Source organism: Chitinimonas lacunae, assembly GCF_042650885.1.
In the GTDB taxonomy this organism is placed as follows: domain Bacteria; phylum Pseudomonadota; class Gammaproteobacteria; order Burkholderiales; family Chitinimonadaceae; genus Chitinimonas_A; species Chitinimonas_A lacunae.
Genome location: NZ_JBHSBU010000001.1, coordinates 1601446 through 1659116 on the forward strand (window position 1 = coordinate 1601446; position 57671 = coordinate 1659116).

The following is a 57671-nucleotide window of genomic DNA, read 5'->3' on the forward strand; positions in this document are numbered from 1 at the left end:
CGGCTTGGCTTCATTGCGCTTCCGCCATCCGATGAATTGCCAGAGCCGCCGCCTCATGCCGACACAACGCCAGACTGGTCTGGCGCACCCGCACTTCGATCGGGTCACCCAGCGGTGCGCGTGACTTCACTTCGATCACGGTTCCGGGCAGCAAGCCCAGCGCCAGCAAACGCCGGCGCAGCGGCGAAGCGCCAATGCGAAAAGCTACAACCTGCCCGATTTCACCGGGCTGCAAGTGACTTAATAGGGTATCCATCTATCCCGCCTTTCTGTTAATGAGAACCATACTCAACAACAGGGAAAGGTGGATTGACCGGGGTCAAGTAGATGGGAAATCTGTGCAATCAGGCAGGCAGACTTCCTCTCAGGCGCTCCCTTCTTCTTCCCTCGCCAAACGGAAAAAAACCAACTGTGATAGGGACTTTCTCGCCTTGCGTTTTGTTAGCCACCGTGATGCAATTGGCATTTTTGTACAACATAACAACAATGGCTGTACATAAGAAAACTCGAATGTTTTCGGATCACGCATCGGATATTGAGGTGAAGCAATGCAGCGCATCGCGACGTTCCACTCGCCCTTGGGCGACGACGCTTTATGGTTCCGGCGGCTCCAGCTCCGCGAATATCTGTCGCAACCCTTTGAAGCCGACATCGAGCTGCTGAGCCGCGAGCCGAATATCGCGCCCAACTCGATGCTGGGCCAGTCGGTCACGATCAAGCTCGACACCCACGCGCCGCAACAGCGCTTCCTCAACGCCCACGTTTCCCGCTTCGCCCAGATCGGCCGTGATGGCCGCTACTACGTCTACCGGGCCGAGCTGCGTCCCTGGTTCTGGTTTCTCCAGCGCACCATGGACTGCAAGATCTTCCAGAATCTGTCCGTCCCCGAAATCGTCCGCCAGGTCTTCAGCGACCACCCGATTGCTCAGTTCCTGGAACGACTGGCCGGCAGCTATCCCAAGCGGGATTACTGCGTCCAGTACAACGAATCCGACTTTACGTTCGTCTCCCGTCTCCTTGAGCAGGAAGGCATCAGCTACTGGTTCGAACACCAGAGCGGCCAACACCGGATGGTCCTGGGCGACGGCATGGGCGCCCATCAGCCGATGCCGGGCTACGAAGAACTACTTTGCCATCTGAACCCCAACGACGGGATGACGCTGGAGACGGAAACCGTTTCCGTTTGGAAAAGCCATCGCGAAGTGCTGAGCGGTCAGGTCGAGATCAATGACTATGACTTCCTGAAGCCGCGCGCTGACCTGACCAGCCGGGGCGCCGAGATTCGGCCCCATGCGCTGGGCGACTACGACGTCTATGGCTGGCCCGGCAACTACGTCGAGCCGGGCAACGGTCAGCGTTATGCCCAGATGCAAATCGATGAACTGCAGGCCCGCCACCAAGAAATTGAAGCGGCAGGCCCGCTTCGGGGCATCTCGGCCGGGCGGCGCTTTTCGCTGATCCAGCATCCCAACGCTGACCAGAACCAGGACTATCTGGTGGTTTCGGCCGAGCTGACCGTCACGGAATCCAATTACGCTTCAGGCGGGGAATCCTCGTGGGAAGCCCATACCTACTTCACCGTCCTGCCCTGGCAAGGCAACTACCGTCCGCCTCGGACGACCGAGCGTCCGATCATCCCGGGTCCGCAAACCGCTGTCGTTGTGGGGCCACCGGGAGAAGAAATCTGGATCGACGAGCACGGCCGCGTCAAGGTCCAGTTCCACTGGGACCGCTACGGCAAGAAGGACGACAAAAGCTCGTGCTGGATTCGGGTCGCTCAGCCTTGGGCGGGCGTGAACTTCGGCATGGTGGCGCATCCCCGGATCGGCCAGGAGGTGGTGGTTCAGTTCCTTGATGGGAATCCGGACACGCCGCTGATTACCGGCCGCGTCTACAACGCCTTGTCCATGCCGCCCTGGACACTGCCGGCCAACAAGACCCAGACCGGCATCCTGACCCGTTCCACCCCCAAAGGCGGTTACGACAACGCCAATGCCATCCGTTTTGAAGACAAGAAGGGGGAAGAACAGCTGTGGATTCATGCGGAGAAGAACCAGGACATCGAGGTTGAGAACGACGAGACGCATTGGGTGGGGCGTGATCGGACCAAGACCATCGACCGTGATGAGACGGTCCAGGTGAAGCGTGACCGGACGGAGACGGTGGATCGGGACGAAACGATCACCATCCACAACAACCGCAAGGAACGGGTCGATCACAACGAATCGATTTCCATCGGTGATAACCGGACGGAAGACGTCGGCAAGAACGAGTCGATCCAGATCGGCATCAACCAATCGATCGACATCGGCAAGAACCGTGACGAGAAGGTCGGCAGCAACGAGAACGTCCGTATCGGCGGCAGCCGTACCCACAAGGTCGGGCGCAACCAGAGCACCAGCATCGGTGCCAACAAGAAAGAAACCGTCAAGCTGACTTCTACCTTGCTGACCGGGATCGCCAAGATCGAAACCATCGGTGCGGCCTATATGCTCAACGTCGGCGCCATGTGGTCAAGCAATGTGGGCTTTACCCACAACCACGTGGTCGGCAAGACCATGAATACCTCGGTCGGCAACACCTACACCGTGTCGGTGGGTGGTGGCAAGGCGATGGTCCAGATGAAGGACGACGGCACGATCATGCTTCAGGGCAACGGCAACAAGATCGTGCTGGAGCCCAACGGCAACATCCTGATCGAGGGGGCCGAAATCAATATCAAGGCCAGGACCGCCGTGAACATCAACGGCGAAAAAGTCCATCTGAACTGATTTCGCACCAAGGCTCCCCGATGACTACCCAGATTCTCAACGCCAGCCAGATGCTTGGTCATGGCGTGCTGCACGCCTTCTATCGTGGCAACCGCTACCACTGCCTGTTTCTCAAGGCCACCTTCGATTGGGTGGCCGATGGACTGATGCTGCCGGCCACCGAACCGATGCCTTTGCATTTGAATGACCTGTTCATTGGTGAAAATAAAGAATACGCCGCTAGTTTTGAACGTGAGTTGGCACCTTTACTGTACCCAACCGATCTGACCCCTTTCCGTCCCAAGACCGACGTGGTGCTGATCGGCGACGCCGTGGCGCCTGAAGGCAAGCCACAGCGCGAATGGCTGGCTCGGCTCAAGGTGGGAACGCTTCAACATGGTCTCCACGTCACCGGCCCGCGCCATTGGCAATACAGCCGCTTAGGAGGTTGGACGCTCAGTGATCCCAGTCCGGTCGCCTCGGTGCCACTCGATTACCGCTTCGCTTTTGGCGGCGCGCGGACCGGCGTTCAAGGCCAAACCGACTATTTCGAAGCCAATCCCGTCGGCCTTGGCTGGCTCGATCCGCAACAGCTTGACCGTGACCAGCGCTACCCCGCACCGCAACTGCTGCTACCAGGCGAACGGCTGGGCGCCATCGACCAGACGGTCAGCGTTGCCGGCTTTGCTCCGATCTCGCCCTTCTGGGCGCCGCGCAGCCATCTGGCTGGGACTTATCAGGGGGAACCGGGCTATCCCGACGACTTCGACCTGCGCTTTTGGAACGCCGCACCCGAAGCGCTGCAAGCCGAACCGCTGCTCAAAGGCGGGGAATGGGTGGAACTGGAAGGGATGAGCCCGGCCGGCATCGAACGCAGCCGGCTGCCCACCTATATGGTCTGGGCCAGCGTCGATACCGGCGGCGCACGGCCACGGCTCGACCCGATGTCCCTGGACCTGGTCTATATCGACTGGCCCAAACGCCAAGTGACCATGCGCTGGGCCGCAGTCGTCGACGAAGCCGACGGCGCCCGCCGCATCGCCATGCATGCCACCCCGCTTGACCGATCGCATCGGGAGTAACCCAGCATGGCCAATCCGATTCAGGCAGAAAAGCGGGGCGCGCATTTCGCAGCGATCATCCCACCGATGTATTCGCCCTCGAAAATGGGGCGGATGGTGCCGACCACCCCGGCCATTACGCTCGATAAGGCTATCCTGCCGGCCGAGAAGACTTACGGCCGCACTTACCCTTATTTCCATCTCGGCTCGACAGCCGTTGATCCGAAAATCGGCAGCTTCCAGGCTACCGTCGGCAGCAGCACCATTACCGTCGAGTCACACCGCGCCTGCTGTCATGGCGACGAGGGCATCTTTACCTCGACCTCCGGCGCCACCTTCCCGGCCGCCATCTACGCCGATCTTGACCAACCCAAGTATGAGAGCTGCCTGGCCGATGCCATCGCCTTGATGGCGCAGATACTGCGCGATCTGGTGGACCACTGGGACGAATTCATGGACGCGGTACTCGACGCGGCCATGAGCTCGTTTGCCAAGGTATTCGAGGAGATGTGGGAAGCCGTCAAGGCAGCCTGCGACACCGCCATGAGCGCCGGCGGCTCGATCCTCGACACCCTGAGCAGCCTGACCTTTGCCGATATCGGCCGCGCCACGATCAAGGGCGCCAAGCTGCTGGGCAGTCTGCCCCAGAAGATCTACAGCATCGTCCAGTCGGCCTATAGCCAGGGCAAACAAGCCATCGAATCGATGATGGCCGAGCTGCGCGCCTTGCATGCCCAGTTGCAGGAACTGCTGAACGACCCGGAACAACTGCTCGCCACGCTCGAAGAGCTGATGAAGGATCTGGGCGAGAACGAGCTATGCCAGTTGCGCGATGCACTGGTCGACATCGCCAAGGACCCGGCCAAGAAGCTCGGCGCCAGCGTCGGTGAGGTGCTGGGCATTGCGGCGGCCGAAGTCGCCTGCGTTGCGCTGTCGGTGATCGGCGGCCTGATCGTCAGCGCCTTGAGCGGTGGCACCGGCATCCCGGCCGCCATCAGCAATCTGGCCCTGCGCCTTGGCATGATCGCCAAACGTGCCTACCAGATGCTCAAACCGGCCGGCAAGGTGCTGGGCAAGCTCTTCGACCCGAAGCGCTTCAAGGATGCGATGGCTCGCGCCAAGGAAAAGATCAAGCAGCGCCGCACCCCCAACAACAAGGACAAACCCGACCCGAACCGCAAACCGCCCTCGAACAATCCGCCCAACGACGGCAACAATACCCCCGACCAGGGCGGACAGGCCGATGTCCATTGCATGATCAACTGCAAGGGCGCCAAGGTCGGCAAGCCGGTCAACCCGTTGCTGGGCAGCAAGGTGCGCGAGGAGGAAGAGGAACTCGACTTCGCCCTTCCCGCCCCGCTGCCACTCACCTGGCAACGCAGCTACAACTCGAAAAACGCCCGGATCGGCCTGCTAGGCCAGGGCTGGACCCTGCCCATCGGCATGGCGCTCGAAGTGCGGTTGAACCGGACCATCCTGCACGATGCACAGGGTCGCAAAGTCCGTTTCGGCCCGCTGGCTGTCGGTGCCGCCATGTATTCGCCGTTCGAGCATATCGACCTCAAACGCGGCGGCGGCGCGGCAATGAGCCGACTGACCCTGCCTGGCGATCTGCCATGGGACGCCGATGCAGCCGTGGTTGAAGACGACGACATGCTGCTGTACTTCCGTCGCCCGAGCCGAGGGCGCCGCCGCAGCCTGTGGCCACTGCGCGCCATGGTCGACCGCAACGGCTATACCGTCCGCTTCTTCGCCGATGAGGAAGGCCACCCACAAGGCGTGATCGACAGTGCCGGCCGCCATCTGCTGTTCTCGCTGACCCACGTCGCCAGCGACCTGGTTGGCGACGACGGTCTACGACTGGCCGGTGTGGTGCTGGCCTACGATCCGCAGCGAGACAAGGCAGACACGGTGCTGCCGGCCGATCCGGCCGATTACCCTGCCTCGCATTGGCTGGTGCGCTACGACTACGATGCGGCAGGCGATCTGGTCCAGGTCCGCGATGGCCACGGTCGCACCCGCTGCCGGATGAACTACCGCAACCATTTGATGGTGCGCTTTGGTCATCCCGAAGGCTTGGTGACGGAATATGAATACGACGCCTACCAGCCAAGCGGCCGCGTTACCGTACAGCGCGCCTTGCATGCCGAGGGCGAAGCACCGGCTGCGCTCGATTACCGCTTCGACTATCAACCCGGCCGCACCATCGTCACCGACAGCCTCGGCCGTACCACGGTCTATCGCTTCAGCGGTCGCCCACGCACGGCGGCACAGCGCTGGATCGGCACGATCCACCCCGATGGCAGCGAAGACCGTTTCGATTACGACGGCTTTGGCAATCTGATCGAAGTGCTTGATCGGGCTGGCCGCAGCAGTCGTTTCTATGTCGATGGCCATGGCCGCCCGCTCACCATCGAATCACCCGCCGGTCGTGTCGAGATGAGCTACGACGAGGCCGGTAATCTGCTTGCCCAGACCAACACCCTGGGCCACCGTTGGCAGTTCGTCTACGACGAGCGCGGCAATCTGTTCGAGGAAAGCGACCCGCTCGGCCAGACGACGCGCTATTTCTACGACGACCCGGCCCTGCCCGACCATCCGACCCGCATCCGCGACGCCCGGGGCGGCGTCAAGCGGCTCGAATGGGACCGCTGCGGCCAGTTGCTGGCCTATACCGACTGCTCCGGCAAGACCACCCGCTATCGTTACGACGCCAACGGTCGTCCCAGCGAGATCACCGATGCGCTGGGCCAGACCGTCCATTACCACTACGACGCCTACGGCCGCCTGAGCAGTGTCACTCAGCCAGATGGCGCGACCGAGCGCTTTGCCTACGATAGTCTGGACCGCCTGATCGCCTACCGCGACGCGGCAGGCGTCGATACGGTCTATACGCTCGACCGCGCCGGCCGAGCACTGGCACGGCGCAACGGCCTCGGCCATACGCTGGCTTATCGTTACGACGCAGCCGGTCGACTGCTGACGCTGACCAACGAAAATGGCGTTGACTACCGTTTTACTTATGACGCCGCCGACCGGCTGACCGAAGAAATCGGCTTCGACGGCCGCCATACCGTCTACGGCTATGACCGCAGCGGCGCTCTGGTCGAGCAGGTCGAATATCCAGACACTCCATACGCCCGCCGCACCGCCTACCGCCGCGACAAGGTCGGCCGGCTGATCGAGAAACATACCGCCAGCGGTACCACCCGCTATCGCTACGATGCGGCCGGCCAGTTGCTTGAAGCCCGCAATGGCGACAGTTCGATCAAGCTGGGCTATGACCCACTCAGCCAGTTGATCGAAGAAACCAGCACGATCGATGGCATCACCACCACGCTGCGCCACCGCTACGACTCGCTGGGCAACCGCACCGCCACCGTGCTGCCCGATGGGCGCACGCTCAACTGGCTCCACTACGGCTCGGGCCACCTGCATCAGGTCAACCTCGACGGCGAAGTCATCTGCGATCTGGAGCGCGACGATCTGCACCGTGAAATCGCCCGTCAGCAAGGTCCGCTGGAAAGCCGTTTTGCCTATGACCGAGGCGGCCGGCTCGCCTGGCAAGGGGTGTTTCGTCGCGGACACCGCAGCGAGGCACCACGCCTGGTCGATCCGACCCATCCGATCTATGGCGATCCCCTGGCCTGGGAAGCGCTGGGCGGCAAAGCCAGCGGCAGCGCCCGGTTCGCCCGCAGCTACCGCTACGATCAGGCAGGCCAGCTCAGTGAAATCCGCGACAGCCGACGCGGCGCCCTGCAATACCGCTACGACGCCATCGGCCGCCTGCTCGGCGCTCTCCACCCCAACGGCCTCCAGGAAACCTTTGCCTTCGATCCGGCGCACAATCTGCTCGACCCGATGGGTGGGCATGGGTTGTCTCTGGATGATGGAAAACAACCTGCAAATTCATCACAAGATACAGAGACGGATTTCAAGGAAAAGATAAGAAAATTACTTGAAGACCCCGAGTGGAATCCGCTGACGCATCCCATTGAGGCGACCCCCACCACCAGCCCCGGCGGTGGCCCGCGCGATAACCGACTGCGGGTGTTCGAGGACAAGCGCTTTGACTACGACGTCTACGGCAACCTGACCGAAAAGCGCATCGGCCGCCACACCGTCATGCGTTTCGAGTACGACGGCGACCACCAGATGATCGCCGCCCATGTGACCCGACACGGCCTCACACAAACCACGCGCTATGGCTATGATCCATTTGGCAGACGGGTCAGCAAACGCGACGCCTTCGGCATCACCCGCTTCAATTGGGATGGCAACCGACTCCTCAGTGAACGCCGCGGCGCCCACAGCCGGCTGTTTATCTACGAGCCCGACAGCTTTGTGCCGATGGCGCAGGTTGAAGTGCTCAACACTGCCTCCACCCTGGAAATGGCGGAGGATGAAGAGCTGGAGACACCCGTCCTGCCCACCAACCCGGCAGAACGAATCGCAGCTTTGCAAGCCATGGCCTTGCAGGCCCAGATGCCCAAAGCGGTGCAGCCTAGCGGTAGCGTCCAGATCCGCTATTACCACTGCGACCATTTGGGTACCCCACGAGAACTCAGCGACCAACAGGGACGGTTGGTGTGGGCAGCCGAGTATAAGGCCTGGGGGAATACGGTTCGGGTTGAATACCCGGATGTGGTGGATAAGGCTGAACAGGAGGAGATTCAACAGCCTTTGCGGTTTCAGGGGCAGTATTATGATAATGAAACCGGGTTACACTATAATCGGTTTAGATATTACGATCCAGATATCAGCAGCTTCACATCTCAAGATCCAATCAAAACCAGAGGTGGAAATAATTTATATTCCTATGTTGCAAATCCCACCCAGCAGATAGATCCTTTAGGGTTAAGCTGCATGCAGCTTAACGATGGCCAAAAAAGAAGAATTGCCGCCCTAAAAGAGAGAATAGAAAAACACCACAGCCTCAGCGACTATAAAGGTCTGATCAAAGACCTGAAAGGCAATCCTGTTCCACGAAAAGATGGCAAACCGGGCTATTACCAACATTTCAAAGAGGTATCTGAATCAATGAATGGCAAAGATGGATTAAAAGTAGAAACAAGGAGATTGAAATTATCTCTCAACAATCCTAAGCTTTGCCCTGAAGCTAAAAAAGAACTAGCCGAAGCCGTTGCATTAGGAGAGGCTCACATAAAAAAATATAATGATATTATTGATAAATATGGTAAGACGCCACCCCCACACAGCACTGTTTCCTTATGAGGCAAAATGAAAAATTCCCTTATTCTTCCAATTGTGGAAAAATACCTGCCGCCAGAAGTATCAAGTCAATCTATCAACGGCATTACTCAAAACCCGTTCCCGGAGGACAATCGCACCAATCTCACCACCCGCCTATCGGAGATATGTGCCAAACCAATTAAAGAACTGCGCACAGATGATATAGCAACACTATTACGCCAAGATGTAGGCGACGATATATCCTTGGCTATTGCTCTAATGTTAATTTCAGAGGAACCGCTTATCTGTGCTGACTCTTACAGTGGTGACATACTTATGTTAACAACACAAAAAACATGGGAGCAATGGCTCGCCACTGAAGTATATGGCATTGATCCTTACTGGCTAGCTGGGTACGTGCAAGACACAATCATCGCTCTAAAAGAATTAAGCATTGAGCTTGCAGAAAATCTTGAAAAATTCAACAAGACCATGCCAGACTTCTCAAGCTAAAAAAGACCATGTCCATAGGACATGATTTTTCTCTTTTTTAAATCTCTAATCATTAAAAACTCAGCTGGCTTTCCAGCGGACCTTGCTGACGGGCGATTTCACGGTGCAGATCGTCGCGCTCCAGATCGCAGATGAGATTGCTCGATCTCTAATGCAGCCGTTTTGCCTATGACCGAGGCGGCCGCCTCGCCTGGCAAGGGGTGTTTCGTCGCGGACACCGCAGCGAGGCACCACGCCTGGTCGATCCGACCCATCCGATCTATGGCGATCCCCTGGCCTGGGAAGCGCTGGGCGGCAAAGCCAGCGGCAGCGCCCGGTTCGCCCGCAGCTACCGCTACGATCAGGCAGGCCAGCTCAGTGAAATCCGCGACAGCCGACGCGGCGCCCTGCAATACCGCTACGACGCCATCGGCCGCCTGCTCGGCGCCCTCCACCCCAACGGCCTCCAGGAAACCTTTGCCTTCGATCCGGCGCACAATCTGCTCGACCCGATGGGTGGGCAGGGGCTGTCTCTGGATAATGGAAAAAAACCTGCAAATTTATCGCAAGATACAGAGACGGATTTCAAGGAAAAGATAAGAAAATTACTTGAAGACCCCGAGTGGAATCCGCTGACGCATCCCATTGAGGCGACCCCCACCACCAGCCCCGGCGGTGGCCCGCGCGATAACCGACTGCGGGTGTTCGAGGACAAGCGCTTTGACTACGACGTCTACGGCAACCTGACCGAAAAGCGCATCGGCCGCCATACCGTCATGCGCTTCGAGTACGACGGCGACCACCAGATGATCGCCGCCCATGTGACCCGACACGGCCTCACACAAACCACGCGCTATGGCTATGATCCATTTGGCAGACGGGTCAGCAAACGCGACGCCTTCGGCATCACCCGCTTCAATTGGGACGGCAACCGACTCCTCAGTGAAAGCCGGGGCGCCCACAGCCGGCTGTTTATCTACGAGCCCGACAGCTTTGTGCCGATGGCACAGATTGAGGTGCTCAACACTGCCTCCACCCTGGAAATGGCGGAGGATGAAGAGCTGGAGACACCCGTCCTGCCCACCAACCCGGCAGAACGGATCGCAGCTTTGCAAGCGATGGCCTTGCAGGCCCAGATGCCCAAAGCGGTGCAGCCTAGCGGTAGCGTCCAGATCCGCTATTACCACTGCGACCATTTGGGTACCCCACGAGAACTCAGCGACCAACAGGGACGGTTGGTGTGGGCAGCCGAGTATAAGGCTTGGGGGAATACGGTTCGGGTTGAATATCCGGATGTGGTGGATAAGGCTGAACAGGAGGGGATTCAACAGCCTTTGCGGTTTCAGGGGCAGTATTATGATAGTGAAACTGGTTTCCACTACAATCGGTTTAGATATTACGATCCAGACACTGGCCGATTCGTCAATCACGACTTAATTGGTCTAGCTGGTGGGAGTAATCTTTATTTTTATGCTCCCAATCCTATTTCTTGGATAGATCCGTTAGGTTTAGCACGGACTGGTCATACTCCTCGCACCCCTTTTAGTGGAAGTTGTCCAGATGATGTAGCAAGACAAGTTCTATCTATCGCCAACAAAAAGTCCCTCGCAAAGAACAAAGAATATGGCGGGCTTATATACAAAAAAGGCGGAAAATATTTTGCCACCATTCCAATCCCAGGAACAGAACGCAGTTTTAAACCTGGATTGGCTTTACCCCAAGTCCCCAAAGGAGCAGTAATCGTAGGTGACTATCATACCCATGGCGACTACTCACTAAAAAAACCTAATGGAGACATTGTAAGAACAAGCAATCCCGCCCAAGATGTCTTCAAAAGCGAAGAATTTTCTGATGCAGATGAAAGATTCTCGCAACTTATGGCAAAAGCCCATACACCATGCCATAGATCCTATCTTGCGACTCCCAGTGGAAAATTCAAAGTTTACATCCCAAAAACATGGGAAAAGAGAGAACTATGAACAACGAAAAACTTCCGAAAAACATTCGAAACAAACCTGACATTGAACTTAACGGAAGAACTTTACTCGCCTTAAGCCACGCAATTAATTACCTAAATAACACGTTCGACATTTACTTCAAGAAAAAAAAATGGCCCATTGAAAACTATGAGATCTGGACCGTTATTTATGAAGAAGAAAAATGTATCAGCGTAGCCTTTTGTCCAAAAATAGAACCAGACGAAAGCGGCTTACTATTCGAGGTGCCTGTTCAGGGAGTATGGAAAAATGGACCAGGAGTGAAATTTTTTATATCTTTGGCTGATTATTCCCTAATAGATACAGTATTTATGCGCTAGAGCGTGTTATGGACTAAATATTTCCGCCAATCTTGGCAAGAGGATGCAAACGAAGACCATGAAATGGTAAGTCGCCAAGGTCTGGCTCAATCGCTCATAGTCCCGAGGGTGAATTCAATTTCGAAGTGCAATTCCAATCAAATGATGGACTTGGGGGAATACATAGAAAATGCCAAATTTTGGCAAAATTGAAGATCGACCGAAAAGCTAGTCTGGGCGGGGCTTCCAGCAAAATTTCATAACAGACTCTAATCACTGTTACGACACGCTGGACAATCGCGCCCACCGTGCTGCCCGATGGGCGCACGCTCAACTGGCTCCACTACGGCTCGGGCCACCTGCATCAGGTCAACCTCGACGGCGAAGTCATCTGTGATCTGGAGCGCGACGATCTACACCGTGAAATCGCCCGGCAGCAAGGTCCGCTGGAAAGCCGCTTTGCCTATAACCGAGGCGGCCGGCTCGCCTGGCAAGGGGTGTTTCGTCGCGGACACCGCAGCGAGGCACCACGCCTGGTCGATCCGACCCATCCGATCTATGGCGATCCACTGGCCTGGGAAGCGCTGGGCGGCAAAGCCAGCGGCAGCGCCCGGTTCGCCCGCAGCTACCGCTACGATCAGGCAGGCCAGCTCAGTGAAATCCGCGACAGCCGACGCGGCGCCCTGCAATACCGCTACGACGCCATCGGCCGCCTGCTCGGCGCCCTCCACCCCAACGGTCTCCAGGAAACCTTTGCCTTCGATCCGGCGCACAATCTGCTCGATCCGATGGGTGGGCAGGGGCTGTCTCTGGATAATGGAAAACAACCTGCAAATTTATCGCAAGATACAGAGACGGATTTCAAGGAAAAGATAAGAAAATTACTTGAAGACCCCGAGTGGAATCCGCTGACGCATCCCCTTGAGGCGACCCCCACCACCAGCCCCGGCGGTGGCCCGCGCGATAACCGACTGCGGGTGTTCGAGGACAAGCGTTTCGATTACGACGTCTACGGCAACCTGACCGAAAAGCGCATCGGCCGCCACACCGTCATGCGTTTCGAGTACGACGGCGACCACCAGATGATCGCCGCCCATGTGACCCGACACGGCCTCACACAAACCACGCGCTATGGCTATGATCCATTTGGCAGACGGGTCAGCAAACGCGACGCCTTCGGCATCACCCGCTTCAATTGGGATGGCAACCGACTCCTCAGTGAACGCCGCGGCGCCCACAGCCGGCTGTTTATCTACGAGCCCGACAGCTTTGTGCCGATGGCGCAGGTTGAAGTGCTCAACACTGCCTCCACCCTGGAAATGGCGGAGGATGAAGAGCTGGAGACACCCGTCCTGCCCACCAACCCGGCAGAACGAATCGCAGCTTTGCAAGCCATGGCCTTGCAGGCCCAGATGCCCAAAGCGGTGCAGCCTAGCGGTAGCGTCCAGATCCGCTATTACCACTGCGACCATTTGGGTACCCCGCGAGAACTCAGCGACCAACAGGGACGGTTGGTATGGGCAGCCGAGTATAAGGCCTGGGGGAATACGGTTCGGGTTGAATACCCGGATGTGGTGGATAGGGCTGAACAGGAGGGGATTCAACAGCCTTTGCGGTTTCAGGGGCAGTATTATGATAATGAAACTGGACTACACTACAATTGGTTTAGATATTATGACCCATGTACCGGGAGGTTTGTTAGCCAAGATCCAATAGGTTTATCTGGGGGAGAAAACTCCTATCAATATGCTCCCAGTCCAACCAATTGGATTGATCCATATGGCCTAGCTCGCTCACCCTTCTCGGGAGATTGCCCAGATTCGGCAGCTCAAAAAGTGTTACAGACAGCCAACAAAAAGTCCATCAAATTAAATAAAGAATATGGTGGCCTTATTTATAAAATAAAAGGAAAATTCTATGCAACCGTTCCTATCCCTGGAACAGAAAGATCTTTCCGCCCTAAGCTTGCAGAGAAGTTAATCCCTAAAAATGCGAAAATTGTCGGAGATTATCATACCCATGGCGACTACTCCATCGAGGGGAAGACACCAGGATCGGTTATCAGAACAAGCAACCCTAATCGAGACGATTTTGATAGTAATAACTTCCCCCTGTCCGACAAAAAAATAACGCTTGCTGCCTCTTTGAAATATCCATGCCACCGGTCCTATCTAGGAACACCTAGCGGGCAATTTAAGGTCTTCTCAATCCAAGAGGGAGAAAGAAACTTATGACAGCCGTCATCCCCAACAAGGAAAAATTTCCACCCGATCATACAATAGATGGAAAAATATTCTCCCTTGCCTATCACGGCAGAGTTTTTTTTGAAGAAAAATACAAAAACCCTCAGAACACCGAAATTTGGCCTGTAGAGAACTACGAGATCTGCATCAGCATTTATGAAGAAGAGAATTGTGCAAGTATATCCTTTTGCCCCAAAATGGAAGACTTCATCGAAGGCTTTACTTTCGAAATATCCAGACAAGGCCTATGGGAAAATGGGCCAGGAGTAACATTCTATTTATCCTTACACGACTACAGCTTAATCAAAACAGTTTCGATGCGATAACAGACAACACAATAGCTTGCCCCCGAAGAGATTTTTGATCAATTTGGATTTTCAAAAATTAAAGATTGATCGCCCCGAATGCAACAAGAAAGACATGATAAAATATGGCAAGACCCTACCCCTACACACAGCACGGCTCCCTTTTGAGGAAAATAAAAACTCGGCGAATTCAATTTTTGAATTGCAACACAGGGAGTGAATTCAATTTCGAAGTGCAATTCCAATCAAATGATGGACTTGGGGGAATACATAGAAAATGCCAAATTTTGGCAAAATTGAAGATCGGCCGAAAAGCTAGTCTGGGCGGGGCTTCCAGCAAAATTTCATAACAGGCTTTAATCACTGTTACAACACGCTGGACAATCGCGCCGCCACCGTGCTGCCCGATGGGCGCACGCTCAACTGGCTCCACTACGGCTCGGGCCACCTGCATCAGGTCAACCTCGACGGCGAAGTCATCTGTGATCTGGAGCGCGACGATCTGCACCGTGAAATCGCCCGGCAGCACGGCCATGCCAGAATTTTCAAGCCAAATAATTAAAAACCACGCTCTAGGAGTGTGGTTTTCAATTCCAAAAGATCTTTAGAGCAATCATTCATCAAAGAATGCCAGCCTCCTTCTACCCCTACTCCCCCCCCATCTTATGCTCCACCGCATAAACCGCCACCTGCACCCGGCTAGTCAGGTTGAGCTTCTTAAGAATGTTTTGTACATGAATCTTGACCGTACTCTCAGCCACATCGAGATGGCGGGCGATTTCCTTATTGCTTTCACCGCGCGCCAGGCATTGGACGATTTCGCGCTCGCGCGCCGTTAAACGGTCGCGTTCTGAGCTTGGAGGGGGTGAACCGGTGGCGGGTTGGGCGCGGAATTGTTGTACCAGCTTGGCCGTCATCGTGTCGGCAATGACCGGCTGGCCGCTATGGGCGCGGCGGATGGCGGCGGTTAGCGTCTCGGCTTCGATATTCTTGGTCAGATAGCCGCGTGCGCCATCGCGCAGCGCCTGGCCCAGCTCCTCGGCCTCCTCCGATACCGTCAGGATGACCACCGCCGATTGCGGCAGATCCTGTACCAATAACTGCAAGGTCTCCAGGCCCGACAGGCCGGGCATATTCAGGTCAAGCAGGATCACATCGGGTTGATGCTCCTTGGCGCGCTTGATGCCTTCCACACCATCAGCGGCTTCGGCCACGATTTCCAGATCGGGTTCACGCTGCAATAGTTGGCGAACGCCCGAGCGGAACAGGCTATGGTCGTCGATCAGCAGAATCCGTATCGTCATTTTTTCTCCTCTCGTCAGGCTGCCTGCCGCTCGGTACGCGGCAGGGCCAGTCTGATATGGGTGCCCTTCCCGGGGCTGCTTTCCAACACAAGCGTAGCGCTGAGCCGCTGTGCCCGTTCTTGCATGATATTGAGTCCGACATGGTGCTCGCCGCGCTGCGCCACCTCGGCCGGGTCGAAACCTTCCCCGTTGTCGTCGATGCGCATCTCGAAATCGCGTCGATTATGGATCGTCACCTGGACCCGGCTGGCATTGGCATGCTTGCGGATATTCGACAGCGCCTCTTGCAGGATGAACAGTACCTGCAACTGCTGCTCGGGCGGCAAAGGTGCGCCTTCGAGATCGTCCACCTTGAGCGTCACCTCGATTCCCGACTGACGCCGGAAACGGGCCACCGTATCTTCGACCGCCGCCAGCATCTCGCCCTGGCCGAGCTTGGTGCGGAAATTGACCAGCAGCTCGCGTACATCCTGATAGCTTTCATCCACCCCGGTGCGCAGCAGCGGCACGATCTCGCGGACCTCGTCCCACTGCTCGCGCTCGACGGCCGAATCGAGCATCTGGACCTGTAGATTAAGGAAGTTGAGCCCCTGGGCAATACTGTCGTGCAAGCCTTGCGCCACCAGATTGCGTTCTTCTGCCACCGCCAGTTGTCGTGCCTTGGCACTCAGCCGCCGATTGTCGAGCGCGACGCCAAGATGCTGGCCCAGCGTCTCCAGCAACTGCGCCTCGGCCGGGGCAATGGTGCGGGTATTGCGGTAGTGCAGCGAGAACGAACCGAGCACCGCATCCTGGGTCACGATGCGAAATACCGACAAGCCCTTGAAACCTTCACTGGCACAGCGGTACTGCTCAGTCTGCGACAGCTTGCGGAAATCCTGGATCACCACTACCCCCTGCCGGGTCGCCGCCCCGCAGAAACAGGCATTGATCTTCATGCAGTGCTCGGTGTCCTCCAGATCCGACGACAAGCCCTCCGAGACCACCAGATGGAGCTTATCGCCCAGCGGATCCGTCACCCGGATACTGCCACCATCGGCATTGAATTCCTTCATGACCCGCTGCAAAAAGCCCCGGCACAGCGCATCGATATCGTTGGGTTGGTTGAGAAAGGCCGCCATATCGTACAGCGCGCCCAATTCGCGGTTCTGGTTGGCCAGGAGCGCGGTCTTTTTCTGTACCCGGTTTTCCAGATCGCGGTAGAGCCCTTCGAGTTCGTCGGCCATCCTGTTGAAGCCCTGGGCCAGCAGGCCGAACTCGTCATTGCTTTCCACCGGCAGCCGCACCGAGAACTCGCGCCCAGCCATCCGGCGCAGACCTTCCTGTAGATTCAGCACAGGCGAGATGATCCATAGATAGAGCAGATAGATCATCGCCAAGGTGCCGACGCTGGCCACGCCGATCAGCACGGCTTGCGATAGCCGCAACAGATTGGTCTTGGCAGCATTGTCGGTTTCGATCATGCGCACCAGCCGGTCGGCCTTGTCGATAAAACCGGGCAGCACCGCTAGATAGGCATCGGCCCGGCCTTGGGCCAGACCCAGGGTGATGGCCGGTTTGAGCTGGTTTTCCCAGGTCGCCTCGACCTGCGCCATCTGGGCACGGATATCGGCGGCATCGGGCAGAAACAGCGGCCGTGACGGCACGCCGCGTTTGAGCCGGTCGAGGGTATCGCGCTGTGCACGCAGGCCGGCCAGCGCTTGGTTTGCATGGGAAGTGTCGGATTGCAGCAATTCGATGGCAATGCCATTGGCGCGCATGCGCAGGCTGCCGGTGTCATTGATCGCGGCCGCCGCGCCTTCGAGCTGCCAGGATAGCCATAAGGTCCAGCCGATCATGCACAGCATGACCGTCAGGGCCGCCAGTGAACTGGCGATGATGCGGGTCGAGAGACGATCGCGCAGAGAGGGCAGTTCGTTCATGGGGGCACCCTCCTCAGGATGGCTGGCGCCGACAGTGAATCCGTCGGCATTGGCATGGTGGCAGCCGCCAAGCGCCCTTATGCCTCCGGCGCTCCGGCCCCTCCCCTGCGGTTATTTGGCTATTGTAGCGGCGCTGCTGCCGCGTATTGCAGTTCACGAGCGTCACCGCGCTCGGCCTCTGCCGCCGCCAAGGCCTGGGGAGTATTGAGATTGGGCAGTTGCTGCTCGATCCGCACCGCCACGGCCCCGATATCGGTCTGCCAGCGCCACAGACTGCGCCGGCCTTCATCGAGCCGACGCGAGATTTCGGTCAGTTGGCTGCGACGTATCAGACAGAGGTTGGGATAGTCATGGAACGGGTCGGAGATATAAGCCACCTCGGCCCCACCCGCCAGCGCCTCGTACAGGCGATAGAACAGATCGGCGGGCAGATACGGTACATCACAGGGCAATATCAGCAACGCTTCTGCCTGGCTGGCGAGCAGACCCGCTTCGATACCGGCCATCGGGCCGCAAAAGCCGCTGCGGACATCGGCCAGTACCGGCAGGTCGAACAGGGCATAACGCGCCCGGTTGCGATTGGCGGAGATCATCAAGTGGCCAAGCGGCCAGCTCGATGCCAGCGCCAGCACATGCGCCACCAGCGGGCGGCCCAGAAACGGCAGCAGTCCCTTGTCGATCCCCCCCATCCGTTTGCCCTCGCCGCCGCAGAGGATCAAGCCATCGGTATCGATCATCATCGTGGTCCTTTCTGTGCAGCCTCAGACCGAGGGTTGGAGCGACAGCAGATGGCGGGAACACAAATTAAATATTTATGCATAATCATTGCCAATATTGGAGCAACATTTATACATAAATACAAAATTTATCCGATTTATTTAACCCGTCACCCCCCCGTCACCGGCGGGAAGATTGCCACTTCGTCGCCCGAGCGCAGCGGAGTATCTAACGAGGCGATCTCCTGGTTGACCGCCACCAGCACCACCTTGCTGTCAGCCAATTCACGTGCCCATACGCCGCCACGTTCGCGCAGCACTTCGAGCAGTTCCTTTACCTGAGAGACCCTGGCCGACAACTCGAATCGTTCGGTGGCAGTCCCCAGGGTTTCGCGCAAACGGGCGAAATACAGAATATCGATGGTCATCGTTCGCCCCTTTCAGACGATCGCCCAACTGTTCAGGAAATGGCAGCGCACCATGGTCCCGGCCGCCAAGGTCGAGCGTTCAGGCACTTCGATCAGCAGATCGGCACTGGCCAGGCTCGCCAGAGCAGCCGAGCCTTGCAGTTCCAGCGGTTGCGCCAGCCGCTCGCCGTCCTGCTCGACCAGGGCGCCACGGATAAATAAGCGACGCATGGTCGGGTTGTCCACGCTTTCGGCCAAGGCCAACTGCTGCCAAGGCGCCGGCTGTACCCGCTCACCACACGCCCGAGCCACGAAACGGCGCGCCAGCAGGAGAAAGGTCAGGGCGGCCGCGACAGGATTACCGGGCAGGCCGAAAAACGGTTTGCCCCGTATATGACCGAAGGCAAACGGCTTGCCCGGTTTGATGGCGACCTGCCAATGACTGATGGCACCCAGGGTCGCCACCGTAGCCCGCAGATGGTCGCGCTCCCCGACCGAGGCGCCGCCTGAGCCGATCACGATATCGCACTGGCCGGCCGCCTGGACCAGACGGTCACGCAAGGCAGTGGGATCGTCTTCGACCTGTCCCAGATCGACCGCTTGCGCGCCGCTCTGCCGCAGCAGGGCCAGCAGCTGAGGGCGGTTGGCATCGTGGATATGCCCCGCTTGCGGCGGCGCCCCCGGCGGCAGCAGTTCGTCGCCGCTCGACAGCACGCCGACCCGCGGGCGGCGGTAGACATCGAGCCGGGTGACGCCTTGCGAAGCGAGCAGACCGATCTGTAGCGACCGCACCCGCTCACCCTGGGCAAGCAGCAAGCTACCGGCGGCCAGCTCGCTGCCCTGGAGCCGGATATGGCTGCCATAGCAAAGCGGTGCATTGAGCAGCACCGTCTCGTCGTCACTGCGGGTCTTTTCCTGCTGCGCCACTCCATTGGCACCGGCGGGTACCGGCGCGCCGGTCAGTACCTGGGCGGCTTCGCCGGGCGACAGGGTCAGTTCGCTTGCTTCGCCGGCGGCGATCATGCCGGTCAGTCGATACGGGCCAAGCGGCCGGGCCGGGTCGAGCGCGATGGCGTAGCCGTCCATGGCACAGGTATCGAAAGCCGGCATCGACCATCGGGCATGCAGATCGACCGCTGCCACCCGACCGACGGCATCGACGAGGTCAACCTGCTCGATGGCGGGTTCGGCCAGCGGCTGGGCATCGAGCACCCGCAGCGTTTCCTCAATGCTGTACATGGTGGGCCAGCTTTTCCAGGATAAAGTCCATCACCACCTCCGGTCGGTTCAGGTCCAGCGTGGCAACCGAATCGTCGAGCGGCGCATCGCTCGCTACCGCCAGAATGCCCGGCAAGGTCTGCGCCAGCATCGGCTTGCCCAGCGCCGGGCGGTATACCTCCAGTTTGGGGATAGGGTATTCCTTGAACCCTTCGACTAGGGTCAGATCGGCCGGCGCCAGCCGGGCCAGTTGTTCGGCCAGACTCGGTTCCGGCTCATCCCGCAGTTCATGGATCAGGGCAAAGCGAAACGGCGAGGCGATCAGCACCTCGGCCGCGCCCGCCTCACGAAAGCGCACGCTGTCCTTGCCAGGCGGCTCCAGCACCAGATCATGATGGCTGTGCTTGATCACATTGACCTTGAGCCCGCGTGCCCGCAGCAGTGGCAACAACGATTCGATCAAGGTGGTCTTGCCGCTGCCGGACCAGCCGACGATGCCGAATGCTCGATTCATCATGATTCCTTCACCAAAGGACAGACCAGCGGCAGAAATACATCGGCCCGCGGCGAATAGGCCAGCAAGGCGCCGGCGTCGAGGTCGAAATACCAGCCATGCAAGGTCAAGGCACCCTGCTCGACCCGCTCACGTACCCAGGGAAAGGTTTGCAGATTGCGCAACGACACCAGAATAGCTGCCAGCTCGCAGGCCCGCCGTTGCTCGGCCGGACTGGCATGGGGCATCTGCTGCATCACTTTGAGGCGGGCCGGCTCGGCGATCCGGACCCAGCGGCCGACGAAATCGAGATCGTCCTCGTCCGACAGCTGTTGCTCGACCAGGGCGCGGATACCACCACACTGGGCATGGCCCAGCACGATAATGCGCGACACCTTGAGCTGATCGACCGCGAACTGGATCGCCGACGATACGCCTTGATAGATCTGGCCCGTGGTACACGGTGGCACCAGATTGGCCACATTGCGTACCGTAAAGATATCGCCGGGATCACAGCCGAGCAGCTGGGCCGGATCGACCCGTGAATCGCAGCAGCCGATCAAGAGGGTATTGGGATGCTGACCCTGCTTCAGATCACAATACAGCGCAGGGTCGGTAGCGAAGTAGCGGCGCTGGAAGCGCTGAAACCCATCGATAAAACGTTCCAGATCATGCATGGTTGCGCTCCAGTCAAACTGCCAGCCGTGGTCCTTAACCGCCGGTTTGCGCCATGAAGCGCACGATCTTGCCGGGCCGGGTATCGAATTCGTGTCGTTCGGGTTTTCTGGCGATGGCAGCGCGAATGGTCTCGCGCAGGGTGTCGTCGTCAGCGCCGCTGCGCAGCAGTTCGCCCAGCGGTACCCGGTCCTCCTGACCGAGACAGAGATACAGCGTGCCATCGACCCCGAGCCGGACCCGGTTGCAAGCGGCACAGAAATGCTGCGACATCGGGGTGATCACCCCAAGGCTCATGGCGCCATCGGCCGTCTGCCAATAACGTGCGGGACCGGCGCCCTGCCCGGCCAGCGCCGGCAGAAGTGCAAAACGCCGCGCCAATTCGCTGCCGAGTCGAGTGAGGTCGATCCCTCGCGCTGCCTGGCCGGTGGCGCCGATGGGCATCGGCTCGATCAGGCGCAGAACAAAGCCATGCTGGATCGAGAATTCCACCATTCGCTCGACTTCGCGCTCGTTGACGCCGGCCTGGACCACCATATTGAGCTTGATCGGGCTAAAGCCCACGGCCTTGGCCGCTTCCAGCCCGGCCAGTACCCGGTCGAGGCAGTCGCTGCCGGTAATGCGCTGGAAACAGTGCGAATCGAGAGTGTCGAGGCTGATATTGAGTCGCTTGACCCCGGCTGCCTTGAGTGCGGCGGCATGGCGAGCGAGCTGGGTGCCATTGCTCGACAGCGACAGGTCCCGCAGACCCGGCAAAGCGGCAATCCTGCCAGCCAGCACATCGATATGGCGCCGCAGCAGCGGCTCGCCGCCGGTCAGACGTACCTTGCCGACACCCAGTCCGACAAACAGCCCGATCAGGCGGGCCATTTCGTCATGGCTGAGCCAGTTGGCCGGCTCTTCGTAATCCTTGAAACCCTTGGGCAGACAGTAGGTACAGCGCAGGTCACAACGATCGGTGACCGAGACACGCAAATAGTCGATGCGGCGCTGGAACGGGTCGATAAGGACGGGGTTGGCAAGACCGGCTGTCATGTCCGCTACTCGTGGAAAGTCTGAAAGCCATTTTCCAGAGCCAAGGCCAATGTCGCTATTGGTGAGTGGGACTAGTCATTCCGGCAGAGGAATTCGCGGGCGGGATCGGCTGCACGGCAGCCTGGATGGGACCGGTATGGCAGGGGAAGGTCAGGCGACCCAGGACAGAAGCGCCATCGACGCGGCGCAACAAAAACAACGAATAATAAAATTATCTGCAAGATATCCGCAATACTTACAGGACGTCATAATATATTATGAATGAATCCAGCCAACAACAATCTAGTGGTTGCAGCCTCGGCTACCAGGAGTCAGACACACGGCACCGGTGCAAGCTCCCGTCCCGTAACCGAAGCCGCTTCCACAAAAATATTCCACTTATGCATCCTAAGTTATCCACCTTCCCCCTCCTCAAAACCTGCCGGATCGCTGATAGAGGGAGGGCTTTTCCAGGCCCTCGCTTTGCAATCCATCGTCCGTATTACTGGCTCACGCTCCCACAGCGCCAGCGCCGCCCACTTCCCCATCGACTGCCGACTTCCTGCCGACGACACCCGACTGTCGCGACACACACCTGTCCTCACAGGTGCCTGGCTAGACTGCACCTACCCACCACGATATTCAGCAATGCCGCCAGCGCCCACATCACCTGCCTATTGATTGCCACCGGTCTCGATACATGCTGCTTGTCCGTCCTCGTTTCAGGACGGACCGGTTAGTACGTCTGTTGACTGAGGGCGGCCTCTCGCCAGCGTCCGGACCACTACCATCTCCTGTCTGGACGCCGCGAAACGGACCCACTGTCGAGTTCTGCCAGCCGCCCTACTGCACCAGAGGACTGCTTGCACCGGCCAGCTCGATGCCCTGCACCCGGGCACGGCCGACCAGCAGTTGGGTGTACTGGCGCCAGGCGGCGTCGATACTGCTGGCGTGCAAGGCGTTGGCGATAGGGTCGGCCACCTGCTCATAAGGCAGGAGATGACCGTCGATGCGTCGGACGACCCGGATGATATGAAGACCGAAACGGGTTTCCAGCAGACGTGGCAGGATTTCGCCCGAGGCCATGGCAAATACCACCCGCTCGAACTCGGGCACTGTCTCGCCGCGACTGATCTGACCAAGACTGCCGCCTACCTGGCCCGATGGACAGTTGGACAGCTCGCGTGCCCGGGTGGCAAACAAAGCGGGGTCTTGCAGGATTTCCTGCAAGGTCTGTTCGGCCAGTTCGCGCAAGGGGCCAAGCGGCACATTGGGCGTGACCTGGAACAGGATATGGTCAACCAGCACCAGTTCGCCCACGGTAAAGCGCTGCGGGTGCAGTTCGTAATGGCGGCGGCAGCTCGCCTCGTCGGCCTGCGGCAGCTTGATCTGCGATTGCAGCAGCGCCTCGATGGCCGCTTCTTCCGAATCGATAGGCAGACCCAGCCGGGCAGCCTCATCGAGCAGGATATGGCGCAGTGCCACGGCCGTCGTCGCCCGTTGCAGCGGATTGGGGCAGTCCTGGTGATGCGGCAGCTCGGCGGCGATTTCGGCGTCGGTGATTTCGTGGTCGTTGATCAGGATGGCCATGATTTCGCTCCGGCGCGCCCTTGGTGGACGCGCCCAATCGTTGCAGGAAAGCCGGCCGCAGCCGGCTCAGAACCCCTTAGCGCGGCCGGACCAGCTGCCAGGCGCGGGTCAGATAGGTGACCGAGCCAAAGCCGCTCCAGACATGGACCAGACGGGTAAACGGGAAGATCACGAACAGGCTCATCCCCATGAACAGATGGGCTTTGAACAGCCAGTGGGTGGCTTCGACATACTGTGCCGCATCGCCCCGGAAGGTGACGATATGCTGGGCCCAGGTCATCAGCAGCACCATTTCATGGCCATCCATATGGTCGGCCGACACCACGATGGTGGAGAGTCCCAGACCCAGGGTGATCAGGATCCACAGCAACAGCACCTTGTCGCCGGGCTTGGTGACGGCCCGGATGCGCGGGTCGCTCAGGCGGCGATGCAGCAGGATCAACAGGCCGATCAGACAGATACCGCCCATGATGCCGCCCGCCGTCATGGCAAAGCCTTGTTTGAAGCCATGGCTGACACCGAGTGCATCCCATACCGCCACCGGGGTCAGCAGGCCGACCAGATGGCCGAAGAACAGCCCGATGATGCCGACGTGGAACAGGATATTGCCCAGCCGCAGATTGCCCCGATGGAGCACCTGGGAGCTGTCGGTCTTCCAGGTGTACTGCTCGCGCTCAAAGCGCACCAGGCTGCCGAACAGAAAGACCGCCAGGGCGATATAGGGGTAGATGCCGAAAACGAATTGATGAAGGTAGCTCATGGAAGTGCTCCCGTTGGGGTTCAGTGACCAGCGGCCTGACGCGGATAGAACTGCACGGTCTGGGCAGCACCGGGGCGCGGCTTGAGCAGCGGCTCGCTGCCATCGGCACCCGGGCCGAAGGTTTCGAGCAGCTCGTCCATATCGCGCACCGGCGGCTCGACCAGCGGCAGCGGCGTTACGCTGGACAAGTGGCGCAAGACCTCGAACAGACAGGTATAGGGACTGTGGTGACGCGCCAGCCGCTCGCCGACGGCGGCGGCCACATGGATGGCGTCATCGAGAAAGCCCTGTGCCTCGTCGTCGGGCAACTGGCTGAGGAATTCAAGGAACAGCGGCAGATAATCGGGCAGCTCGGCACCCAGATCCTCATCGCCGAACGGCTCGAAACCGCGCTTCTGATATTCATGGAGCAGATCGACCATGGCCGGACCACGATCACGGCTCTCGCCGTGGATATGCTCGAACAGATGCAGCGAATGGGCCGGCGAACGATCGAAGGTGCCGACGTAGTTCTCCTGCAAATCGATCAGCGGCTGACTGGCCAGAAAGCGGGTCAGCGGGCTGAGCTGCTGGCGCACCTCGGGATAGTCTGCCAACGCGGCATCGATATCGGGCAAGGCGTCGATCAGCTCCTGCTCGGGATAACTCAGCAAGGCGGAAAGGATGCGGTAGAGGCTCATGGTGGTGCTCCTGGGCCGGGCGCTGGCGCCCGGCCGATCATTACTGCGGAATTTCCTTCGGCTTACGCGACTTCGGCATATGCACGAAGATCACGCTGCCTTCCTTTTTCTTGCCGAACAGCGAGCCGTCCGAAGTACCGCCCGAACAGCCGTTGCCGAAGCTGAAACCGCAGCTCGCCTTATCGTTGAAGCTGTCCTCGACCTGCTCCTTATGGCTGCTCGGAATCACGAAGCGATCTTCGTAGTTGGCGATGGCCATGATCTGGTACATATCCTCGACCGTGGCGGCATCGAGCCCGACCGACTGCAACAGGCGGGTGTCGCCACGTCCATGGACCGTTTCGCTGCGCTTGTAGGCACGCATGGCGATCATCCGCTCCAGCGCCTCGACCACCGGCTTCTCCTTGCCCGCCGTCAGCAGATTGGCCAGATAGCGCACCGGAATACGCAGGCTCTTCACATCGGGGATGATGCTGTCTCCCACCGTGCTATGCGGCATCCGGCCGGCTTCCGCCGCGCTCTGGATCGGCGACAGCGGCGGGATGTACCAGACCATCGGCAGGGTGCGGTATTCGGGGTGGAGCGGGAACGCCACCTTCCACTGACAGGCCATCTTGTAGACCGGCGACTGACGGGCCGCCTCGAGCCAGCTTTCCGGAATGCCCTGCTTGCGGGCCTCGGCGATCACGGCCGGCGAATGCGGGTCAAGGAAACACTTGAGCTGGGCTTCGTACAGATCCTGCTCATCGCTGACCGAGGCGGCTTCCTCGATCCGGTCGGCGTCGTACAGCAGGACGCCCAGATAGCGGATGCGACCGACACAGGTTTCCGAACAGACGGTGGGCTGGCCGGCTTCAATACGCGGGTAGCAGAACAGGCATTTCTCGGCCTTGCCGCTTTGCCAGTTGAAATAGATCTTCTTGTAGGGGCAGCCCGAGATGCACATCCGCCAGCCGCGGCACTTGTCCTGGTCGATCAGCACGATGCCGTCGTCGGCCCGCTTGTAGACCGAGCCCGACGGGCAGGACGCCACACAGGTCGGGTTGAGGCAGTGTTCGCACAATCTGGGCAGATACATCATGAAGGTGTTCTCGAAGGTCGAGTACATCTCCTTCTGTACCCCCTCGAACAGCCGGTCGCGGCCACGCGAGCTGAACTCGCCGCCGAGATCGTCTTCCCAGTTGGGGCCCCATTCGATCTTTTCCATCTTCTGGCCGGTCAGCACCGAGACCGGCCGGGCAGTGGGCGGCGTCTGCGACAGCGGAGCGTGTTGCAGATGCTCGTAGTCGTAGGTGAAAGGCTCGTAATAGTCGTCGATCGCCGGCAGATTGGGGTTGGCAAACAGATTGGCCAGGATCTTGAGACGACTGCCCTGACGCGGCTCCAGCTTGCCGGCGCTGTTGCGGACCCAGCCGCCGCGCCATTTCTCCTGGTTTTCCCATTCCTTGGGATAACCGATGCCGGGCTTGGTCTCGACGTTGTTGAACCAGGCGTATTCGACACCGTCGCGGCTGGTCCAGACGTTCTTGCAAGTGACCGAACAGGTATGGCAGCCGATGCACTTGTCGAGGTTCAGCACCATGGCTACTTGCGCACGAATTTTCATTTGATGACTCCTGATATGGCGGACGGAACCGGAGGCCCCGGTGGTCGGCTTAGCTCTGCGCCTCGGCTAGCGGCCCTTCCAGCCAATCGACCTGTTTCATCTTGCGCAGGATCACGAACTCGTCGCGGTTACTGCCCACGGTGCCGTAGTAGTTGAAGCCATAAGCCTGCTGGGCATAGCCACCGATCATATGGGTGGGCTTCAACACGGTACGGGTCACCGAGTTGTGGATGCCGCCGCGCTTGCCACTGGTTTCGGCACCAGGCACGTTCACGATCTTTTCCTGGGCGTGGTACATCAGGCACATCCCCTTGGGTACGCGCTGGCTGACCACAACCCGGGCAGTCAGGGTGCCGTTGCTGTTGAACACCTCGACCCAGTCGTTGTCGACGATGCCCGCCTGCTTGGCTTCGGCTTCGGAAATCCACACATGCGGCCCGCCGCGCGACAGCGTCAGCATCCGCAGATTGTCCGAATAGGTGCTGTGGATGCCCCACTTCTGGTGCGGGGTGATCCAGTTGAGCACCAGCTCGTGATTGCCGTTGGGACGGCGCCCCAGCATCGGCTCGACGGTCTTGGTATCGATATGCGGCTTGAACACGCAGAAGCCTTCGCCGAAATCGAGCATCCAGCGGTGGTCCTGATAGAACTGCTGCCGACCGGTCAGGGTGCGCCAGGGGATCAGTTCATGCACATTGGTGTAGCCGGCGTTGTAGCTGACCTCTTCGCTCTCGAGTCCCGACCAGGTCGGTGCCGAGATGATCTTGCGCGGCTGGGCCTGCACATCGCGGAAGCGGATCTTGTCGTGCTCGCGGCCGATGGCCAGATGGGTATGGTCGCGCCCGGTGATCTTGGACAGCGCTTCCCAAGCCTTGACCGCCACATGGCCGTTGGTCTCGGGGGCAAACGTCAGGATCATTTCGGCGGCATCGATGGCGCTGTCGAGCCGTGGCCGGCCCTTGCTGACGCCTTCCTCGTTGACGGTGCGGGTCAGACCGGCCAACTCGTGCACTTCGTGCTCGGTGTTCCAGTTGATGCCCTTGCCGCCGTTGCCAAGCCGCTCAAGCAGCGGACCGACCGAGGTGAACTTCTTGTAGATATCGGCGTAGTTGCGCTCCACCACCACCATATTGGGGGCGGTCTTGCCCGGGATCAGGTCGCATTCGCCCTTGTACCAATCGCGTGGCTCGAGCGGCTGGCCCAGCTCACCCGGGGTGTCGTGCAGCAGCGGTTGCAGCACCACATCCTTGCGGGTGCCGAGATACGGCCCGGCGATCTCGCTGAACTTGCGGGCGATCAGCTTGTAGATTTCCCAGTCGGTCTTGCTCTGCCACAGCGGCTGCACGGCTTCGCTGAGCGGGTGGATGAACGGGTGCATATCCGAGGTATTGAGGTCGTCCTTCTCATACCAGGTGGCCGTCGGCAGCACGATATCGCCGTAGAGGCAGGTGGTGCTCATCCGGAAATCGAGCACGGTCAGCAGATCGAGCTTGCCCTCGGCCGCTTGCTCGCGGAAGGTCACATCGCTTGGCCGGATCGCATCGGCCGGATCGTCGAACAGGGCGTTCTGGGTACCCAGCAGGTATTTGAGGAAGTATTCGTGGCCCTTGCCGCTCGAGCCGAGAATATTGGAGCGCCACACGAACAGATTGCGCGGAAAGTTCTTCGGATTGTCGGGATCCTGACAGCTCATCTTCACCCGACCGCTCTTGAGCTGCTCGCTCAGATACTTGGGCACCTCGACGCCGGCAGCGGCAGCGGCGTCGCACACGTCGAGCGGGTTGGTCTCGAGCTGAGGCGCCGACGGCAGCCAGCCCATCCGCTCGGCCTTGGCGTTGAAGTCGATCATCGACATCTTGCCAAGCCGGCTGCGGTCGGCCGTCGGGGCCAGGATTTCGTCAACGGCGAGTTTCTCATGCCGCCATTGGCTGGTATGGGCATACCAGAAACTGGTGCCATTCATCTGGCGCGGCGGCCGTACCCAGTCCAGCGCAAAGGCCAGCGGCGCCCAGCCGAACTGCGGCCGCAGCTTTTCCTGACCGACGTAGTGGGCCCAGCCACCACCGCTTTGGCCGACGCAGCCGCACATCATCAGCAGATTGATGATGCCGCGGTAGGTCATGTCCATGTGATACCAGTGGTTGAGCGCAGCACCAACGATCACCATGCTCTTGCCGTGGGTATCGTGGGCATTCTGGGCGAACTCGCGCGCCACCTGGATCACCAGCTCGGGCTTCACGCCGGTATGTTTTTCCTGCCAGGCCGGGGTGTAGGGCACATCGTCGGCATAGGACTTGGCCACATTGCCGCCCAGACCCTGATCGACACCGTAGTTGGCCAGTTGCAGATCGTAGACGGTGGCCACCAGCACGGTCTGGCCGTCGGCCAGCGTCACTTCACGGGCCGGCACATTGCGCAGCAGCAGCTCGTCGTGTTCGGCCCCGAAATAGTTGAAGCCCACCCCGACCACCTTGTCGCAGCGATCCTTGAGGCTCAGCAGCGGGTCGATCTCGCGGCCGCTGCCGCCGTCGCGCGATTCAAGATTCCAGCGGCCGACCTTGCCGGTCTCGGCCTTGTCCTCGCCCCAGCGGAAACCGACCGAGCCATTGGGCGTCACCATCTCGCCGTTGAGGCTGTCGATCGCCACCGTCTTCCATTCGGGATTGTTGCGCTCGCCCAGTTGATCGGGCAGCTGCGCGGCACGCAGGAAGTGGTCGGGCACATACATGCCGTTGCGCTCCTTGAGCAGCACCAGCATGGGCATATCGGTATAGCGTTTGACGTAATCGCGGAAATAGTCGGACGGCCGGTCGCGGTGGAACTCACTCAGCACCACATGGCCCATGGCCAGCGCCAGCGCGGCATCGGTGCCCTGCTTGGGGGCCAGCCAGATATCGCCGAACTTGACCATTTCACCGAAGTCGCTCGACACCGCCACCGTCTTGGTGCCCTTGTAACGAACCTCGGTGTAGAAGTGAGCATCGGGGGTACGGGTCATCGGGACATTGGAGCCCCAGACCATCAGATAGGTGGAGTTGTACCAGTCGGCCGATTCCGGCACGTCGGTCTGTTCGCCCCAGATCTGCGGGCTGGCAGGCGGCAGATCGCAGTACCAGTCATAGAAGCTGAGGCAGGCGCCGCCGATCAGGCTCAGATAACGGGCACCGGCGGCATAACTCACCATCGACATGGCCGGAATCGGCGAGAAGCCCATGATCCGGTCCGGACCGTAGCGCTTGATGGTAAAGGCATTGGCCGCAGCGATGATCTCGGTGGCGGTTTCCCAGTCGGCCCGGGCAAAACCACCTTGGCCACGCACGCTCTTGTAGCGCTTGGCCTTTTCGGGGTCCTGGCTGATCGATTCCCAGGCGGCGATCGGGTCCATGGTCTTGCGGGCTTCCCGCCACATTTCCAGCAGGCGGCCACGGATCATCGGGTATTTCACCCGCTGAGCCGAATAGACATACCAGCTATAGGAAGCACCACGCGGGCAGCCGCGCGGTTCGTGGTTGGGCAGGTCGGGGCGGGTACGCGGATAGTCGGTCTGCTGCGTTTCCCAGGTGATCAGGCCGTTCTTGACGTAGACCTTCCAGCTGCAGGAGCCGGTGCAATTGACGCCGTGGGTGGAACGCACGACCTTGTCGTGTTGCCAACGGCTGCGATAGCCATTCTCCCACTTGCGATCCTCGTTCACGACGGCGCCATGCCCATCGGCAAAGGTCGAGTCGACCCTGGAGAGGAATTTCAGTCTGTCCAGAAAATGGCTCATTGTGCTTCTCCGTAGATATGGCCCAGGCATGCCGGTGCAATGCTTGCAGTGTCGCCTCAGCTGGGTGCCGAAAACATTCATCGGAGGAAGGGGGTCGGCGCTGCGCAAGGACTAGTTCTACTGGCCGAATGGACTAGTTCCTGCTCGGCTGTCCGGCCAGGCAGCCGGGGGAAAAGCGCTGGATAGGCGCGGGAGGCAGGGCGTGCGCTTGCGGAAGGCCACGTGAGCTGAAACACCCAATATATATGTCTAAATAAATTATTTTTTCTTAAATACGGCTATATATCTTGCATAGTTTATTCACAAAATTTTACATTTTACCTCCGAGCCTCCCAAGCCAGGCGAGCCGCGCAGCAGGCTGGGCAAACGGCAGCAGCCGCGAGCGGGTAAGACGCTCCAGGCGCCCTCCTCTTGATTCGCGGCTGCGGCCATGCCGGCAAGCCGATTTCAGGTGCCGTCGAAGCCCTGACCCTTGTGCTTACGGGTCAGCACGATTGCTTGCGGCTTGGGATCGTGGGGATAGGCGATACATTCCTCGCACGGCGTACCGGTCACGTCCTTGCGCAGATTGGCCGCGCGGATATGTTGGAAAGCCGCGCTATGCCAGGCTTCCACGAAGGGGGTGGTGTTGAGGTCGCCCATATGGAAACGGCCGTCGTGGTCGAAGCAGCAGGCCGACAGATAGCCGTCGAAGGTCACATGGCCTTCGGTGAACAGCGACCAGCACGGCAGCGGATCGCGCAGCGCGCCCAGGCGGCCCTGGTTGCCGGCGACCGGCATCGTGCCCTGGGCACCGGCGGTCAGACCGGCCTGGCCGTAGAGCGGCAGCCAGTAATGTTCGTCGACCGCCCCGATAATCTCATCGACCGCCGCCTGCATCCGTACCTGCTGCTCGCCGTCGTAGCGGATGCTCGACGCGTACAGGCCACAGCGATGGCCGGTTTCCTGTTCGACCCGATCACGCACCGCCCGCGCAGCCAGCAGGTTGTCGCGCACCTTGTAGAATTCGCGCGCCTTGACCCGGGTCACTTGCTGAAACTGTTCGGGGTCGGCGTTGTTGTAGCTGAACTTGAGGCTATCGAGCCCGGCGCGCATACAGGCTTCGATCCGCTCGGGCGTGGCCAGCCGGCCGTTGGTGGTCAGGAACACATAGGGATAACCGCATTCCTGCTTGGCGTAGGCGATGGCTTCGGCAAGCCAATCGACCATGAACGACTCACCCAGATAGAACACACCGAGCTCCTCCACCCCGGCGTCGCGCATCTCGCGGACCAGGCGGAAATACAGATCGCGGTCCATATCGGATTTATCACGCAGCCGCGCCCCGGAGGCGCAGAAGAAGCAGTCGAAGTCGCAGCGGGCAGTCAGTTCTATCTTGACGCTGCGCGGGATCGGCGGCGTCACGCTGGCATAGTGGGCAGGGAGTTCGGTAATCGCATCGATGCGTTTGGTGATGGCTTCCATAAGGGTCTCTTTGTTCTGAGGGGGAGAAGGACAAACCGCCGCCCCGAAGGACGGCGGTGCAAGGCGCCCCATTTCAGCAGGGCATCTGGGCGTTGCGCCGGGCGTAGAACCACCAGGTGATCGCGATACAGCTCAGGTAGAAGGCCACAAAGGTCAGCAGTGCCGCATCGACCCCGCCGGTCAGCTCGATCGAGGTGCCGAAGCTCTTGGGAATGAAGAAGCCGCCATAGGCACCGATCGCGCCAGAGAAGCCGAGCACGGCTGCGGCCTCCTTATTGCCGGCCAGCACCGCCTGCCGTTGTGCCGCCTCGCCCGGTGCAGCGGCGCGCTGGCGCTCGGTGAGGAAGATCACCGGAATCATGCGGAAGGTCGAACCGTTACCAATGCCGGCCAGAGCAAACAGCACGATGAACATGGCCAGAAAGCCCGGGAAACTGCCGGCCGTGCCGTTATGCGGCAGGTTGTACATCACGCCGAACACGGCAGCGGTCATGGCGATAAACACCCACAGCGTGACGCGGGCACCGCCCAGCTTGTCGGAGATCCAGCCACCGAGCGGCCGGGTCAGCGCGCCAACCAGCGGGCCGAGGAAGGCGTATTGGGTCGGATTGACTTCAGGGAACTGCGACTTGGTCAGCATCGCCAGACCGGCCGAGAAACCGATAAACGAGCCGAAGGTGCCGATATAGAGCCAGCACATCAGCCAGTTGTGCTTACGCTTGAAGATCACCGCCTGATCGGCAAACGAGGCTTTGGCGTCGGCGATATCGTTCATGCCGAACCAGGCAGCCACGGTGGCAGCGAGGATGAACGGCACCCAGATGAAGCCGGCGTTTTGCAGCCAGATGCTCTTTTCCACCCCATCCTTGACATAGCTGTGGCCATCACCGGCCAGGGCACCGAACACCGCGCCCGAGATCACCAGCGGGGTGACGAACTGCACTAGGCTCACCCCGAGGTTGCCGATACCGGCATTGAGCCCGGTCGCCAGCCCTTTCTTGGCCTTGGGGAAGAAGAAACTGATATTGGCCATGCTGGAGCTGAAATTACCGCCGCCCAGACCGCAGAGCAGCGCCAGCACCAGCAGGGTCGGAAAGTCGGTGCTCGGGTCACGCAGCGCAAAACCCATCCCGATGGCCGGGATCAGCAGGCTGGCCGTCGAGATCGCCGTCCATTTGCGACCGCCGAAGATCGGCACCAGGAAGCTGTAGAAAATGCGCAAGGTGGCGCCGGACAAGGCCGGCAGTGCGGTCAGCCAGAACATCTGGTTCTTCGACAGCTGGAAACCCGCCTTGTCGAGATTGACCACCACCACGCTCCAGAGCATCCAGACGCTGAATGCCAGCATCAGAGCGAAGATCGAGATCCATAGGTTGCGGTTGGCGATATTGGCGCCCGCATCGCGCCAGAAGCTGGGATTTTCCGGCTCCCAGTGCTTGAGTACATGGCCAGACATGGTGCTCTCCCGTAAGGAGGGGCGCCTGCGCGCCCCGATTCAAAATCAGTGCGCGACGGCCTTGCCGGCCAGGGCCCGCTGCCCCGCTTCCACGCTTTCGCGGCGGAAGCTGAAGTGCATCCAGATCAGGCTGACGCAGACGGTGCCATACAACAGCATGAAGCAGCTCGAACGGATCCCGGTCAGGTCAACGGCCAGGCCGAACATGATCGGCAGCAAGAAACCACCAAGGCCACCGGCCAGCCCGACCATGCCGGACACGGCGCCGATGTTCTGGCCGAAATCGTTAGCGATAAATTTGAAGACCGAGGCCTTGCCAACCGCCGTGGCGATACCGGCGATAAACAGCAGGATGGTGAACATCCAGGGGTTGAGCCCGATATGGAAGGTCCTGGGTCCATCGACGGTCATGACGGTGAAGTCGGTCTGCGGGTAGCTCAGGATGAAGAAGCACACCCAGCACACCCACATCACCCACCAGGTGGTGCGATAAGCGCCGTATTTGTCGGAGATCCAGCCACCGATCGCCCGCAGCACCCCGCCAGGCAGCGAGAAGCAGGCGGCCAGCAGCGCGGCCAGCTTGATATCAAAACCGTATTCGCCGATGTAGTACTTGGTCATCCACAAGGCGAGCGCCACATAGCCGCCGAATACCACCGAGTAGTATTGGCAGTAGCGCCAGACACGCGGGTCCTTGAGCATCTTGAGCTGAGTGCCCAGGCTCGCGGTGGACGGTACGTTATGGGCCGGATTGGTCGACGAGAAGAACCAGAACAGGATCGCGGTGATCAGCATTGCCACCGCATAGACCTGCGGCACGATCACCCAGGCGCCACCGGCTGCGGCGATCAGTGCCGGGGCCACGAACTTGGTCAGCGCGGAGCCCGAGTTACCGGCACCGAACACCCCCATCGCAAAACCCTGGCGCGATTTGGGAAACCAGCGCGCCACATAAGGTGTGCCGACAGAGAACGAGCCACCGGCGATACCAACAAAAAGTGCCAGTAACAAAAAATGCCAGTATTCGGTGGCATAACTCATCATCCAGATCGGGATGACGGTACAGAGCATCAGGGAGAACAGCACCACCCGGCCGCCGTAGCGATCGGTCCAGATACCGAGCGGCACCCGGACCAGCGAACCGGTCAGCACCGGCATGGCCGCCAGCAGACCGAATTGGGTTTCGCTGAGACCCAGTTGGGTTTTGATCGGAATCCCGACCACCGCGAACATCATCCATACCGCAAAGCAGATGGTGAAGGCGAAGGTACTGGAAACCAGCACCTTGGTGGCACCCGGAGGCACCTTGTCTGGCTGTGTCATGGTTGCGGCTCACGATCTGTCGATTGATTCGTAAGCCAGAGCTTAGGGAGCGCCCAGTGCCTCTACCATTCGCCACTAGACCGAGCTGAACAGCGCGGGAGGACTAGTTCTTGCAGCCTATCCCTCTCCTCCCTCCCCTACGGTCGGCCAGGCCTGGGCTGGGGCGGCGACCGTATCCGCAACGGTTTGGGCGCGAGGCCAAGCCGGAAAACCAGCCCTTCCCCTTCCACCAAAGCGGTTGAACCCCCAGCCGACGGCGACTAGATTCAAAACACCACCCGCTCCATCGTTCCGCTTCCACCGACAAGAAAAAGGCCGCCCGCGCCGCGTCAGCGTCCGAGGCACATGGCCGGTCCAGTCCGGAACGACCAGCAAACAGGCCAGCCGGCGCCTATCGCCGCGCCATCAGAGCCTGTCTTTCATTCGTCAACTGAGGAGGTCTGTCATGTCACACGAGCAGATGTTGCGTCGCGCCCAGCCGGGCATCGGTCCGATCGTCAATTTCTCCGGGGTCTGGAAAAACGAACTGGGCTCCAAAGCCGTGCTGGAGCAGGACAATATGCGCCTGAGCGGCACCTACGAGAGCGCCGTCAGCGCCGATGGCCACAAGACCACCGGCGAGCTGCGCGGCTATGTCAACGGCGATCTGATTTCCTTTGTGGTCCACTGGCGCGAATTCCAGGCCATCACCGCCTGGGTCGGCCAGCTTCTGCCCGGCTCGTCCACCGCCCTGAAGACCCTGTGGCAGATGACCAGCCAGGTGGCCCCGGGCGAGGAATGGGCCTCGATCAACGCCGGCTCCGACTTGTTCAAGCGACAGCCCTAGCGCCTGTGATGAACTATCTGGCGTCTGTGGGGAGATAAATGAAGCGCAGGCGCCAGGGAAACCCTGGCGCTAACCATTGGTGAGAACTGAAGCATCGGCGCTCCCTGGTTGATTCCACTCCCCCCGCCCTCGCCGCCGCGAGGGAGCCTCGCTGGCGCTCGACAGCGCACTGAAAAAACTTCAGCCATTTCAGTGCCTTGGATTCATAACAGGTGCCAAGCGCCGTCCCAACGAAAAGCGCCTCCCGCAGGAGATACTTTTTGTTGCCGTGAACCCGTCCACTCAATCGTCGCGCGTCAATACTTCAAGCAGCTCGATCTCGAAGATCAGATTGGAATGGGGCTTGATATGCTGGCCGATCTGGCGCTCGCCATAGGCCAGCCGGGCCGGTACGAACAGCTTGCGGCGACCGCCGACCTTCATGCCCATCAGTCCCTGATCCCAGCCTTTGATCACCCGTCCGCTGCCGATCACGCATTGAAACGGCTTGCCGCGATCATAGGAGGAATCGAATTTGGTGCCATCCTCCAGAAAACCCTGATACTGGGTGGTAATCAACGCACCCTTGACCACTTCCTTGCCCTCGCCCAACTGGATATCCACCACTTCCAACTCGTCGTTCATCATTCTCTCCTGCGGGTTCTGACTGCCGCCAACGGCGGACCGGGCAGCGTTTTCCCAGGAATTGGCGGGTTTGGCAATGGGCCGTATGGGAGATCGGATGGCGGCCCACGCCTGTCTCCTCCTGATCGATCGGCCAACTCACTGCTGCCGCAACAGCCAGGTTTGTAGCTGATAGTCACCCGCTGCATCGAGTATCGTTTCCTCGATCAGCACGGTTCTGTTGCCGATCTGCCTGACCATACCGTACTGCCTCGTCACCACCTCGCCCAACTTCACCCAACGTGGAATACCGGTCTCATCGACCACCTTGGCCCGGCCGGCTGAGTGCTCCGTTGCAAGCAAGGTCAGTGCTGGTCCGGCACCGACAAAGCGGAGGCTGCGCAGCAGCTGATGCAGGGTCGGGTCTGCCAAGTGGGTCGTCTTGGTGAAGACCCGCAGCTGAAAACTTTTCTCTGCGGGGTCAGCGATATACAGGGACATCTTCTCCTGCCGCTCGCCCTGCCCCTGCACCACACAGGGCAGATCGCTCAGTCGCTTGGCCTGGGCCACGTCTGTCGCCCGACACAGCGTCTGCTGCGCAGACGATGGCAGGTAATCGAACAGGATCACCTGGCGGCCCTTCGACACGACAAACGCCCGACTGTCGGGCGAATCGGCCGGCTGGGCCCGCCAGCCTGTCGGCAAGTCAAGAAAGATCGGCACAGCCCAGAACGGACGGGCATGGACGCTCCAAGGCAATAGGCTGGTCAAGAGCACCACCATCCAGGGGATACACTTGGTCCGCTTTCCGTGCATGGCTTATCCCTCAGCGAGAAATAAAAAATCAGGAAAATCAACTGCAAGACACGAATTCAATCTAAATAAAAAATAAATAATTTAACTATTCCCCTGCCTCAGACACATCCAGACTTCCTCAGCCAGGTCCCAGGCCACCGCACGCCTCTATCCTCACCCGCCAAAACATCAGCGGCCCCAATCGATTCAAGGGTTTACGCTTGCCCTTGGCAGGCGCTATAACAAAACACATTCTCCCTCTGGGAGCAGGCCATGTTGCCGCAACTGAGCGACCGCCGGTGGTGGTTTGATGTGATTGCCCTGTCGTTATTGTTCTGGGCCGTCGCCTATGCCGGTTTTCGCATCGCACCGGCCTATGCCCATGTCACGTCGATCTGGTTTCCTTCGGGCATTGCACTGGCGGTGCTGCTGCTGCGTGGCATCGACCGCTGGCCCGGCGCCTTGTTCGGGGCAATGCTGTTCACCTTGTCGATTGGCGTGCCGCTTCATCTGTCCTTTCTGAGCGGCAGCGGCGATATGCTCAGTTCGCTGGTCGGCTGCTGGCTGCTCAATCGTTACGGATTCGACCCCAAGCTCACCAGTTTCCGCGATGCGCTGTTGCTGATCTTCGCCGGGGCGGCGCTGCCGACGCTGTTTGGCGGCTCTATCGGTGCCACCACGCTGGTACTTGGTGGGGTGGCACCGGTCAATATGTGGCCCTTGATCTTCAAGGTCTGGTGGCTGGCCGACTTCGGCGGGGTCTTGACGCTGACGCCCTTGCTGCTGGCTTTGGCGCGACCGCAGAAACCATGGCAGGAGCCGGGTACCGAGGCACTGCTTCTCGCTTGCATGCTGCTGATCAGTTGCGGCCTGGCGTTCGGCCTGGCTACCGAGGTCTTCCATGGCAATCCGATTCCGGCCTATCTGGTATTTCCGTTTGTGATCTGGGCGGCCGTGCGTTTCGGCCATGCCGCCACCGCCCTGGTGGTGCTGGTGGCCTCACTGTCGGCCATCGGCGGCAGCATCATCCATCTATCGACGGCCGATGCCGTGCGCAGCTTGCAGGTGCTCAATCTGCAAATGTTCATGAGCGTCGTGTCGGGTGTGGGGCTGGTCCTGGTGGCCGCCACGGCGCAACAACGCCAGGTGGCGGCGCTGCTGGTCAGCGATATTGCCAAGCGCGAGCAGGTGGAAGAAGCCCTGCGGCAGAGCGAAGCCGGCTATCGTGCCCTGTTCGAGCATGCCGCCGTCGGTATCGCCCATGTCGGGCTCGATGGTCACTATGTGCGGGTCAATCAGCGGCTATGCCAGCTATTCGGTTACAGCGAGCAGGAAATGCTGCAAACCGGCGTGCCCGCCCTGACCCACCCCGACGATATGCCGGCCACCAATCGGGCGGTGCAGCAGATGCTGTCGAGCGAGGTCACGATCGCCGAAGACGACAAGCGCTATCTGTGCAAGGACGGCAGCTATTTGTGGGCCCATACCTCGGTAGGCCTGCACCGGGCCCAGGACGGCACGCCGCTCCATTTCGTCACGGTGGTGCAGGACATCAGCCAGCAGAAAGCGGCCGAAGAGGCACTCAAGCTCCATCAGGAACATCTGGAGGAACTGGTGACCGTGCGCACCCAGGAACTGGCCTCGTTCAGCTATTCGGTTTCGCACGACCTGCGCGCGCCGCTGCGGCTGATCGACGGGATGAGCATGTTTCTGCTCGAAGACTACAACGACCGGCTCGACGATACCGGCCGCGACTATCTGCAACGGATCCGCCGTGGCGTGCACAAGATGAGCGATCTGATCGACGCCTTGCTGGCGCTGGCCCAGATCAGCCGGGCCGAACTCCATGCCGTCCCGGTCGATCTGAGCGCACTGGCCCAGGAACTGGGGCAGGAATTGCGCCAGTTGCACCCGCAGCAGCAGGTGGAATTCGTGGTCGCGCCCAATCTGCGCGCCAGGGGCGATGCCCTGCTGTTGCGGGCGGCCTTGCAGAACCTGCTGGGCAATGCCTGGAAGTTCAGCCGCAAGGTGGAAACGCCGCATATCGAAGTAGGCGCCTTGCGGCAGGACGGGGAAACGGTCTACTTCGTCCGCGACAATGGCGCCGGTTTCAATATGGCCAATGCCGACCGGCTGTTCGGGGCCTTCCAGCGTCTGCACAGCGAGCAGGAATTCGAAGGCTCGGGCATCGGACTGGCCAGCGTCGCCCGGATCATCCATCGTCACGAAGGCCGCATCTGGGCCGAGTCGGCGCCCGGGGCGGGCGCCACCTTCTACTTCACCCTGCCGCGCTGAGGACTGCCGCGGCCCAGGACAAGCGCGACGCGGTAGGGGCGGCCTGTCCCGAACCCCTCCTGGTTAGCGAATTTCCACTGAAGTCGGCGTCGCAGCAAGTCTGGTTGAGCGTCAGGAGCCGGCGCTTTGAGGGCCGGACACACTGACGCCGAATTGACTGGCAATGCGCTAGCTCAACCGGGCGCCACCACCCGCTGCAAGGACAGCACGAAGCTGACTCCAGCGGCCTCGTTGCGCACGGCAATCGTGCCGCCCATCTTGGCCATATAGGTCTTGGCCACAAACAAGCCCTGCCCTCGGTTGCCGTTGGCACCGGCTTCCGGCTGATCGGAGACGCCGTACTCGAAGATCTTGTCGAGCATCGGCTCGGCAATGGTCGGCCCCTGGTTGTGCAGGCTGACGGTGGCGGCGGTTTCGCTGGCTTCGAGCGTGATCGTGATGGGGCTGTCGGGTAGACGGTAGCGATCGGCGTTACGCAGCACATGCGTCACCACATCTTCGAGCGAATACTCATCGGCCCGCACGAATACCTGCCCGGCCTGATTGATGAAACGTACCGACTCGATGCCGACGCAAGGCGCGTTGTCGGCCACATGGAACAGGAATTCGCCCAGATCCACCGTGGTCAGCCGCAGTGTGCTCGACTGGAACGCCTCGCTCGGCGAAGCGCTGCCGTAGAGGATTTGCAGTGCCTGCTGCATACGCCGGATATAGCGGCTGTGCTCGCCGTCGCCATACAGCGCCAGCAGCGACTGCAAGGGCGACATGATTTCATGGCCGACTGCATGCCAGCGGTCCTTTTCCTGCTCGGCCCGGATGCACTCGCGCTCAACATCCTCCCGGACTCGCCGCAGCAGTTCAGACAGGCAGCCGGCCAGAATGCCCAGTTCATCGCCGCCACGCAGGTCGGCCAGATCAAACCGTTCCAGATCGCCGGCGCCCTTGACGGTCTGGGCCACTGACGCGGCACGCCGGGTCAGCCGGGTGATGCGGCGGATCAGGCCGATCTCGATCACCAGCCAGGCCAGCAACATCGCCAGCAGCATGGCCCCGACAAACCAGGACAGGCGGCTGGCTACCGCTCCCAGCGTGCGATTGACGCTGCGCACATCACCCGTCAGCGTCACGGTGTAGTCGCCAAGCGGCGTGCGGATCAGCTCGCGGCTTTCCAGCAGCGAATCGTAGCCCTCGACCGGCAGGCGCTTGATAAGGCTGTAGAGCAGGCGCGAGCCGTCATCGGGCTGGTCCTCGCTGCCGACCAGGGTCAGCAATGGCGGCTGGCCGAGCCGGCCAATACGCAAGGTTTCGCCCGGCAGCAGCAGCGGTGCCAGTTCGGCCAGGGAAAACGGAGCGGTCGCATCACGGTCATTGCTGTCGAGCAGTGGCGTACCCTGCCCCGGTGGCAGGACCTGGAGATGCACGGCAATGCGGTCAAGATCGGGTGGCGGCCAATCGGGGCGCGGTGTGCGAAACAGCTCGTCGCCCAGGATCGCCACAGGCAGGCGCAGCGAGAAAAAGGCACGTCGCTGGCAAGGTGGCGCCGCCTCTTGGCATTGCGGGTTCTGCCATAACCAGCCCCGGAAATCGCGCACCGGCCGCCCAGGCCGGTCGCCTTCGACAAAGCCGGTCAGCCGGCCACGTACCCCGCGCGTTTCGTCGATCAGCTCGAACGGGGCGACCCAGCGGTAGCGCTGGCCACGCAGGGCCACTTCGACCCGGACACGATGCGCCAGGGTCAGATCGAACTCCCCGCGCCGATGCGGCACCAGTTCGGCGCTGGAGAAACTGCCCGCCACATAGATAAAGGCACCGGCCCAGGGGTTGTTGCCGACGGCGACGCAGACCGAACCGTCGCGGTACTGCACGAGGCACCCCGCCATTTCGATGGCCTGCTGCACCTTGTTCTGGTCATCGAAATCCAGCGCCGAGAACGGCAGCAACAGCGGCCGCAAGGGCGTCAGCGTGGCGGTGGGCGGATTGAGCAGGGCCAGTTGCCCGGCCGGATGGTGCAATTTGGCCGAGATCTGCGCCTCGGTCTTATGGAAACCGTATCGGTAATTGCGATAGCTGAGCTGCTTCTCAGCCTGAAGCAGATGCAGCGCCATGGCGATGGTCGCCAGCGCCAGCAGCAGAAACGCGCTGCGAAACAGAATGCGCAGCCGGTAGGAAGCGAGCCAGGCCATCAACGATCCTGCGACGCCGGCGGATCGACCCAGCGGAAACCGCGCATCGGGACGTTTTCGATGCAGTCGAAATCCGGATCGACCTCGCGGAAGGCATCGCGGATGGTGCTGACGTGCTTGCGCACGTTATCGCGGTTGCGGCCGCTCTTGACCACCTGGAACAGTTGCTCGTAACTCACCACCTGGCCGCGGTTCTGGTAGAGCGTGGCCAGGATGCGCTGCGCCGTCAGCGGCAGATTGATCCGCTGGGCGCGCCAGGTGGGCGTGCTCTGGCGCAGCGGATCGAGCGACAGCGGCGCACCGGCCGGCGGTGCCGCACGCTGGTCCTTGGCCGCGCGCAGGATTTCCAGGAAGGTCTCGATGAAATCCGACTCTTCGAAGGTGGCTTTCTGTAGGTAATCCCAGGCATCGAGCGCCTTCATGATGCTGCGGTAGATGGTGGCCGGCATGGCCGACACCACCAGCACCGGTGTGGCATGGCGCTTATTGATGGCATTGATGATGGCCACCCCGGCATGACGCTCGCGGCCCAGCTCGATATCGAGCACCACCAGATCGTAGACCTCGCGCGCAATCGCGGCTTCGGCCTCGTCGCGGTTGAACCACTGATCGACCCGGATACCGGGCCTGGCCGATTCGATCCAGCCGCGCAACTGACGGCTGGTGGGCAGATCGTCCTCGATAACGGCGACTTTCAACATCGGCTGCGACTCCTTCTCACGGTCAGACAAGTATCGCGATTATCGGACGTCTAGTCACAGACGGGCTGTGAAGGTTTCTTCCGCGCCCGGTGCCAATCTGCCCCCGCCGGGGCTTTGATCGCTCCGGGGCTTCCTCGCGATGATGGCGTCAACAGAGCAGCAGCGGCGGGATGGTCCCGCCGGACCTTGACCGCTCTGGGCGCCACGCCAGGGGAAATCGCCATGTTCGACCGACTCAAACCAATTGCGCAGGCCGTGCGCAATGTCCTGATCCGCAGCACCGCCCCGCTTCGCCGGCTCGGCCGCCACCGCCGCAGCGTGGCCGTGCTGGCCCTGGGCGGGCTGGCCGTCTACGGCCTCGTGACCCACCCGCCGCTCGAAACCCTGAGCGGCACCGAAGTCGGCGTTCGCTTCAACAGTCTGACCGGTTCGGCCGACGAATTCCGTGGCGGTGGCAGCATCCTGGTCATCCCGGGCCTCCATGAAGTCCGCCGCTATGCCCTGCGCGACCAGCTCTACCGGCCCGTCGCCAGCAGCCAGGCCGACGGCAGCGCACCGTTCCAGTCGGTCGAAGGTCTGTCGCTCGGGGTCGATCTGGCGATCCGCTACGCGCTTGACCCCAACAAGGTCGCCAGGATGGCACGCGATCTGCCGGAAAACGTGGCCGGCGAAATCGTCGAGCCGGCAGTGCAAGGGGTGATCTACAAGATCTTCGCCCGCTACACGGTGCGCGAGATCTTCTCGAGCAAGCGGGCGGAAATCCAGCAGATCATCGAAAAGGAACTGGGCCCGCGTCTGGCCACCGACGGCATCCTGCTGCGTTCGGTGCAGATGGGCAAGGTTGACCTGCCAGCCGACTACCGCGCCGGGATGGAAACCCTGCTGGCCGAAGAGCTGGCCGCCGAGAAGATGCGCTACACGCTCGAACTCAAGGACAAGCTGGTCAAGCAGACTGCGCTTGAGGCCGAAGCGGCCAAGGTGCAACGCGAGAAGGCCGCCGAAGCGGCCGGCAACGAACAGATCATCGCCGCCCGTGCCCAGGAAGAGGCGATGAAGCATGTGCTGCCGTTCAAGCAAAAACAGATCGAACAACGTCAGCTCGAAGCCGAAGCCGAGAAGCTGGCCCGGATCAAAAGCGCCGAAGGCAGCGCCCGGGCCCGGGTGATCGAAGCGGCCGGCGAGGCCGATTCGCGCCAGAAGCTGGCCGATGCCGAAGCCTACCGGATCGAGAAGATCGCCAAACTCAACAGTGAACAGATGGCGCGCGACGGTGCCCTGATCAGCCGCCATCCGCTGCTGATCCAGAAGACCATGGCCGACAAGCTGTCCGATAAGGTCTCGGTCATCATCGCCTCGCCCCCGGCCGACGGCGGCTTTATCGGCTCGGCCCTGGTCGGTGCACTGCCCAAGGCTGCACCGGTCCAGCAAGCTCCGACTGAGCAGGCCGATGGAGAAGCCCAATGAGCACCCTGCTGCTGGCCGCCACCGCGACCCTGGCCATCGTCACCCAGGATCAGGCCGCACTGCGCGCCGCCCCGCGCGATTCGGCACCGCAGCAGGCGGTGCTGTGGCAGGGCGAGTCGCTGGAAATCCGTGGCGAGCGCCTGGGCTACCTACAGGTCTATGACCATGTGCGCGAACGGGGCGGTTATATCCGCGCCAGTCAGGTCCGCACCACCCGCCTCGATGCAGCCACCGCCCCGGAGCTGCGTGCGGTGATTCGCTTCCTGCGCGACACCCCGGGCGCCGAAGCGCTTGGCATCGGCTACGGCGCCGCCTACCTGAAAGCGGCACCGGCCCAGGCAATCGACGCCGAGCTGTTCGATATGCTGGGCAGCATGGCCGAGCGGCTCGGCCGGCGCGCCTCGGGCCGCCAGGGCAGGACCACCGATGCCACGCTCGCCGCCCATCTTCAGGTAGCCGCCAACTACGGCATCAAGCTAAGCGGTGTCGAGCGCGACGGCCGGGTACAGCTCTGCTACGACGGCGACGCCTTCCGCCGCGTGCTGGCCCTGCCTGCCGACGCCAGCCAGCAGACCCGCGCCGCCCTGGCACTGACCCGCCATGATTGCCTCGACCCGCTGCAATCGCCGCCGCAACGCCATGCCGTCGATCAGTGGCGCGCCAGTCTGCTGAACCGCATCGATGGCAGCGCCCTGCCCGAGTTCGTCCGCAACCGCCTGCGACTGCGCCAGGCCGGCGTCTGGGCCGCACTTGCCTTCCAGCACGCCCGCCGTGGCGAAGCAGCCACCCAGGCCGCACAACAGGCGCTCGATGCGCTGGCTTCGGTGGTGGTCGAGGAATTGAGCGAAGAAGACCGCAGCGCCTACAGCGATGCCGCAATCCGCGTCGGCGCCTCGCGCTGGGCAGCCCTGCCGGCCGCTGCCACCGACAAGGGGCTGAGTGTGATCACTCAGCCAGGAGAACCCGGACAGACCTGCGTCCTGCTCGTCGACGCCCGTCGTGATACCAAGTCGCCGCTGTTCAAGACTTGCAGCTACGGCCTGGTGTGGACGGCCAGCGCCAGCGCCAACCCCGATGGCACCGCGCTGACCCTGGCAGTCCAGCCGCTCGAAGGCTGGCGTGAACTGTGGCTGTTCCGACGTGGCGTCGACGGCTGGCAACTGACGGTGCTGCCGCCTTCCAATCAAAACCCCGATCTGGGATATATCGAGTTCGCCGGCTGGGTGCCCGGCGGCAAACAAATGCTGGCAGCGCGCGAAGTCAAGGTCGATGGCCGCTTCCAACGCAGCTTCGAATTGATCGACCTGGAAACCCTGGCCGTGCAAAAACAAGCCGACCATCCCAATTCGCTCAGCACCTTCCATCGCTGGCAGTCGCCGCGCTGGAAACAGTTGACGGTCAGTCTGCGGCAGATGCCCAAGTAGGAAGAGTATGGTGGAGAGGCAGTAGCAGCGAGCATATGGAAAGTTTTCAGCCAAAGTATTGCAATATATATGGCCATATGTATTGGAAAAATAAATTTTTTAGACAAAACATTCGAATATCCGGGAAAGAAGACAGACCGTTCGGACAGTTCCCATCTCCCCTTCTTGTACGGGCTGGATGGATGCAGGCGAATAAGAGCGAAGCAGCCGTGCAGCAAATAAACGAATAAATTATCCGACCGGGCGCAGTCGTTTCGATCAATAGAGGAATCCATCAAAGAAGCCCGCGCTCGAGCGGGCTTCTTGCATGCTACACATCGTCTCCGGCAAAGATCCGATAAGGCCAATAACTCTCCTCGGTCAGCATTTTTCTTACCAGCTCGGTCGGGCTGACCCCGGTTACCCGACGCGTCTCTCGGCAGAAATGCGCCTGATCGGCAAAACCGGTCTCGGCCGCCACCTCGGCCCAGGACAGCCGGTTTGCCTGATGGGCCGCCACCGCACCGAAAAAGCCATCCTCGGAACGTTGCAGGCTGCGCAGGCGCACCATGGGCAGACCGGTCCAGGTGCGGATGCGCCGCTCGAGCTGGCGGACACTGCGGCTCCAGTCGGAATTGACGGCACGGATCGACAGGCCATTGAGGCAGTCCTGGAACCAGGTGGCACGCAGACCATTACGGGTACGGGCGGCCTGCCATAAAGGTTCGAGAAACGCTTCGATCCGGGCGATACGGCTGGCCTGGTCGGGTGCCTCGTAAACGCTTTTCGCCATCGCCTGCCAGGCGTCGTCGAAGATTTCCTCAACCGGCACCAGCCGGTCGGTATAGGCGGCGACATCAAGCCCCGTCAGCAGGTGGATGGCCCCGGGCATCAGGCTGATCGTCAGCGCATCGACCGGACCGGGGTTGTAGGAGGTCATCGGCTGCGAGAACGGGCCGCAGAAAAAGATCGGGGTGAAACGGAAGTCGAGCGGCTTTTCACCGATCCACAGGCTTTCGCATTCCCCCTGAAAGAACCAGGTGATCGTGGCGTAAGGCAGCGCAGCGAAATGATTGAAGCGCTGCCACGGCGACATCGGCGCCGCCTTGAGGGTATTGCGCACCACATAGCAGCGGATGCAGGAAGCCAGCGGCATGCTCGGCACGACGAAAGCCGCATGGGTGCCGGCAACACGGCCCCGGCTGTCGGAAGAAGGAAGGGATGTGGACATGGCGTAGAGCACCCTGAACAGGCGGCCACAATAAAGACAGCCGCTAGGATGGCTGCAAATGTCGTAATCGTTCAATAGCTAAAGAGACCAGGCAGGCGATACTGCTGCGGATCAATCTGGTTGGAGAGATGCTGTGAGCACTGTCATTCTGAGGCAGGTCAGCAAGAGTTATCGCCTTGATTCCATTGCCGTTCCGGCTCTTGCCGATATCGACCTTGCAATCCGTCCCGACTGCTTTACCGTGATCTGCGGGCCTTCGGGCAGCGGTAAAACCACCTTGCTCAATCTGATCGGCTGCATCGACCGGCCCGATCGGGGAGAGGTGATCGTTGCCGGCCAGGCAACGGCGCAGATGTCCGATGATGCGCTATCGGACTTCCGCGCCCGCCATCTCGGTTTTATCTTCCAGAACTTCAATCTGCTGCCGGTACTGACTGCCTATGAAAACGTCGAGTACCCGTTGCTGCTCGCGCAGATCGCGCCAGCCGAACGCAGAGCGCGTGTATTGACGCTGCTCGATGCGGTGGGACTGGCCGACAAGGCTCACCATCGCCCCGGCCAACTGTCGGGCGGTCAACGCCAGCGCGTCGCCATCGCCCGCGCCCTGGCCACCGACCCCAGGCTGGTGCTGGCCGATGAGCCGACTGCCAACCTCGATAGCCAGACCGGCAGCGCGATCATCGCCCTGATGCGCAGGATGCAGCAGGAGCGCCATGTGGCTTTCGTGTTCTCCTCACACGATCCGCAGATCCATGCCGAGGCCGACGATACCGTGTTCATCCGCGATGGCCGCATCACGGCCATCGAGCGTGGCAGCCCGCCCTTGGCGGCTCCGCAGCATGCGGAGGTCATGCCATGAAGATCCCGGTTCTCGCCCTGCGCAATCTGCTGCGCAACCGGCGCCGCTCGCTGACCACCCTGCTCGCCATGATGGTCGGGCTGGTCGCGGTGCTGGTATTTGGCGGTTACAGCAGCAATGTGATCTACGCCACCCAGACCGGCATCGTGCAGTTCACCGGCCATCTGCAAATCCAGCATCAGGACTATTTCCTCTACGGCAGCGGCAACCCGACCGAATATGGCATCACCGACTACCAGCGCATCATCGATGTGGTCGGCCGTGATCCGGTGATGGCGCCGCTGCTCAATGTGCAGACGCCGATTCTGGTCTTCGGCGGACTGGCGGGGAATTTCGAAGCGGGCGTGTCACGCACCGTCCTTGGCGTCGGGCTGGTCGTCGAGGACCAGAACAAGATGCGGCGGTGGAACGACTACGGCGGTCCCAATTTCGTCGATCCTCTGCCCTTGACCCACACCAGCACCGACGCCGCCGTGATCGGCACCGGGGTCGCGCGCGAGTTGCAGCTGTGCGGCCCGCTCAAGGTGGCCGAGTGCCATTCGCCCAAGAAGAAGGCGGCAAAGCCCGAGACGGTCCAACTGCCGGCCGATATCGCGGCGCTGTCCTCGCTGGAGCAGTCAGGCGCCACCCACGAAGCCACCCGTATCGAGCTGCTGGCTACCAGCAACAAGGGAATGCCCAATGTCGCCAGCCTCAATGTGGTCCACGCCGAAAACAAAGGCTCGAAGGAACTCAACGACCTCTATCTGGCGATGCACCTGCCCAAGGCACAGCGGCTGCTGTTTGGCGCGACAGCCCCGCAGGTGACGGCTATCCAGATCCAGCTCCAGCATACCGACCAGGTGCCGGCTGCCCGGCAACGACTGCAATACCTGCTCTCCACCCACTTCAAGGACCGGCCGCTGGTGGTCCATGACTTCGAGACGTTGATGCCCATCTATGGTCAGACCGTGTCTTTCATGCAGTCGGTGGTGACGTTTATCGCGGTCCTTATCGGCGCCATCGTGGTCTTCACCATCAGCAACACCATGAGTGCGGCCGTGGTGGAGCGGACGGTGGAGATCGGGACACTGCGGGCGATGGGACTGCGCCGCGATGGCATCCGCCGCCTGTTCATCTGCGAAGCCGCACTGCTGGGTATCGTCGGCACCGCCTTGGGCACCGCGCTGGCGCTTCTGGTGGCCTACCTGATCAATCAGAGCGGGCTTGACTATATCCCGCCGGGTTACGCCAGGTCCTACCCGATCATCGTGCGTATCTGGAGCGATCTGCCGCTGCTGCTTGGCAGCTCGATCGGACTGATGGCGGTCGCGCTGTTCTCCGCCTGGTGGCCAGCCAACCGGGCTGCCAGGATGGTGATTGTCGATGCCTTACGCCATGCCTGACCCAAGGTCGAAACCATGAGAAAACCCTTCCTTCCCTTGCCTTTCGTTCTGAGTCTGCTCCTGGCTGTCCCGGTCTGGGCCGCGCCCAATGCGCAGGAGATCCTGGCAGCGAGCGACGCCATCCGTAATCCGGACAAGCCGTTCAGCCTCACCACCAAGCTGATCGAATACCGCGACGGCAAGGAAAGCGCCGAGATGACCCTGGTGGTGTACGCCAAGAGCGCCCCGGAAACCGGCCGGTTCCGCAATCTGATCCGTGTGCTGGAGCCGGCGCGCGATGCCAACAAGCTGATGCTGAAAAACGGCAACGATCTGTGGCTGTACGATCCGTCGAGCCGGGCCAGCATCCGCCTGTCGCCGCAACAGCGACTGCTTGGTCAGGCCGCCAACGGTGATGTGATGACGGTCAACTTCGCCCAGGATTATCAGGCCCAGCTGAGCGCCGAGGAGGATACGCTCGATGGCGACCGCAAATCGCGTCACTGCTACAAGCTGACCCTGTCGGCCAGCGCGCCCGATGTGACCTACCACCGGATCGAGATGTGGATCGATACCGGCAATAGCCGCCCGGTCAAAGGTCGCTTCTATTCCGAAAGCGGCAAGCTGCTCAAGTCGGTCTACTACCGGCGCTATGAGCAGCAGCTGGGGGCGGAGCGGCCGATGGAAGCGGTGATCATCGACGGCCTCAATCCAAGCTGGGTGACGGTGCTGCGCTATTCCGACCTGGTCTGGCGCGATGTGCCGGAAGCCTGGCTGCAACGTGACTATCTACAGCGCTTCAAACCCGAATGAAGTCGATCTTTTCTCTGTGCTGCCTGATCTTGGCCTCTGTGGCCTGGGCTTCCGATGCGGAGTTGGAGGCACTCGAAATGGCCGACAGGGCCACCGGCAAGGCCGCCAGCGCACACGACTGGAAACTGTCGGCCGAGCTGGCTCAGGTGACGGCCCATCATCGGCATGGACTGGCCTCCCAGCAAGGCCCGCGCTTATCGCTGAAATTCCATTACGACCGCATCGTGGCGCCGGGTTGGCGAGCGGTGTTTTCGGACGATCTGGATCTAGGCTTGCAATATGCCGTCGCCAAAGGCCGCCATGGCTCGCTCAGCCATACCGCCGTCAATACCTTGAAGGAGGCCTATCTGAGCCGGCAATGGCAGTCGGACTATATGCTCGATGTCGGCCGGATCAATATCCGTTACGGCGTGGCGCTGGGCTATAACCCGACCGACTATTTCCGCTTCAATGCCATCCGCACCATCAGCTCGCTCGACCCGGAAAACCTGCGCCGCAACCGCCTGGGCAGCGTGGTGCTGCGTGGGCAGAAGCTGTGGAGCGGCGGTTCAGTCACCGGCCTGTGCTCACCCAGGCTCGCCAGCCGTCCCAGCCCAGCCGCGTTCAGCGCCGACCTTGGCGCCAGCAACGGACAGACCCGCTGTCTGCTCGCCATCAATACCAGGCTGGCTACGGACTTTGAGCCGCAATTCCTGCTCAGCCAGAGCGAGGGCAAGTCGCCACAATTCGGCCTCAATCTGACCTGGCTGTTGAATGACGCGACGGTGATGTTTGCCGAATGGTCGGGCGGGCGTAACTCCCGCCTGCTCGATGACGCCTTTGCCCAAGCGAATGGCACCGCCTTCCGCTCACAACTGGCAGCCGGCCTCACTTACACCAGTGCCCGCAATCTCACCCTCACCCTCGAATACGACTACAACGGCCGGGCTGCCGACCGCAGCGCCTGGAAAGCCCTGCGCGCAGCTCCCCTACCGGTCCTTGGCGCCTACCTCAGCCACAGCCAGGCCGCTTATGAACAAGCCTCACGACAGGCGATATTTGCCCATCTGCTCTGGAAGGATGCACTGGTCAGCCAACTCGATATTGCCGCCATGACCCGGCTCAACCCCTACGACCATAGCCGGAACGACTGGATCAGTGCGGTCTACCACGGCAAACAGTTTGATCTGGGCTTGCAGTGGCAGCGCAATGGCGGCCGTGGCAATAGCCAGTATGGGCTGGTGCCGCAGCGGACTATCTGGCAGGTGGCTGGGATCTACCACTTCTAGAATTCCTGAGTAATTAAATATTTATGCACAACGTCTGCAAGGCGTATTGCAACTTATGGACAAAAACAAATAAATCGGGCTTTCAATAAGAAACCGGCATCGGCCATAAGAAGACCGAGGCCGGCTCCGAAAGAATGGTTATGTCAGCAGGGCATCAACCCATTCTGATCACCATTGGGTTCCGCTCTAGGTTGCCTGGACTATATGGACAGTATTTTTCTGACCACTGATGATTATTCATCCTTCAACTCCCCTGACCCTGCCCTTTCTGCAAGATCTGCATGATCTTTTCGAAGTGCGACCCTTTCCAATAGACCTGTGAGCAACGGGCGCACTGCTTGAAATCGGTCTGCCACTCAAGCACTCTCTCGGGCACTCGATCCCGGACTTCCTCGATGTCCACCGCTTCAATAGCGCCATTACATCTCACGCAGCGCGAAAGTGGCTTGAAGAAATCATGCAATCGGTAATGGTCGACCACTTCCTTGAACTGATATTCAGGAGAAGTGTTTCTGATCCAACGTCCGTATTTCACTTTGGAACGCTTCAAGAGCCCGATATCGCGCGTGAGCAGAATATGCTCGTCAGTGGCAGCCACTTCCGCCAGAACCGCATCGCCGTAATCTTTTCCCTCATGCAGACAGTCGAATCCGGCCAAGCGCAAATAACGCGCAAGCGCAGCCAGATGCACATCGAGCAGGAATGACGGGACACCCTGGGGTTTATACGGTAGTGGATAGGGGGTCTGGGAATAAGGATTGGGAAATACTTCGACCTGCTGCCCATCCATCATCAAGTGCTTGAATTCGACCCAATGATCGTCAACCTTGATGGCGCCTACTTCGGTATGGGGAACGCCCAAAGCCTCGATAGCGTCTTTTACCGAGGGTCGATCATCGAAGGCGTAATCAATGGGGACAGAGGCTTTCTCTGCACTCAAGAAATCATTGCATTCGCCATGAAAACGGAATTTGGCGCTGTAAAGTTTATCGGACAGAGGCGCTTTCTCATCCAGATAAGCCGGCCACAGCTTATGCAGAATAGCCTTGGCCTGCGTCTGATTGATCGACCCCAGATCAGCGAGTTTCTTCACCCAGGGCTTATAGTGGGTGAGAAGGACTTCCTCGGAAAGCGGAATCAGGGCAACGGATGGCTGCGCAAGGATCTTCCGATAATGGTGGTTATCTTTGTAGCCGTACAATTGGCTGAGCAATTGCCGGGCTTCAGTGGTCTTGAGCGTTTTGAAAGGCCAATACTTGACCAGGACTTTAGCCTGATGCTTGAAGGTCTTGGCAGAAATGAAGAATGGCATAACATAATCTCCGTCAATTCACCAACCTCCACGAGTTTTGTCCCACTCTTAAACTCGCTGCGTCAACGGCGCGACGTGAACTTATGTTATCTGATAGATAGCGTCCCATTGCTGAACAATGGGTACATCAAACGAACCTTCAACGGCCCATAAGCCTTTTCTTGTGGGAAGACGGGATTTGAAGAGCCCTTAGCGAGGCGCAAGAGTACTAAAGATTTTCGAGCTTGCAAAGCCTGGCCAGGTTGGCTGTGACAGCTGGGTGGTAAGCAGAAAACGGCTATCAACAAGGATTCCGTAAGATGGTTTCCGCCCGGCTCAAGGCCCTGCTGCAAGTACCAGCCCATCGCGCTCTTCCTGCTCTGTAGGACGCTCCAAAGGGAGACGCCAGAAATGCCCCGCTCGCAGCGGGGCATTTTTTTGTGGAAAGTAGGAAAGCACAGAAAAGTAAATTTTTCTGCAAAACATCTGCTAGATATACTCAGAAAATATAAAAAAACAGAAATAAATATGCCAAACAGATCTCAAGCCGCCTTCACGTAATCAGCATGAAAACAGCGATTCTGATCGTGGCGAAACGCCACGGTGACGGTCGAGCTATCAAAGGCCATGACCTTGCCGACACCGTAACGCGGCACCCGCACTCGGTCGCCGACGTTGAAGCGCGGCCGGTTGGGCAGGTCGGCGTCGATACTGGGATCTTTGGGTTGCACGGGTAGCTCAATCTGCCGCTGCGAGGCCATCGCGCGGCAGTTGTCGCAATGGCCACAGGATTCGATGCTCTCCTGCTCACCGAAATGCTCGAGCAAAACGCGCCAGCGGCAATAGCCGGTTTGGCCGTAGAAGACCATCTGCTCCAGCATGGTCTTGTCGTATTCGCGTTTCTCTTGATAAGCGGCCATCAGTGCTTCCAACGTGGTCGAATCGATATTGCTGCGACTCAGTTTGAGCCGGCCGCGCCTATCCTGTTTCACCACGCCTTCGCGCCGCAACAGACTCAGCGCGACCTGGAGTTTGCTGCGCGGGCAGTCGAGGTGGTCGCACAAGCTTTCCATCGTCCAGGCAGTGCCGCCTTGGGGAGGATTCAGCAGGGCGCGATAGATCGCTTCCACAGCATCGAAAGACGGATAGCGGCCCGCCATAAAGAATCGCTGCACCGTCTTGTCGCGGTACTGATAAAGCAACACGCAGTCGCAAGTGCCGCCATCGCGGCCGCCGCGTCCGGATTCCTGGTAGTAGGCATCGAGTCCTGAAGGCATCTGATAGTGGATGACGAAGCGGATGTCGGATTTATCAATACCCAAGCCAAAAGCGTTGGTCGCCACCATGACACGGACCTGGCCATCCATAAAAGCGTCCTGATTCTCATGGCGAGCTTTGGCGGACAAGCGGCCGTGGTAGCGGGTGACGCTCTCCCCCGCCTCCATCAGCGCCTGATAAACCGCCTCGACGGCCGCGACGGTGGCGCAATAGACGATGCCGTAGCCAGAAGCCTCCGCCACCAGCGACAAGACGCGCTGCAACTTCTCCTCGTCATTCACCACCTGCTCGACCCGATAGTACAGATTGGGCCGAAACACACCGCTGTCGACCACAGCAGGATGTTTCATGCCAAGTTGTTCGGCGATGTCTTCAACGACCTGATCGGGGGCGGTAGCGGTGAGCGCCAGCAAGCGGGGATTGCCCAAACGTTTCGCCACACGACCAATCTCCAGAAAAGCCGGCCGGAAATCATGACCCCACTGGGAGATGCAATGCGCTTCATCCACGGCCAGGAGGCTGACCGTTTGCGTGGTGATCAGCGCCAGAAACGCCTCCGTAGCAAGCCGCTCGGGGGTAATGAAGACGATTTTTGCTTTGCCGGCTGCAATGGCCTGTTCAGCAGCATCTATCTCTTCTGCTGACAAAGCGCTGTTGAGCTGAAACGCAGCGATACCAAGGGTTTGCAGTTTGTCGCACTGGTCTTTCATCAAGGCGATCAGCGGCGAAACGACAAGGGTGCAGCCAGGGAGCAGCAAAGCCGGCAACTGATAGCACAGCGATTTGCCCGAACCGGTCGGCATGATTGCGATGGTGGGACGTTCTGACATCACATGGGCAATGGCGGCTTCTTGGGCGTTACGCAGACATTCGAGCTTGAAGAGGGTACGGAGGAGGTGGCGGGCTTGAGGGTGCCAAGAAAATCGAGGGATGCTCATGATTGGGGAGATGTCAGGGTGAAGATTCTCCCTATTTTGTTTAGCAAGTCATGCGCCCAAGCAAAAATGGGCAAACTGACTTGACCCGACCACTGCCGTATCGTGCGGTCAAACGACGGCTCGGACAATTTTTGAGCATAGGTGCAAAAATATAACGCGTCGCAATTTTTGTCTGTGGAAAACTGTACGGCCCCGCTGCGCCGGCGCTGAGAAAATAGGCGTGAAGCCTGATCAGCAGCGCCGTTTGCTTGGACATAGAGGGAAAAACAGCAAATCCTGCTAAGCGGCGCCATGTGGATAACGTGTGGATAAACACAAGATGTAGTGTTTTGCTTCTTCAACAAACACAAAATCTAGGGTTTCCCTGACCTAGCGAGCTGGCTATACTTCGCCTCGTTCAGCTACACAGCTACACCCACTTTCAACCCCCGACATCCGAATTACCCGTTCTCCGTAAGCCGGCGATCACAGCAGGCGACGAAGGCTGCCTATCGCCAGGCGGTTTAGATAAACGAATACAGAGACCCCGCTCCTATGACGCAGACCACCATGGACACGCAGTTCGAAAGCCACAACGCCTATCTGGCGGCCTCCACCGCTGACAGCGATATGGACCACACTGCCTCCCAGACCGCCGACTACAAGACCATCCGCCGCAACGGCGCGGTGGTGCCGTTCGAACCGATGAAGATTTCGGTCGCCATGACCAAGGCTTTCCTGGCCGTCCATGGTTCGCAGGCGGCGCAGTCGGCAGCAGTGCGTGAGACGGTGGCGCAACTGACCGAAGCCGTGGTGAATGCCCTGAAGCGCCGCAAGCCCGATGGCGGTGCCATCCATATCGAAGATATCCAGGATCAGGTCGAACTGGCCCTGATGCGTTCGGGTGAACACGATGTGGCCCGCGCCTATGTGCTGTATCGCGAAAAGCGCAGCCAGGAACGTCTGGCCCGTGGCGAAACCGAAGCCACCCCGGCCCAGACCGGCCTGAACGTCAACGACAAGGGCGTGATGCGTCCGCTCGAAGTCGGCAAGCTCAAGGCCCTGATCGAATCGGCCTGCCTCGGTCTGGAAAACCTGACCGAACCTGAACATATCCTGGTCGAAACCCTGAAGAATCTGTACGACGGTGTGGCCGCCGATGAAGTGCGCCGTTCGGTGGTGCTGTCGGCCCGCCAGCTGATCGAGAAGGAACCGGCCTATAGCCGCGTTACCGCCCGTCTGCTGCTGCATACGCTGCGTCATGAAGTGCTGGGCGAAGAAGTCACCCACGAAGAGATGGCGACCCGTTACGCCGACTACTTCCCGCGCTTTATCAAGAAGGGCATCGAGGCCGAACTGCTCGACCCGCGTCTGGCCCAGTACGATCTGGAGAAGCTGGGTGCCGCACTCAAGTACGAGCGCGACTACCAGTTCGACTATCTGGGTCTGCAAACCCTGTTCGACCGCTATTTCCTCCATGTCCACGGCACCCGGATCGAGCTGCCGCAAGGCTTCTTCATGCGGGTGGCCATGGGTCTGGCGCTCAACGAGATCGACCGCGAAGCGCGCGCCATCGAGTTCTACAACGTGCTGTCGAGCTTCGACTTCATGTCGTCCACGCCGACGCTGTTCAACTCGGGTACGCTGCGCTCGCAGCTCTCGAGCTGCTATCTGACCACCGTTGCCGACGATCTCGACGGTATCTACGAAGCCATCAAAGAAAACGCCCTGCTGTCGAAGTTCGCCGGCGGTCTTGGCAACGACTGGACCGCCGTGCGCGCGCTGGGCAGCCATATCAAGGGCACCAACGGCAAGTCGCAGGGTGTGGTGCCGTTCCTCAAGGTGGTCAACGACACGGCGGTGGCCGTCAACCAGGGCGGCAAGCGCAAGGGTGCGGTCTGTGCGTACCTCGAAACCTGGCACGCCGACGTCGAGGAATTCCTCGAACTGCGCAAGAACACCGGTGACGACCGTCGTCGTACCCACGATATGAACACCGCCAACTGGATTCCCGACCTGTTCATGAAGCGGGTGATGGAAGGTGGCGACTGGACGCTGTTCAGCCCGGCCGAGGCGCCCGATCTGCATGACCTGTACGGCAAGGCGTTCGAAACCGCCTACGTCAAGTACGAAGCCAAGGCCGACCGTGGCGAGATGCGGGTGTTCAAGCGTCTGCCGGCGCTGCAACTGTGGCGCAAGATGCTGACCATGCTGTTCGAGACCGGCCATCCTTGGTTCACCTTCAAGGATCCGTGCAATATCCGCAGCCCGCAGCAGCATGTCGGCGTGGTGCACTCGTCCAACCTCTGTACCGAGATCACGCTCAATACCAACGACAACGAGATTGCCGTGTGTAATCTCGGTTCGGTGAACCTGGTCAACCATATGGTGCAGGGCGCCGACGGCAGCTACGCGCTCGACAGCGACAAGCTCAAGCGCACCGTGCGTACCGCGATGCGGATGCTCGACAACGTGATCGACATCAACTTCTACCCGGTCAAGAAGGCGCGCAATTCCAACCTGCGTCACCGCCCGGTCGGTCTTGGCATCATGGGCTTCCAGGACTGCCTGCATCTGATGCGCACGCCGTATGCCTCGGAAATGGCGGTGGACTTCGCCGACCGTTCGATGGAAATGGTGGCTTACCACGCCTACTGGGCCTCGACCGAGCTGGCCGAAGAGCGTGGCCGTTACCTGAGCTACCCGGGCAGTCTGTGGGACCGTGGCATCCTGCCGCAGGATTCGATCGACCTGCTGGCCGAAGAGCGCGGTGGTTATCTCGAAGTGGACCGCTCGGCCTCGCTGAACTGGGACGATCTGCGTGCCCGGATCAAGCAATACGGCATGCGCAACTCGAACTGCCTGGCCATCGCCCCGACTGCGACCATCGCCAATATCGTGGGTGTATCGGCCAGTATCGAGCCGAACTACCAGAACATCTTCGTGAAATCGAACCTGTCGGGCGAATTCACCGTGATCAACGAGCATCTGGTGAACGACCTCAAGGCGCGCGGCCTGTGGGACGACGTGATGATCGGCGACATCAAGTATTTCGATGGCTCGCTGGTGCGAATTGATCGCGTGCCGAACGATCTAAAGGAGATCTACGCCACGGCGTTCGAAATCGATCCGAAGTGGCTGGTGGAATGTGCCTCGCGGCGCCAGAAGTGGATCGACCAGGCCCAGAGTCTGAATATCTATATGGGTGGCGCCTCGGGCAAGAAGCTGGACGAGCTGTATCGCCACGCCTGGATTCGCGGCCTGAAGACCACCTACTACCTGCGCACCCTGGCTGCCACCAGCGCCGAGAAGTCGACCGGTCGTGGTGGCGAGCTGAACGCAGTGCCGGTAGCTGGCGGTATGGCCGCTGGCGAAGGCGCGGCCGAAGAGGCCAAGTTCTGCTCGATCGACAATCCCGAGTGCGAGGCTTGTCAGTAAGAACGTAGCAAGGCCCTTAATTACTATCCTCTGATGACTGGTAGCTCAATGCAGCTATCAGTCATGCTCCGAAGCCCAAGCGATGGCAGGAGAGTTAATGAAGAGGATAGAGGGCTCAGGCAGTCGCGACTGAGTACTGGTGCGACTGCCGATGCCGCCGTCCCGATCGGGCGGACGGACTATCGAAGGCGTCCGACACGGCGAT

General features: G+C 60.2%; 41 protein-coding genes and 2 pseudogenes (1 of these 43 running past the window's edge). 18 read left to right on the forward strand and 25 right to left on the reverse strand.

Annotation, left to right across the window (positions count from 1 at the left end; all coding sequences use genetic code 11):
• A protein-coding gene (gene feoB / locus ACFOW7_RS06700) for a ferrous iron transport protein B (RefSeq protein ID WP_378162369.1) crosses the window boundary here: on the reverse strand, positions 1 to 14 show its start. 2197 nt of this gene lie to the left of the window's left edge; only the first 14 of its 2211 coding nucleotides appear in the window; its start codon is at positions 12 to 14; the stop codon falls past the left edge of the window.
• Positions 11 to 256, reverse strand: coding sequence for a FeoA family protein (locus ACFOW7_RS06705; protein ID WP_378162371.1), 246 nt, complete (start codon positions 254 to 256; stop codon positions 11 to 13). Before ACFOW7_RS06705 ends, feoB begins: the two co-directional genes overlap by 4 nt.
• 292 nt (positions 257 to 548) lie before the next feature.
• Between ACFOW7_RS06705 and ACFOW7_RS06710 the strand changes: the two genes are divergently transcribed.
• The 9 genes and pseudogenes from ACFOW7_RS06710 to ACFOW7_RS06750 form a co-directional block, all read left to right on the forward strand.
• Entirely contained in the window at positions 549 to 2771 is a 2223-nt protein-coding gene (locus tag ACFOW7_RS06710) for a type VI secretion system Vgr family protein (RefSeq protein WP_378162374.1), read from the forward strand.
• Between the two features lie 20 nt (positions 2772 to 2791).
• Complete coding sequence (locus ACFOW7_RS06715) at positions 2792 to 3832, forward strand: DUF2169 family type VI secretion system accessory protein (RefSeq protein ID WP_378162376.1); 1041 nt, start codon at positions 2792 to 2794, stop codon at positions 3830 to 3832.
• Positions 3833 to 3838: 6 nt separating this feature from the next.
• On the forward strand, positions 3839 to 9046 hold the full coding sequence (locus ACFOW7_RS06720) for an RHS repeat-associated core domain-containing protein (protein ID WP_378162378.1): 5208 nt from the start codon (positions 3839 to 3841) through the stop codon (positions 9044 to 9046).
• 6 nt (positions 9047 to 9052) lie between these two features.
• The gene (locus ACFOW7_RS06725) at positions 9053 to 9517 is read left to right on the forward strand and encodes a contact-dependent growth inhibition system immunity protein (protein WP_378162380.1); all 465 of its coding nucleotides are present in this window, start codon (positions 9053 to 9055) and stop codon (positions 9515 to 9517) included.
• A gap of 200 nt (positions 9518 to 9717) precedes the next feature.
• Complete coding sequence (locus tag ACFOW7_RS06730) at positions 9718 to 11475, forward strand: RHS repeat-associated core domain-containing protein (protein WP_378162382.1); 1758 nt, start codon at positions 9718 to 9720, stop codon at positions 11473 to 11475.
• Positions 11472 to 11813 carry a hypothetical protein gene (locus ACFOW7_RS06735; protein ID WP_378162384.1) on the forward strand — a complete coding sequence of 114 codons (342 nt, stop codon included), beginning with the start codon at positions 11472 to 11474 and terminating at the stop codon, positions 11811 to 11813. Before ACFOW7_RS06730 ends, ACFOW7_RS06735 begins: the two co-directional genes overlap by 4 nt.
• Before the next feature lie 287 nt (positions 11814 to 12100).
• Positions 12101 to 14026, forward strand: coding sequence for an RHS repeat-associated core domain-containing protein (locus ACFOW7_RS06740; protein ID WP_378162386.1), 1926 nt, complete (start codon positions 12101 to 12103; stop codon positions 14024 to 14026).
• Complete coding sequence (locus ACFOW7_RS06745) at positions 14023 to 14361, forward strand: hypothetical protein (RefSeq protein ID WP_378162388.1); 339 nt, start codon at positions 14023 to 14025, stop codon at positions 14359 to 14361. Before ACFOW7_RS06740 ends, ACFOW7_RS06745 begins: the two co-directional genes overlap by 4 nt.
• Positions 14362 to 14722: 361 nt before the next feature.
• Positions 14723 to 14872, forward strand: a pseudogene (locus ACFOW7_RS06750) (RHS repeat protein); the annotation flags it as partial.
• 115 nt (positions 14873 to 14987) lie between these two features.
• On the opposite strand, the gene ACFOW7_RS06755 reads toward ACFOW7_RS06750, so the two are convergent.
• The 16 genes and pseudogenes from ACFOW7_RS06755 to ACFOW7_RS06830 form a co-directional block, all read right to left on the reverse strand.
• The gene (locus tag ACFOW7_RS06755) at positions 14988 to 15644 is read right to left on the reverse strand and encodes a response regulator (protein WP_378162390.1); all 657 of its coding nucleotides are present in this window, start codon (positions 15642 to 15644) and stop codon (positions 14988 to 14990) included.
• 14 nt (positions 15645 to 15658) lie between these two features.
• Positions 15659 to 17566, reverse strand: a complete 1908-nt coding sequence (locus ACFOW7_RS06760; RefSeq protein WP_378162392.1) for a type IV pili methyl-accepting chemotaxis transducer N-terminal domain-containing protein — start codon at positions 17564 to 17566, stop codon at positions 15659 to 15661.
• Positions 17567 to 17685: 119 nt separating this feature from the next.
• Positions 17686 to 18306, reverse strand: coding sequence for a molybdenum cofactor guanylyltransferase MobA (mobA, locus tag ACFOW7_RS06765; protein ID WP_378162394.1), 621 nt, complete (start codon positions 18304 to 18306; stop codon positions 17686 to 17688).
• A gap of 146 nt (positions 18307 to 18452) precedes the next feature.
• A complete protein-coding gene (gene moaD / locus ACFOW7_RS06770) occupies positions 18453 to 18710 on the reverse strand; it encodes a molybdopterin converting factor subunit 1 (protein WP_378162397.1) in 258 nt (85 codons plus the stop codon).
• A 12-nt stretch (positions 18711 to 18722) separates the two neighbouring features.
• Positions 18723 to 19928, reverse strand: a complete 1206-nt coding sequence (locus tag ACFOW7_RS06775) for a molybdopterin molybdotransferase MoeA (RefSeq protein ID WP_378162399.1) — start codon at positions 19926 to 19928, stop codon at positions 18723 to 18725.
• Positions 19915 to 20421: a molybdopterin-guanine dinucleotide biosynthesis protein B gene (gene mobB, locus ACFOW7_RS06780; RefSeq protein WP_378162401.1), complete on the reverse strand. Its 507-nt coding sequence runs from the start codon at positions 20419 to 20421 to the stop codon at positions 19915 to 19917. The genes ACFOW7_RS06775 and mobB overlap by 14 nt, the downstream gene beginning before the upstream one ends.
• Entirely contained in the window at positions 20421 to 21077 is a 657-nt protein-coding gene (locus tag ACFOW7_RS06785; protein WP_378162403.1) for a carbonic anhydrase, read from the reverse strand. Before ACFOW7_RS06785 ends, mobB begins: the two co-directional genes overlap by 1 nt.
• A gap of 34 nt (positions 21078 to 21111) precedes the next feature.
• Complete coding sequence (gene moaA, locus ACFOW7_RS06790; RefSeq protein WP_378162405.1) at positions 21112 to 22110, reverse strand: GTP 3',8-cyclase MoaA; 999 nt, start codon at positions 22108 to 22110, stop codon at positions 21112 to 21114.
• 822 nt (positions 22111 to 22932) lie between these two features.
• Positions 22933 to 23679 (reverse strand): peptidylprolyl isomerase, encoded by a 747-nt coding sequence (locus ACFOW7_RS06795; RefSeq protein ID WP_378162407.1) that lies wholly within the window; start codon positions 23677 to 23679, stop codon positions 22933 to 22935.
• 76 nt (positions 23680 to 23755) lie between these two features.
• Complete coding sequence (gene narI / locus ACFOW7_RS06800) at positions 23756 to 24439, reverse strand: respiratory nitrate reductase subunit gamma (RefSeq protein WP_378162410.1); 684 nt, start codon at positions 24437 to 24439, stop codon at positions 23756 to 23758.
• 20 nt (positions 24440 to 24459) lie between these two features.
• Positions 24460 to 25119, reverse strand: coding sequence for a nitrate reductase molybdenum cofactor assembly chaperone (gene narJ, locus ACFOW7_RS06805; RefSeq protein ID WP_378162412.1), 660 nt, complete (start codon positions 25117 to 25119; stop codon positions 24460 to 24462).
• A gap of 40 nt (positions 25120 to 25159) precedes the next feature.
• Positions 25160 to 26725, reverse strand: a complete 1566-nt coding sequence (gene narH, locus ACFOW7_RS06810) for a nitrate reductase subunit beta (RefSeq protein WP_378162414.1) — start codon at positions 26723 to 26725, stop codon at positions 25160 to 25162.
• A 49-nt stretch (positions 26726 to 26774) separates the two neighbouring features.
• On the reverse strand, positions 26775 to 30494 hold the full coding sequence (locus ACFOW7_RS06815) for a nitrate reductase subunit alpha (protein WP_378162416.1): 3720 nt from the start codon (positions 30492 to 30494) through the stop codon (positions 26775 to 26777).
• A 540-nt stretch (positions 30495 to 31034) separates the two neighbouring features.
• Positions 31035 to 32030 (reverse strand): annotated as a pseudogene (locus ACFOW7_RS06820) (radical SAM/SPASM domain-containing protein); the annotation flags it as partial.
• 1 nt (position 32031) lies between these two features.
• On the reverse strand, positions 32032 to 33414 hold the full coding sequence (locus ACFOW7_RS06825) for a NarK family nitrate/nitrite MFS transporter (RefSeq protein WP_378162418.1): 1383 nt from the start codon (positions 33412 to 33414) through the stop codon (positions 32032 to 32034).
• A 45-nt stretch (positions 33415 to 33459) separates the two neighbouring features.
• The gene (locus ACFOW7_RS06830) at positions 33460 to 34737 is read right to left on the reverse strand and encodes an MFS transporter (protein ID WP_378162421.1); all 1278 of its coding nucleotides are present in this window, start codon (positions 34735 to 34737) and stop codon (positions 33460 to 33462) included.
• Between the two features lie 445 nt (positions 34738 to 35182).
• On the opposite strand from ACFOW7_RS06830, the gene ACFOW7_RS06835 reads away from it, so the two are divergent.
• Complete coding sequence (locus ACFOW7_RS06835; RefSeq protein ID WP_378162423.1) at positions 35183 to 35563, forward strand: avidin/streptavidin family protein; 381 nt, start codon at positions 35183 to 35185, stop codon at positions 35561 to 35563.
• A 282-nt stretch (positions 35564 to 35845) separates the two neighbouring features.
• On the opposite strand, the gene ACFOW7_RS06840 is transcribed toward ACFOW7_RS06835, so the two are convergent.
• Positions 35846 to 36187, reverse strand: coding sequence for an FKBP-type peptidyl-prolyl cis-trans isomerase (locus ACFOW7_RS06840; RefSeq protein ID WP_378162426.1), 342 nt, complete (start codon positions 36185 to 36187; stop codon positions 35846 to 35848).
• Between the two features lie 138 nt (positions 36188 to 36325).
• Entirely contained in the window at positions 36326 to 36937 is a 612-nt protein-coding gene (locus tag ACFOW7_RS06845) for a hypothetical protein (protein WP_378162428.1), read from the reverse strand.
• 297 nt (positions 36938 to 37234) lie between these two features.
• On the opposite strand from ACFOW7_RS06845, the gene ACFOW7_RS06850 reads away from it, so the two are divergent.
• Entirely contained in the window at positions 37235 to 39256 is a 2022-nt protein-coding gene (locus ACFOW7_RS06850; protein ID WP_378162431.1) for an MASE1 domain-containing protein, read from the forward strand.
• A gap of 173 nt (positions 39257 to 39429) precedes the next feature.
• Here ACFOW7_RS06850 and ACFOW7_RS06855 read toward each other — a convergent pair whose 3' ends face one another.
• Positions 39430 to 41439 (reverse strand): sensor histidine kinase, encoded by a 2010-nt coding sequence (locus ACFOW7_RS06855; RefSeq protein ID WP_378162433.1) that lies wholly within the window; start codon positions 41437 to 41439, stop codon positions 39430 to 39432.
• Positions 41439 to 42140, reverse strand: coding sequence for a response regulator transcription factor (locus ACFOW7_RS06860; RefSeq protein WP_378162435.1), 702 nt, complete (start codon positions 42138 to 42140; stop codon positions 41439 to 41441). The genes ACFOW7_RS06855 and ACFOW7_RS06860 overlap by 1 nt, the downstream gene beginning before the upstream one ends.
• A 222-nt stretch (positions 42141 to 42362) precedes the next feature.
• On the opposite strand from ACFOW7_RS06860, the gene ACFOW7_RS06865 reads away from it, so the two are divergent.
• Entirely contained in the window at positions 42363 to 43604 is a 1242-nt protein-coding gene (locus ACFOW7_RS06865) for an SPFH domain-containing protein (protein WP_378162438.1), read from the forward strand.
• On the forward strand, positions 43601 to 45028 hold the full coding sequence (locus ACFOW7_RS06870; RefSeq protein ID WP_378162440.1) for a hypothetical protein: 1428 nt from the start codon (positions 43601 to 43603) through the stop codon (positions 45026 to 45028). The genes ACFOW7_RS06865 and ACFOW7_RS06870 overlap by 4 nt, the downstream gene beginning before the upstream one ends.
• Positions 45029 to 45338: 310 nt before the next feature.
• On the opposite strand, the gene ACFOW7_RS06875 is transcribed toward ACFOW7_RS06870, so the two are convergent.
• Positions 45339 to 46238, reverse strand: coding sequence for a helix-turn-helix domain-containing protein (locus ACFOW7_RS06875; protein WP_378162443.1), 900 nt, complete (start codon positions 46236 to 46238; stop codon positions 45339 to 45341).
• A 133-nt stretch (positions 46239 to 46371) separates the two neighbouring features.
• On the opposite strand from ACFOW7_RS06875, the gene ACFOW7_RS06880 reads away from it, so the two are divergent.
• From ACFOW7_RS06880 to ACFOW7_RS06895, 4 genes are all read left to right on the forward strand, one after another.
• The gene (locus ACFOW7_RS06880) at positions 46372 to 47097 is read left to right on the forward strand and encodes an ABC transporter ATP-binding protein (RefSeq protein ID WP_378162445.1); all 726 of its coding nucleotides are present in this window, start codon (positions 46372 to 46374) and stop codon (positions 47095 to 47097) included.
• Positions 47094 to 48482, forward strand: a complete 1389-nt coding sequence (locus ACFOW7_RS06885; protein WP_378162447.1) for an ABC transporter permease — start codon at positions 47094 to 47096, stop codon at positions 48480 to 48482. Before ACFOW7_RS06880 ends, ACFOW7_RS06885 begins: the two co-directional genes overlap by 4 nt.
• Positions 48483 to 48497: 15 nt before the next feature.
• A complete protein-coding gene (locus tag ACFOW7_RS06890) occupies positions 48498 to 49274 on the forward strand; it encodes an outer membrane lipoprotein-sorting protein (protein WP_378162449.1) in 777 nt (258 codons plus the stop codon).
• 77 nt (positions 49275 to 49351) lie between these two features.
• The gene (locus tag ACFOW7_RS06895) at positions 49352 to 50542 is read left to right on the forward strand and encodes a hypothetical protein (RefSeq protein WP_378162453.1); all 1191 of its coding nucleotides are present in this window, start codon (positions 49352 to 49354) and stop codon (positions 50540 to 50542) included.
• Positions 50543 to 50786: 244 nt separating this feature from the next.
• Here ACFOW7_RS06895 and ACFOW7_RS06900 read toward each other — a convergent pair whose 3' ends face one another.
• Positions 50787 to 51854: a Mut7-C RNAse domain-containing protein gene (locus ACFOW7_RS06900; RefSeq protein WP_378162456.1), complete on the reverse strand. Its 1068-nt coding sequence runs from the start codon at positions 51852 to 51854 to the stop codon at positions 50787 to 50789.
• Between the two features lie 521 nt (positions 51855 to 52375).
• Positions 52376 to 54049: a RecQ family ATP-dependent DNA helicase gene (locus ACFOW7_RS06905; RefSeq protein WP_378162458.1), complete on the reverse strand. Its 1674-nt coding sequence runs from the start codon at positions 54047 to 54049 to the stop codon at positions 52376 to 52378.
• Positions 54050 to 54598: 549 nt separating this feature from the next.
• Here ACFOW7_RS06905 and ACFOW7_RS06910 point away from each other — a divergent pair.
• Complete coding sequence (locus ACFOW7_RS06910; protein ID WP_378162460.1) at positions 54599 to 57466, forward strand: ribonucleoside-diphosphate reductase subunit alpha; 2868 nt, start codon at positions 54599 to 54601, stop codon at positions 57464 to 57466.
• Positions 57467 to 57671: the final 205 nt, after the last annotated feature.

Excerpts from the sequence above, each read along its gene's own strand:
- ACFOW7_RS06705 (WP_378162371.1), bottom strand. The coding sequence starts at position 256 with ATGGATACCCTATTAAGTCACTTGCAGCCCGGTGAAATCGGGCAGGTT.
- ACFOW7_RS06710 (WP_378162374.1), top strand. The coding sequence starts at position 549 with ATGCAGCGCATCGCGACGTTCCACTCGCCCTTGGGCGACGACGCTTTA.
- ACFOW7_RS06715 (WP_378162376.1), top strand. The coding sequence starts at position 2,792 with ATGACTACCCAGATTCTCAACGCCAGCCAGATGCTTGGTCATGGCGTG.
- ACFOW7_RS06720 (WP_378162378.1), top strand. The coding sequence starts at position 3,839 with ATGGCCAATCCGATTCAGGCAGAAAAGCGGGGCGCGCATTTCGCAGCG.
- ACFOW7_RS06725 (WP_378162380.1), top strand. The coding sequence starts at position 9,053 with ATGAAAAATTCCCTTATTCTTCCAATTGTGGAAAAATACCTGCCGCCA.
- ACFOW7_RS06735 (WP_378162384.1), top strand. The coding sequence starts at position 11,472 with ATGAACAACGAAAAACTTCCGAAAAACATTCGAAACAAACCTGACATT.
- ACFOW7_RS06745 (WP_378162388.1), top strand. The coding sequence starts at position 14,023 with ATGACAGCCGTCATCCCCAACAAGGAAAAATTTCCACCCGATCATACA.
- ACFOW7_RS06755 (WP_378162390.1), bottom strand. The coding sequence starts at position 15,644 with ATGACGATACGGATTCTGCTGATCGACGACCATAGCCTGTTCCGCTCG.
- ACFOW7_RS06760 (WP_378162392.1), bottom strand. The coding sequence starts at position 17,566 with ATGAACGAACTGCCCTCTCTGCGCGATCGTCTCTCGACCCGCATCATC.
- mobA (WP_378162394.1), bottom strand. The coding sequence starts at position 18,306 with ATGATGATCGATACCGATGGCTTGATCCTCTGCGGCGGCGAGGGCAAA.
- moaD (WP_378162397.1), bottom strand. The coding sequence starts at position 18,710 with ATGACCATCGATATTCTGTATTTCGCCCGTTTGCGCGAAACCCTGGGG.
- ACFOW7_RS06775 (WP_378162399.1), bottom strand. The coding sequence starts at position 19,928 with ATGTACAGCATTGAGGAAACGCTGCGGGTGCTCGATGCCCAGCCGCTG.
- mobB (WP_378162401.1), bottom strand. The coding sequence starts at position 20,421 with ATGAATCGAGCATTCGGCATCGTCGGCTGGTCCGGCAGCGGCAAGACC.
- ACFOW7_RS06785 (WP_378162403.1), bottom strand. The coding sequence starts at position 21,077 with ATGCATGATCTGGAACGTTTTATCGATGGGTTTCAGCGCTTCCAGCGC.
- moaA (WP_378162405.1), bottom strand. The coding sequence starts at position 22,110 with ATGACAGCCGGTCTTGCCAACCCCGTCCTTATCGACCCGTTCCAGCGC.
- ACFOW7_RS06795 (WP_378162407.1), bottom strand. The coding sequence starts at position 23,679 with ATGGCCATCCTGATCAACGACCACGAAATCACCGACGCCGAAATCGCC.
- narI (WP_378162410.1), bottom strand. The coding sequence starts at position 24,439 with ATGAGCTACCTTCATCAATTCGTTTTCGGCATCTACCCCTATATCGCC.
- narJ (WP_378162412.1), bottom strand. The coding sequence starts at position 25,119 with ATGAGCCTCTACCGCATCCTTTCCGCCTTGCTGAGTTATCCCGAGCAG.
- narH (WP_378162414.1), bottom strand. The coding sequence starts at position 26,725 with ATGAAAATTCGTGCGCAAGTAGCCATGGTGCTGAACCTCGACAAGTGC.
- ACFOW7_RS06815 (WP_378162416.1), bottom strand. The coding sequence starts at position 30,494 with ATGAGCCATTTTCTGGACAGACTGAAATTCCTCTCCAGGGTCGACTCG.
- ACFOW7_RS06825 (WP_378162418.1), bottom strand. The coding sequence starts at position 33,414 with ATGTCTGGCCATGTACTCAAGCACTGGGAGCCGGAAAATCCCAGCTTC.
- ACFOW7_RS06830 (WP_378162421.1), bottom strand. The coding sequence starts at position 34,737 with ATGACACAGCCAGACAAGGTGCCTCCGGGTGCCACCAAGGTGCTGGTT.
- ACFOW7_RS06835 (WP_378162423.1), top strand. The coding sequence starts at position 35,183 with ATGTCACACGAGCAGATGTTGCGTCGCGCCCAGCCGGGCATCGGTCCG.
- ACFOW7_RS06840 (WP_378162426.1), bottom strand. The coding sequence starts at position 36,187 with ATGAACGACGAGTTGGAAGTGGTGGATATCCAGTTGGGCGAGGGCAAG.
- ACFOW7_RS06850 (WP_378162431.1), top strand. The coding sequence starts at position 37,235 with ATGTTGCCGCAACTGAGCGACCGCCGGTGGTGGTTTGATGTGATTGCC.
- ACFOW7_RS06855 (WP_378162433.1), bottom strand. The coding sequence starts at position 41,439 with ATGGCCTGGCTCGCTTCCTACCGGCTGCGCATTCTGTTTCGCAGCGCG.
- ACFOW7_RS06860 (WP_378162435.1), bottom strand. The coding sequence starts at position 42,140 with ATGTTGAAAGTCGCCGTTATCGAGGACGATCTGCCCACCAGCCGTCAG.
- ACFOW7_RS06865 (WP_378162438.1), top strand. The coding sequence starts at position 42,363 with ATGTTCGACCGACTCAAACCAATTGCGCAGGCCGTGCGCAATGTCCTG.
- ACFOW7_RS06870 (WP_378162440.1), top strand. The coding sequence starts at position 43,601 with ATGAGCACCCTGCTGCTGGCCGCCACCGCGACCCTGGCCATCGTCACC.
- ACFOW7_RS06875 (WP_378162443.1), bottom strand. The coding sequence starts at position 46,238 with ATGTCCACATCCCTTCCTTCTTCCGACAGCCGGGGCCGTGTTGCCGGC.
- ACFOW7_RS06885 (WP_378162447.1), top strand. The coding sequence starts at position 47,094 with ATGAAGATCCCGGTTCTCGCCCTGCGCAATCTGCTGCGCAACCGGCGC.
- ACFOW7_RS06890 (WP_378162449.1), top strand. The coding sequence starts at position 48,498 with ATGAGAAAACCCTTCCTTCCCTTGCCTTTCGTTCTGAGTCTGCTCCTG.
- ACFOW7_RS06895 (WP_378162453.1), top strand. The coding sequence starts at position 49,352 with ATGGCCGACAGGGCCACCGGCAAGGCCGCCAGCGCACACGACTGGAAA.
- ACFOW7_RS06900 (WP_378162456.1), bottom strand. The coding sequence starts at position 51,854 with ATGCCATTCTTCATTTCTGCCAAGACCTTCAAGCATCAGGCTAAAGTC.
- ACFOW7_RS06905 (WP_378162458.1), bottom strand. The coding sequence starts at position 54,049 with ATGAGCATCCCTCGATTTTCTTGGCACCCTCAAGCCCGCCACCTCCTC.
- ACFOW7_RS06910 (WP_378162460.1), top strand. The coding sequence starts at position 54,599 with ATGGACACGCAGTTCGAAAGCCACAACGCCTATCTGGCGGCCTCCACC.